Annotated in this window: 44 protein-coding genes, 1 tRNA gene and 2 other annotated features; of the genes, 44 read left to right on the forward strand and 1 reads right to left on the reverse strand. The window is 47.0% G+C overall.

Annotated features, from left to right (window positions below):
• Positions 1 to 561 precede the first annotated feature (561 nt).
• A tRNA-Arg gene (locus tag H7T88_RS02045) sits at positions 562 to 635 on the reverse strand.
• Positions 636 to 930: 295 nt separating this feature from the next.
• Here H7T88_RS02045 and H7T88_RS02050 point away from each other — a divergent pair.
• The 44 genes from H7T88_RS02050 to H7T88_RS02265 all read left to right on the forward strand — a co-directional run bounded on the left by H7T88_RS02050 (position 931) and on the right by H7T88_RS02265 (position 51,434).
• A complete protein-coding gene (locus H7T88_RS02050; RefSeq protein ID WP_423246116.1) occupies positions 931 to 1,803 on the forward strand; it encodes a hypothetical protein in 873 nt (290 codons plus the stop codon).
• A gap of 135 nt (positions 1,804 to 1,938) precedes the next feature.
• On the forward strand, positions 1,939 to 3,279 hold the full coding sequence (gene tig, locus H7T88_RS02055; protein WP_221786600.1) for a trigger factor: 1,341 nt from the start codon (positions 1,939 to 1,941) through the stop codon (positions 3,277 to 3,279).
• Between the two features lie 385 nt (positions 3,280 to 3,664).
• Positions 3,665 to 4,255: an ATP-dependent Clp endopeptidase proteolytic subunit ClpP gene (clpP, locus tag H7T88_RS02060; protein WP_090919143.1), complete on the forward strand. Its 591-nt coding sequence runs from the start codon at positions 3,665 to 3,667 to the stop codon at positions 4,253 to 4,255.
• Positions 4,256 to 4,267: 12 nt separating this feature from the next.
• Positions 4,268 to 5,521 (forward strand): ATP-dependent protease ATP-binding subunit ClpX, encoded by a 1,254-nt coding sequence (gene clpX / locus H7T88_RS02065; protein ID WP_090919142.1) that lies wholly within the window; start codon positions 4,268 to 4,270, stop codon positions 5,519 to 5,521.
• A 120-nt stretch (positions 5,522 to 5,641) separates the two neighbouring features.
• Entirely contained in the window at positions 5,642 to 6,739 is a 1,098-nt protein-coding gene (ispG, locus tag H7T88_RS02070) for a flavodoxin-dependent (E)-4-hydroxy-3-methylbut-2-enyl-diphosphate synthase (RefSeq protein WP_090919140.1), read from the forward strand.
• A 237-nt stretch (positions 6,740 to 6,976) separates the two neighbouring features.
• A complete protein-coding gene (gene lonB / locus H7T88_RS02075; protein ID WP_090919138.1) occupies positions 6,977 to 8,734 on the forward strand; it encodes an ATP-dependent protease LonB in 1,758 nt (585 codons plus the stop codon).
• Positions 8,735 to 8,820: 86 nt separating this feature from the next.
• Complete coding sequence (gene lon, locus H7T88_RS02080) at positions 8,821 to 11,160, forward strand: endopeptidase La (RefSeq protein ID WP_090919136.1); 2,340 nt, start codon at positions 8,821 to 8,823, stop codon at positions 11,158 to 11,160.
• A 234-nt stretch (positions 11,161 to 11,394) separates the two neighbouring features.
• On the forward strand, positions 11,395 to 12,060 hold the full coding sequence (gene yihA / locus H7T88_RS02085) for a ribosome biogenesis GTP-binding protein YihA/YsxC (protein ID WP_221786602.1): 666 nt from the start codon (positions 11,395 to 11,397) through the stop codon (positions 12,058 to 12,060).
• 342 nt (positions 12,061 to 12,402) lie between these two features.
• Positions 12,403 to 13,788: a glutamyl-tRNA reductase gene (gene hemA / locus H7T88_RS02090; protein WP_090919132.1), complete on the forward strand. Its 1,386-nt coding sequence runs from the start codon at positions 12,403 to 12,405 to the stop codon at positions 13,786 to 13,788.
• Positions 13,789 to 13,802: 14 nt separating this feature from the next.
• Positions 13,803 to 14,630, forward strand: a complete 828-nt coding sequence (gene ccsA, locus H7T88_RS02095) for a cytochrome c biogenesis protein CcsA (RefSeq protein ID WP_373323281.1) — start codon at positions 13,803 to 13,805, stop codon at positions 14,628 to 14,630.
• Between the two features lie 5 nt (positions 14,631 to 14,635).
• Complete coding sequence (locus tag H7T88_RS02100; protein WP_221786604.1) at positions 14,636 to 15,286, forward strand: precorrin-2 dehydrogenase/sirohydrochlorin ferrochelatase family protein; 651 nt, start codon at positions 14,636 to 14,638, stop codon at positions 15,284 to 15,286.
• Positions 15,287 to 15,288: 2 nt separating this feature from the next.
• Positions 15,289 to 16,239: a hydroxymethylbilane synthase gene (hemC, locus tag H7T88_RS02105; protein WP_221786606.1), complete on the forward strand. Its 951-nt coding sequence runs from the start codon at positions 15,289 to 15,291 to the stop codon at positions 16,237 to 16,239.
• A 4-nt stretch (positions 16,240 to 16,243) separates the two neighbouring features.
• A complete protein-coding gene (gene cobA / locus H7T88_RS02110; RefSeq protein WP_221786608.1) occupies positions 16,244 to 17,803 on the forward strand; it encodes a uroporphyrinogen-III C-methyltransferase in 1,560 nt (519 codons plus the stop codon).
• A 100-nt stretch (positions 17,804 to 17,903) separates the two neighbouring features.
• Positions 17,904 to 18,905, forward strand: coding sequence for a porphobilinogen synthase (gene hemB / locus H7T88_RS02115; RefSeq protein ID WP_090919123.1), 1,002 nt, complete (start codon positions 17,904 to 17,906; stop codon positions 18,903 to 18,905).
• Positions 18,906 to 19,118: 213 nt separating this feature from the next.
• Positions 19,119 to 20,423 carry a glutamate-1-semialdehyde 2,1-aminomutase gene (gene hemL, locus H7T88_RS02120; RefSeq protein ID WP_221786609.1) on the forward strand — a complete coding sequence of 435 codons (1,305 nt, stop codon included), beginning with the start codon at positions 19,119 to 19,121 and terminating at the stop codon, positions 20,421 to 20,423.
• Positions 20,420 to 21,340 carry an RluA family pseudouridine synthase gene (locus H7T88_RS02125; RefSeq protein ID WP_154890969.1) on the forward strand — a complete coding sequence of 307 codons (921 nt, stop codon included), beginning with the start codon at positions 20,420 to 20,422 and terminating at the stop codon, positions 21,338 to 21,340. Before hemL ends, H7T88_RS02125 begins: the two co-directional genes overlap by 4 nt.
• A 193-nt stretch (positions 21,341 to 21,533) precedes the next feature.
• Positions 21,534 to 23,096, forward strand: coding sequence for a LysM peptidoglycan-binding domain-containing protein (locus H7T88_RS02130; protein ID WP_221786611.1), 1,563 nt, complete (start codon positions 21,534 to 21,536; stop codon positions 23,094 to 23,096).
• Positions 23,097 to 23,262: 166 nt separating this feature from the next.
• Positions 23,263 to 23,547, forward strand: a binding site (T-box leader).
• Positions 23,548 to 23,606: 59 nt separating this feature from the next.
• Entirely contained in the window at positions 23,607 to 26,270 is a 2,664-nt protein-coding gene (locus tag H7T88_RS02135) for a valine--tRNA ligase (protein ID WP_221786620.1), read from the forward strand.
• Between the two features lie 88 nt (positions 26,271 to 26,358).
• Positions 26,359 to 27,735, forward strand: coding sequence for a bifunctional folylpolyglutamate synthase/dihydrofolate synthase (locus tag H7T88_RS02140; protein ID WP_154960643.1), 1,377 nt, complete (start codon positions 26,359 to 26,361; stop codon positions 27,733 to 27,735).
• A 5-nt stretch (positions 27,736 to 27,740) separates the two neighbouring features.
• On the forward strand, positions 27,741 to 29,111 hold the full coding sequence (gene murC / locus H7T88_RS02145; RefSeq protein WP_145335310.1) for a UDP-N-acetylmuramate--L-alanine ligase: 1,371 nt from the start codon (positions 27,741 to 27,743) through the stop codon (positions 29,109 to 29,111).
• Between the two features lie 274 nt (positions 29,112 to 29,385).
• On the forward strand, positions 29,386 to 30,567 hold the full coding sequence (locus H7T88_RS29000; RefSeq protein ID WP_221786621.1) for an SPOR domain-containing protein: 1,182 nt from the start codon (positions 29,386 to 29,388) through the stop codon (positions 30,565 to 30,567).
• A gap of 146 nt (positions 30,568 to 30,713) precedes the next feature.
• Positions 30,714 to 30,956, forward strand: a complete 243-nt coding sequence (locus tag H7T88_RS02155) for a DUF4321 domain-containing protein (RefSeq protein WP_090919108.1) — start codon at positions 30,714 to 30,716, stop codon at positions 30,954 to 30,956.
• An 89-nt stretch (positions 30,957 to 31,045) separates the two neighbouring features.
• Entirely contained in the window at positions 31,046 to 31,660 is a 615-nt protein-coding gene (locus H7T88_RS02160; protein ID WP_123064555.1) for a Maf family protein, read from the forward strand.
• 31 nt (positions 31,661 to 31,691) lie between these two features.
• The gene (gene radC, locus H7T88_RS02165; RefSeq protein ID WP_154890965.1) at positions 31,692 to 32,381 is read left to right on the forward strand and encodes a RadC family protein; all 690 of its coding nucleotides are present in this window, start codon (positions 31,692 to 31,694) and stop codon (positions 32,379 to 32,381) included.
• A 193-nt stretch (positions 32,382 to 32,574) separates the two neighbouring features.
• Positions 32,575 to 33,609 carry a rod shape-determining protein gene (locus H7T88_RS02170; RefSeq protein WP_090919103.1) on the forward strand — a complete coding sequence of 345 codons (1,035 nt, stop codon included), beginning with the start codon at positions 32,575 to 32,577 and terminating at the stop codon, positions 33,607 to 33,609.
• Between the two features lie 180 nt (positions 33,610 to 33,789).
• Positions 33,790 to 34,662 (forward strand): rod shape-determining protein MreC, encoded by an 873-nt coding sequence (mreC, locus tag H7T88_RS02175; RefSeq protein ID WP_090919101.1) that lies wholly within the window; start codon positions 33,790 to 33,792, stop codon positions 34,660 to 34,662.
• On the forward strand, positions 34,662 to 35,195 hold the full coding sequence (locus H7T88_RS02180) for a rod shape-determining protein MreD (RefSeq protein WP_090919098.1): 534 nt from the start codon (positions 34,662 to 34,664) through the stop codon (positions 35,193 to 35,195). Before mreC ends, H7T88_RS02180 begins: the two co-directional genes overlap by 1 nt.
• 74 nt (positions 35,196 to 35,269) lie before the next feature.
• On the forward strand, positions 35,270 to 35,932 hold the full coding sequence (locus H7T88_RS02185; protein ID WP_090919095.1) for a septum site-determining protein MinC: 663 nt from the start codon (positions 35,270 to 35,272) through the stop codon (positions 35,930 to 35,932).
• Between the two features lie 3 nt (positions 35,933 to 35,935).
• Positions 35,936 to 36,730 (forward strand): septum site-determining protein MinD, encoded by a 795-nt coding sequence (gene minD / locus H7T88_RS02190; protein ID WP_090919093.1) that lies wholly within the window; start codon positions 35,936 to 35,938, stop codon positions 36,728 to 36,730.
• 304 nt (positions 36,731 to 37,034) lie between these two features.
• On the forward strand, positions 37,035 to 37,976 hold the full coding sequence (locus tag H7T88_RS02195; protein ID WP_154890964.1) for a M23 family metallopeptidase: 942 nt from the start codon (positions 37,035 to 37,037) through the stop codon (positions 37,974 to 37,976).
• Positions 37,969 to 38,829 carry a M50 family metallopeptidase gene (locus H7T88_RS02200; RefSeq protein WP_154890963.1) on the forward strand — a complete coding sequence of 287 codons (861 nt, stop codon included), beginning with the start codon at positions 37,969 to 37,971 and terminating at the stop codon, positions 38,827 to 38,829. The genes H7T88_RS02195 and H7T88_RS02200 overlap by 8 nt, the downstream gene beginning before the upstream one ends.
• 108 nt (positions 38,830 to 38,937) lie before the next feature.
• Entirely contained in the window at positions 38,938 to 40,188 is a 1,251-nt protein-coding gene (locus H7T88_RS02205) for an Rne/Rng family ribonuclease (RefSeq protein ID WP_090919087.1), read from the forward strand.
• 57 nt (positions 40,189 to 40,245) lie between these two features.
• Positions 40,246 to 40,329: a sequence feature (ribosomal protein L21 leader region), on the forward strand.
• A gap of 14 nt (positions 40,330 to 40,343) precedes the next feature.
• Positions 40,344 to 40,655, forward strand: a complete 312-nt coding sequence (gene rplU / locus H7T88_RS02210) for a 50S ribosomal protein L21 (RefSeq protein ID WP_090919085.1) — start codon at positions 40,344 to 40,346, stop codon at positions 40,653 to 40,655.
• Positions 40,656 to 40,668: 13 nt separating this feature from the next.
• Complete coding sequence (locus tag H7T88_RS02215) at positions 40,669 to 40,998, forward strand: ribosomal-processing cysteine protease Prp (protein ID WP_090919083.1); 330 nt, start codon at positions 40,669 to 40,671, stop codon at positions 40,996 to 40,998.
• Between the two features lie 23 nt (positions 40,999 to 41,021).
• Positions 41,022 to 41,333, forward strand: a complete 312-nt coding sequence (gene rpmA / locus H7T88_RS02220; protein ID WP_017692622.1) for a 50S ribosomal protein L27 — start codon at positions 41,022 to 41,024, stop codon at positions 41,331 to 41,333.
• Positions 41,334 to 41,483: 150 nt separating this feature from the next.
• Positions 41,484 to 42,221, forward strand: a complete 738-nt coding sequence (locus H7T88_RS02225; RefSeq protein WP_221786622.1) for a Spo0B domain-containing protein — start codon at positions 41,484 to 41,486, stop codon at positions 42,219 to 42,221.
• 16 nt (positions 42,222 to 42,237) lie between these two features.
• Positions 42,238 to 43,548 carry a GTPase ObgE gene (obgE, locus tag H7T88_RS02230; RefSeq protein WP_154890961.1) on the forward strand — a complete coding sequence of 437 codons (1,311 nt, stop codon included), beginning with the start codon at positions 42,238 to 42,240 and terminating at the stop codon, positions 43,546 to 43,548.
• A 250-nt stretch (positions 43,549 to 43,798) separates the two neighbouring features.
• Positions 43,799 to 44,236 carry an ACT domain-containing protein gene (locus H7T88_RS02235; RefSeq protein ID WP_110898886.1) on the forward strand — a complete coding sequence of 146 codons (438 nt, stop codon included), beginning with the start codon at positions 43,799 to 43,801 and terminating at the stop codon, positions 44,234 to 44,236.
• 46 nt (positions 44,237 to 44,282) lie between these two features.
• Positions 44,283 to 45,569 (forward strand): homoserine dehydrogenase, encoded by a 1,287-nt coding sequence (locus H7T88_RS02240; RefSeq protein WP_221786623.1) that lies wholly within the window; start codon positions 44,283 to 44,285, stop codon positions 45,567 to 45,569.
• 102 nt (positions 45,570 to 45,671) lie between these two features.
• Positions 45,672 to 46,742 (forward strand): threonine synthase, encoded by a 1,071-nt coding sequence (gene thrC, locus H7T88_RS02245; protein WP_221786625.1) that lies wholly within the window; start codon positions 45,672 to 45,674, stop codon positions 46,740 to 46,742.
• Entirely contained in the window at positions 46,739 to 47,707 is a 969-nt protein-coding gene (thrB, locus tag H7T88_RS02250; protein WP_221786627.1) for a homoserine kinase, read from the forward strand. Before thrC ends, thrB begins: the two co-directional genes overlap by 4 nt.
• Complete coding sequence (gene pheA / locus H7T88_RS02255; protein ID WP_154890957.1) at positions 47,704 to 48,579, forward strand: prephenate dehydratase; 876 nt, start codon at positions 47,704 to 47,706, stop codon at positions 48,577 to 48,579. Before thrB ends, pheA begins: the two co-directional genes overlap by 4 nt.
• 149 nt (positions 48,580 to 48,728) lie before the next feature.
• A complete protein-coding gene (gene ilvE, locus H7T88_RS02260) occupies positions 48,729 to 49,610 on the forward strand; it encodes a branched-chain-amino-acid transaminase (RefSeq protein ID WP_090919067.1) in 882 nt (293 codons plus the stop codon).
• Between the two features lie 198 nt (positions 49,611 to 49,808).
• Positions 49,809 to 51,434, forward strand: coding sequence for a LysM peptidoglycan-binding domain-containing protein (locus H7T88_RS02265; RefSeq protein ID WP_221786629.1), 1,626 nt, complete (start codon positions 49,809 to 49,811; stop codon positions 51,432 to 51,434).
• Positions 51,435 to 51,991 lie beyond the last annotated feature (557 nt).

The raw sequence follows: 51,991 nt of genomic DNA on the forward strand, positions 1-51,991 counted from the left end.
CTTACAACCGCTCTCCTTGACGAAGGCATACCATGTGGTAACCAACCCACGGATAGCAGCGTGCCAACCGTCGCTCGCATATGGACCCCCGCGCTTAGGACTTCGACGAAATTGCAGTATTTTTGTGCTGGGCTTGACTAAAACGTTCATAGCAACGATCACGAGAAACCTTATTTGGAGGAACAAGAGCTTTCTCGAATTCTAACGATCCCTAGGAACGCTATTTAGACAATTTAGGGCGAAAAAACACAAAAAAAGCACGAAATCGATGAAATAAGCTCTCTGGTGATCGTTAGAAAATAAAAACGGTGAAAATGGGAGGAATAAGCTTCATGGTGATCGTTAGAGGTTTTGGTACGATGACGAGGTGCTGATGTATTTGTTAAATGGTTTAATAGCTTTCAGGAACGGTTTGCTTCCTTGAGTCAGAGCCATGAGGTAAGGAGGGACGAAGTGAATACCTTAGAAACAAGGCAACCGAACCTAATGCTTCAACGAACTGCCCGAGGTTCTCATCCCCAGAACGCAAAAAAAGCTTCCCGAAGGAAGCTTCTTTTTTGACGTCCCAGGAGGGATTCGAACCCCCGACCGACGGCTTAGAAGGCCGTTGCTCTATCCTGCTGAGCTACTGAGACATGGAAATTTTTCAAGCAAAAATGATTATATCATAAGTAAAAAAATATATCAAACGTTTTATTTTAAGCTTGTTTTCATATATGATATTTGGCGGCCGCAACGTTTTTTTCTTTCTAATTAAGGTTATGTTAGAATATCAGAAGAACTCAGAAAATAGATCCATATTTCCTTGATATATATCTATTCACGGTCGATTTGGGCTGGAGATTCAGGAACAGAGGAGGTGCCCTTATCAAGGAATCCACAACCCCGGAAACCGAGCACAACAATAAAATTGTGTTGTTTCCAAAAACGTTGGACTATTACCAGATACAGCTGACGGTTATGCTTGAAAATGAACGTTACGGTGAAGCAATGGACTTGCTTCGCTTTTTGTTGCAATGCCAAGGACAGGAAGAACGTCACTATGACGAGTGGAGAGCGTTGCTGGAGTGGTTGCAGGCTGCTTTCCCTCAATATGAAGAATCAGAAATGCAGACCATTCGAGAAGAAGAGGAAGAAGACATCAGCGAAGAAGAGATGGCAAGGCAACACGCCAAGTCGAAACTTGCTCAGGACGATGGTTACGCAGATAAGTTGCTCGGGACAGTTATGGAAGGCCCACTATCTGAACAGACGATGCTGGCTCTCGAACAACTGGCATTTTTGGACGTTCCGAAAGTGGATGAAGAACTGATTAGGTGGCTGCAAACGAAGGTGCTTCATCCACTATTACAGTTCAGAGTCATGCAAACCCTGCGTCGTCGAGGGGTACAAGACATCATTCATTTCACTAGAGGTGACGAAGAAGTAGAGGTTGATATCGCTAGCGTTCCACTTAAACCGGAAGAATTTCCACTTCAGATTGTGCAGATCCTGGAACGAGTAGCAGACCAGACGGAGGTTCATGAACCTACGCTCTTTTATTTTGCCCAGGAACTGTGGATACAATATGTTATGGCGGTTTATGGGACAAGGGATTACCAGTCTATGCTCGAGCAAAATGATGATATGGCGGACATTTGGGCGGCCGCGCTACATATGACGGTTGCAGACAGCCTGGGCGGCTCGCACGATGAGGAAAATACGCGCTCGATGTACGCTGTGACAGGTGCAATGAGGTTTCGACTGGAGCAGGCATATCGCTCTATGAAACAGTTTGTTTCCGCCGGTTTGGACGGTCATTAAGAGGCGGAAACGTTTACCTTAAACCGTATCAAGGGATTCCCCTTGAAAAAGAATGTAAACTTGTTTATACTAAAATGGTTATTTTGTACGTGATCGCCTACGTGAACATGTGAATTTTGGAGGGGAAAGTATACAATGAAAGCAACTTGGGAAAAGATAGAGAAGAACCTTGGGGTTCTTGAGGTTGAAATCGGTGCAGAGCGCGTAACAGAAGCACTCGACAAAGCTTTTAATAAAGTAGTAAAACAAGCAAACGTGCCTGGATTCCGTAAAGGTAAAGTGCCACGTCCAATCTTCGAAGCTCGTTTCGGAGTGGAAAGCCTTTATCAAGAAGCAATTGACATCTTGCTTCCAGAAGCTTACACAGAAGCGATTGATCAAACGGATATCTTCCCGGTAGATCGTCCTGATGTGGACATCGAGCAATTCGGTAAAGGACAATCCTTCAAATTTAAAGCGAAAGTAACTGTGAAACCAGAAGTTACCCTGGGTGACTACAAAGGTGTCGAAGTTGCTGTAGCTAAAGGTGAAGTAACGGATGCAGAAGTTGCAGAAGAGCTGGAGCGTTTGCAACAGCGTCATGCTGAACTGGTTGTAGTTGACGAAGGTGCTGCAGCGAACGGCGATGTTGCTGTAATCGACTTCGACGGTTCTGTTGATGGTGTACCTTTCGAAGGTGGACAAGCTGAGCGTTATTCCTTGGAACTGGGTTCCAACACATTCATTCCAGGATTTGAAGAGCAAGTAGTGGGTCTGTCCACTGGCGACTTCAAAGACGTTGAAGTGACTTTCCCAGAGAGCTACCATGCAACAGAGTTGGCTGGCAAACAAGCAGTATTCAAAGTGAAAGTTCATGAAATCAAACGCAAACAACTTCCAGAACTGGATGATGAGTTTGCTAAAGATGTGAGCGAGTTTGATACTCTGGAAGAGTACAAAGCTGACCTCAAAACACAACTGGATTCCCGTAAAGCAGATGAGTTCAAAGCTGCACAGGAAAACGCAGTTGTAGAAAAAGTAGCTGAAAACGCTGAAGTGGACATCCCTGCTGCAATGGTTGACAGTGAAGTACAGAACATGATGCGCGATTTCGACAACCGTCTTCGCAGCCAAGGCATGAACCTTGAAATGTTCATGAGCTTCTCCGGTCAGACTCAAGCTGACTTGAGAGCACAAATGCAAGACGATGCTTCAAAACGTGTTCGCAACAACCTGGTGCTTGAAGCAGTAGGAAAAGCGGAAAATATCGAAGTTTCTGATGAAGAAGTGAACCAAGAACTCGAGAAAATGGCTGAATCTTACAAGCGTCCTGCTGAAGAGATCCGTGGCATCCTCGAAGGTAACGGTTCCCTGGACAGCCTTCGTGATGAAGTTAAATTGCGCAAAACAATCGAAGTTCTCGTTGAGAACAGCAAAGTTGTTGAGCCAGTTGAAGCTCCAGCCGAAGAAGCTGCTGCAGAAGCTGACGAAAAATAAGACAAGCTGTGTGATTTTGACAGCTATATAAACGATAAGGCACGTGAGTCATTGCGTGCCTTATTTTTAAATTGCGACATCCATTTTATAGAAAAATGAGTGTTGATATGGATTCTCATTCATTTTATTGCAAGGTGCCCATTTTCCGTTGATTTCAAACCTTTGTTCTTGGATGGAAATAAAAAAATACCAAGACGGCATAGGATGGATGTAATTTGCACATACATAGAAAACATGGTTAAATATGATCAGGCTACATCGTAAACATCCCTAACATAACGTGTTTTCTGAAAAATGACATTGTCAAAGGAACATGTTAAAATGATTTTGGGTTTGCTTTACAGTCAGCCTATGTCTAATTACATGTAGAAAAGAGGTTGGTCTCATGAGTCTGGTGCCAATGGTTGTTGAACAAACCAATCGAGGCGAGCGTTCTTACGATATATATTCACGTTTGCTGAAGGATCGCATTATTTTTCTGACCAGTGCGATTGATGACGATGTAGCCAATCTTGTCATAGCTCAGCTTTTATTTTTGGCAGCCGACGATCCTGAGAAGGATATCAGCTTGTATATTAATTCACCTGGTGGTTCTGTTACGGCAGGGATGGGTATATACGATACGATGCAATTTATCAAGCCGGATGTATCGACCATTTGCGTAGGTATGGCAGCAAGCATGGGCTCTTTATTGCTGACCGCAGGCGCTCCAGGCAAAAGATATGCGCTTACGAACAGTGAAGTGATGATTCACCAGCCGCTTGGCGGCGTTCAAGGACAGGCTGCGGATATCAAAATCCATGCAGAATGGATCATTAAAACTCGTCAGAAACTGAATCAAATATATGTTGATCGTACAGGTCAGCCCCTTGATAAAATTGAGCGGGATACAGACCGTGACTTTTTCATGAGTGCGGAAGAAGCGAAAACGTACGGCATTATTGACCAGGTGCTCAGCAGACCGATCAATTCCTAAAGGGGTGGTTTCATGTTTAAATTTAACGATGAGAAAGGGCAACTGAAATGCTCTTTTTGCGGTAAATCTCAGGAGCAAGTTCGCAAGCTGGTCGCTGGACCAGGCGTATACATCTGTGATGAATGTATTGAACTTTGCACCGAAATTGTAGAGGAAGAACTCGGTCATGATGAAGAAGTAGACCTGAAAGATATTCCGAAACCAAAAGAAATCCGTGATATTCTTGATCAATATGTTATTGGTCAGGAACAAGCGAAAAAATCTTTGTCCGTAGCTGTGTACAACCACTACAAACGGATTAATACACAAAGCAAGATTGAAGATGTAGAGTTGTCGAAGAGTAACATTTTGCTGTTAGGACCTACGGGTTCCGGTAAAACGTTGCTTGCACAAACGATGGCGAAAATTCTGAACGTTCCTTTTGCTATTGCGGATGCAACTTCATTGACAGAAGCGGGATACGTGGGTGAGGATGTCGAGAACATTCTGCTTAAGCTGATCCAAGCGGCTGACTATGATGTAGAAAAAGCAGAACGCGGCATTATCTATATTGATGAGATTGATAAAGTAGCACGTAAATCGGAGAACCCGTCCATTACTCGTGACGTGTCAGGTGAAGGTGTTCAGCAAGCTTTGCTGAAGATTCTTGAAGGTACAGTTGCTTCGGTTCCGCCACAAGGTGGTCGCAAGCATCCACATCAAGAGTTCATTCAGATTGATACAACCAACATCTTGTTCATCTGTGGTGGTGCCTTTGATGGTCTGGAGCAAATGATCAAACGCCGGATCGGTAAAAAAGTCATTGGCTTTAACGCCGCTACGGAGCAAAAAGATCTGAAACCGGGTGAATACCTCGGTATGGTATTGCCAGAAGACTTGCTGAAATTCGGTTTGATTCCGGAATTCGTAGGCCGTCTGCCAGTAATCTCTACGTTGGAGCCACTGGATGAAGATACGTTGGTACGGATTCTGTCCGAACCGAAAAATGCGCTGACGAAGCAGTACCAAAAACTGCTTGAGCTGGACAATGTAAATCTGGTTTTTGAACCGGGTGCATTGCTGGCGATTGCCAAAGAAGCAATCAAGCGTAACACGGGTGCACGTGGTTTGCGTGCAATCATTGAAGGCATCATGCTGGAAATCATGTATGAAGTACCTTCACGTGAAGACGTGACCAGCTGTGTCATTACCGAAGAAGTTGTTGAGAAAAAAGTTGTGCCTGAACTTGGCCAATCAAAGGACGATAAGCAGGAAGAGAGTGCTTAATTGACATTCTTTCAGCTGAGCTTTGAAATATAGACTTGTCAGTTCTCCACTTGGGCAGAAGGCGTATATATGGTCTTTTGTCAGAGTGGAGCTTTGACGTTGTGGGGAGAGAAATCACTCATGTATTTAAGACAGGACACCCGTCCCGTAAAAGTAGGGAACTTGACAATTGGTGGCAGTAACGAAGTTATTATTCAAAGTATGTGTACGACCAAAACAGCAGACGTTGAAGCGACAGTTGCAGAAATTTTGCGATTGGAAGAAGCCGGATGCCAAGTGGTACGTGTAACGGTGAATAATGAGGAAGCTGCGGCAGCGATTAAGGAAATCAAGAAGCGGATTCACATTCCGCTCGTGGCAGACATTCATTTTAACTACAAACTTGCCTTGCTTGCTATCGAGAATGGCATTGATAAAGTTCGGATCAATCCAGGTAACATCGGTAAACGTGCTAAAGTCGAAGAGGTCGTCAAGGCGTGTAAGGAAAAGGGGATTCCGATTCGAATCGGGGTAAACGCGGGTTCACTAGAGAATCATCTGCTTGAAAAGTATGGCTATCCTACTGCGGATGCTATGGTCGAAAGTGCGCTGTTCCACATTGGTATTTTGGAAGAACTTGATTTCCATGATATCATCGTTTCACTTAAAGCGTCGGATGTACCGATGGCTATTGAAGCTTATACAAAGGCAGCTCAGATTATTCCTTATCCGTTGCACCTCGGCATTACCGAGGCAGGAACTCTGTTTTCAGGCACGATCAAAAGTTCCGCGGGTATGGGCGCACTGCTCTCTATGGGAATTGGTTCAACGATGCGTATTTCGCTTAGTGCCGATCCGGTAGAAGAGATTAAAGTTGCGCGCGATCTGCTCAAAACTTTTGGACTCATCTCCAATGCGGCTACACTGATCTCTTGCCCAACTTGCGGGCGTTTGGATATTGATCTCTTCTCCATCGCCAACGAAGTGGAAGAGTATATCTCCAAGCTTAAGGTGCCGATCAAAGTATCTGTACTGGGCTGTGCGGTAAATGGCCCAGGCGAAGCCAAAGAAGCGGATATTGGCATTGCCGGTGCCCGTGGAGAAGGTCTTTTATTCCGTCATGGACAAATGATCCGTAAAGTGCCGGAAGAGATTATGGTAGAGGAATTGAAAAAAGAAATCGACAAAATTGTTGAAGCTTATGAAGAAACAGGGGTTATCCCTGGGCGTTCGCACTAATTTTTTTTGTACAAGTGTTCCCAAAAAAATGATTCCTATCATCCAAGCGATAGTGATACGTTTAAATAGTTGAAATGTGAAAGCCTGCCATACGTGGCGGGCTTTTTGCTTACTCATGAACAAATTCTCAAGCACAAATTCGTCTTGTTCCGTTTACGTCTCGTCGAAAAGGCTATACTACCAAGTATTAGCATGATTACAGATGAGAAGAAGGACAGAACAGGAGGATGTTGAGATATGGGTGAGTTTGGCATGGTATTCATGTTGATACAGTTATTTTTTGGCGTGGTGATCGGATTATACTTCTGGAACTTGCTACGAGGCCAGAAAACGAACCGAACTGCTGTTGAGCGTGAATCGCGAAAAGAACTGGAGAAGCTGCGCAAGCTACGTTCGATATCACTGACGAAGCCACTGGCGGAGAAGACGCGTCCAGCTACTATTAACGATATTGTTGGGCAAAAAGACGGACTACGCGCGCTCAAGGCCGCTTTATGTAGTGCCAATCCGCAGCATGTGATTATATATGGCCCCCCGGGAGTAGGGAAAACGGCAGCCGCAAGGGTAGTGCTGGAAGAAGCGAAGAAAAACCCGACTTCTCCCTTCAAAGCCGATGCTAAATTTACGGAGCTGGATGCCACAACGGCTCGTTTTGATGAGCGAGGTATTGCGGACCCACTCATTGGTTCCGTTCATGATCCGATCTATCAGGGAGCAGGAGCTATGGGCGTGGCGGGAATTCCTCAACCGAAGCCGGGTGCGGTGACCAAGGCACATGGTGGTATGCTTTTTATTGATGAAATTGGAGAATTACATTCCATTCAGATGAATAAACTGCTCAAAGTGCTGGAAGACCGCAAGGTCTTTTTGGAAAGTGCGTACTATAACTCCGAAGACACGCATACTCCTGCTTATATCCATGATATTTTCCAGAATGGGTTGCCTGCTGATTTTCGTCTGGTTGGAGCAACGACACGTTCCCCGCATGAGCTTCCTCCTGCCTTACGTTCACGGTGTATGGAGGTCTATTTCCGTCCATTGTTACCAGAGGAGATTGGAAGGATTGCGGAAGATGCTGTTCAGAAAATCGGGTTCAGTCCTTGTCCGGATGCCGTTGATGTGGTCAAGCGATATGCGACCAATGGGCGTGAAGCGGTCAATATCATTCAGCTAGCCGCTGGACTTGCACTCACTGAAAAGCGTGAGACACTTCAGGCTTCTGATGTCGAGTGGGTTGCCGGGAGCAGTCAGATCCAGCCAAGGCCGGATCGTAAGGTGCCTTCACAGCCGCAGGTCGGGTTTGTCAATGGGCTCGCTGTTTACGGACCGAATATGGGTACCATTTTGGAGATTGAGGTGTCAGCGGTTCCTGCACCGAAAGACCAGGGCCGCATCAACATCACAGGCGTCGTGGATGAGGAAGAGATTGGAGGCGGTTCCCGTACACTACGGCGGAAAAGTATGGCTAAAGGTTCGGTTGAAAATGTGTTAACCGTCTTGAAAGCGATGGGTATCCGCACGAGTGATTATGATTTACATGTGAATTTTCCGGGAGGCACGCCGATTGATGGTCCATCGGCCGGAATTGCCATGGCTACAGCAATCGCTTCAGCCATTCAAGGACGCCCTGTAGACCACGAGATTGCTATGACAGGCGAGATTAGTATCCATGGCCGCGTTAAACCGATTGGCGGTGTACTGGCGAAGGTGGAGGCGGCTTTCCAGGCTGGGGCGAAGACGGTCATTATACCGGCGGAGAATTGGCAGTCCATTTTTGACAATCTGGATGGCTTGCGGGTGATCCCAGTAGATACGGTTCAGGATGTATTCCGTGAAGTCTTTGGTTGGGAACCGGGAGCGCAACAAGTGGAACAGCAGGTAGTTGCAGAAGAGACGGCATTACCTAAACCGGAGATCTTTCCTCCGGCATCCGCCTCCTTTTTAAGGGCAGAGTCACCTCGTCCAGGGCGAGTTACAGATTCGGGAAGCTGCTAAGCGCTTCCCTTCATTGGTTTTTTATGTGAACATTTGATAGAATAATGAATGACTACAACCTGAGAGCCATTGGAGGTGCGAAAGCGATGGGACCGAGCAAATCGAAAGGTCGTCGTTTTCCTTTACTGCCTTTAAGAGGACTTCTCGTCTACCCGAGTATGGTGCTGCATCTCGATGTGGGCCGGGAGAAATCGGTCAAGGCTTTAGAAAAAGCGATGGTAGAAGAACATTTGATTCTCCTATGTTCCCAAGCCGAGGTAAATATTGAGGAACCTACACGAGAGGATATTTTCCGCATTGGAACCGTAGCTAAGGTAAGACAGATGTTAAAGCTACCCAACGGAACGATCCGAGTACTTGTGGAAGGCTTGGAACGGGCTGAAATTATTGAATATACGGACAACGAAGAATACTACGAGGTGCTGGCGCTAGAACTGCCTGAGGAAGAGAACGCTCATCCCGAGACAGATGCCCTCATGCGTACCGTTCTGAACCAGTTCGAGAATTATATCAATCTGTCCAAAAAAGTAACCCCCGAGACACTCGCTGCCGTATCAGACATTGAAGAACCGGGGCGTCTTGCGGACGTTATTACAAGCCATTTGTCTCTGAAAATCAAGGACAAACAGGAAATTCTGGAGACCATCGACGTTCGGGAACGTCTGGAGAAACTGCTGGACATCCTGAATAATGAGCGTGAAGTGCTGGAGCTTGAACGCAAGATCAGCCAACGTGTAAAGAAACAGATGGAGAAAACCCAGAAAGAATACTATTTGCGTGAGCAGATGAAGGCGATTCAGAAGGAACTCGGTGAAAAAGAGGGCCGTGCGGGCGAAGTGGAAGAACTTCGTAATCAGATGGAAAGTCTGGGCCTGCCGGACAAGGTGAAGGAGAAGGTCGAGAAGGAAATTGATCGACTGGAGAAAATGCCTGCAAGTTCTGCCGAGGGTGGTGTCATCCGCAACTATGTGGATTGGCTACTTGCGTTACCTTGGAGCCAGGTGACGGATGATGATCTGGATATCCAGAAGGCCGAAGATGTGCTAAACGCCGACCATTACGGTCTGGAGAAACCCAAGGAACGTGTATTGGAGTATCTGGCCGTGCAGAAACTTGTCAAAAAACTCAAAGGTCCGATCCTTTGCCTAGTTGGCCCTCCAGGGGTAGGTAAAACTTCTCTGGCCCGTTCAATCGCAAGATCACTCGGTCGGGAATTTGTGCGTATCTCCCTCGGTGGCGTGCGGGATGAAGCAGAGATTCGTGGACACCGCCGTACCTACGTAGGTGCGATGCCTGGACGTATTATTCAGGGGATGAAAACAGCAGGATCACTTAACCCTGTATTTTTGCTGGATGAGATCGACAAAATGGCTTCAGACTTCCGTGGAGACCCTTCGTCTGCATTGCTGGAGGTGTTGGATCCGGAGCAGAACAATACGTTTAGTGATCACTTTGTGGAGTTGCCTTTTGACTTATCTAACGTTATGTTCATAACTACTGCGAACACGGTGCACAACATTCCGCGTCCATTATTGGATCGTATGGAAATGCTGAATATTCCGGGTTACACCGAGCTGGAGAAGTTGCAAATATCCAAAAACTATTTGCTTCCCAAACAGAAGAAGGATCACGGTCTCGAAGAAGACCAACTGGAAGTGCCAGAGGATAGCTTGCTAAAAGTCATTCGTGAGTATACGCGTGAATCGGGTGTGAGAAATCTGGAACAGCAAATGGCATCACTTTGCCGGAAGGCGGCTAAAAATATCGTATCCGGTGTAGAGGGTCAGATTGTGATCTTGCCGGATGATGTTAAGGACTATCTCGGTCCGGGCAAATTCCGCTATGGCATGGCTGAGCTGGAAGATCAGATTGGTACGGTAACCGGGCTTGCATGGACTGAGGTGGGCGGAGACACGCTTGTGATCGAAGTAACCGTGGTGCCGGGAACAGGCAAGCTGACGCTTACGGGTAAGCTCGGAGACGTTATGAAAGAATCTGCTCAGGCAGCTTTCAGTTATACACGTTCGAAAGCAGCACAGCTCGGCATTGCGTCTGATTTCCATGAGAAGAACGACATTCACATCCACGTACCAGAAGGTGCCATCCCTAAAGACGGCCCATCAGCCGGTATTACGATGGCAACAGCCTTGATCTCAGCTCTGACGAATAAACATGTGTCGAAAGACATTGCTATGACAGGTGAAATTACATTACGCGGACGGGTGTTGCCGATTGGCGGCTTGAAAGAAAAGTCACTTGCAGCCCACCGTGCGGGTTACAAAAAAATATTGTTACCTAAGGATAACGAAAGAGATCTGCGCGACATTCCGGATAGCATCAAGGAAGATGTGGAATTTGTGCCCGTAGCTCATATGGATCAGGTGTTGCAGCATGCTCTTGTGGAACAGGCAGGCATTCATCTGTAACCGACACTTATCCGCAAAGATTAAATGGAGAGTAGACCGTTCGGCGGGGGCTTCGGCGTCCGCTTGAACGGTTTTTTTCGTGATAATCTGATGTTTTTCGAGTACAAAAGTTGTTTTTTTGGGTACAGGAGAGGTTTTTTTTGATATGATAGAAGGAATGATGGCATAATACGGGATGAAAATGTGGAAATGTTATGCTTGCAAGACAGGAGTTTAAGAGAGGAAAGATGCAATTTGAAAGTCAATCAATCTGAATTTATAATTAGTGCCGTTCGGCCTGAACAATATCCAGATGACGGTCTGCCGGAGATTGCCCTGGCGGGGCGCTCCAATGTGGGCAAGTCATCACTGATCAACCGATTGATCAATCGTAAAAATCTGGCGCGTACAAGTTCAACTCCGGGTAAAACCCAGCAACTGAACTATTATAAGATCAATCAGGATCTGTATTTCGTCGATTTTCCGGGTTACGGGTACGCCAAAGTATCCAAAGAGCAACGTTTTGCCTGGGGTAAAATGATGGAAAAGTACTTGCTACAACGGGATGAATTGAAGCTTGTGATGCAGATGGTGGACATGAGACATGAGCCATCCAAGGATGACAAAATGATGAATGAATGGCTACGCCATCATGGTCTGCCGCTGGTCGTTGTGGCTACGAAAATGGACAAGATTCCCAAGACACGCAGAGCCAAGCACATTAAAGTCATCAAGGAAGCACTGGGTCTTCGATCAGGCGACTTGTTTGTCCCTTTTTCATCCGAGGAAGGTCTGGGCAAGGAAGAACTGTGGGATATTATTACCCGCCACGCCCGCGTAGACAAGTACGCACCAGTTGAAGAAGAGGCGGATCACGAGGCTGGAGAAACTGTTCAAACAGCTGGGGATGACAATTACTAACCTATAATATTTGAAACAACACATCATGTATCCCGCACCTAGATAGTCATGGAATGATTCCATGACTATTTGTTATAAGCAGTCTTGAACAGGTTTGCAGAAATCTCCGTTTTCTCAAATATTCACTATTCGTTCCATATAACGAATAAGGGTGTACATTCGTGAGACACTACAATATATCACAATGCATATGATAATCATCATGTTGATTTCATAAACATTTCATAAAAATGGGCGAGTGATGGACTTGATGTGTGATATAATTAACTATGTCAATCTGAACTGGATAGAGATATACAGTAAGCACTTTGATTGGAAATTTATTAGGCAGGTGAACTTGCAATGCACATCGTTGTTGTTGGTTTGAATTATCGCACGGCGCCTGTAGAGGTCAGAGAACGATTCACATTTGCAGAAAAGGACTTGTCTGAAGCGCTGCAGCAGCTCAAGCTGACCAAGAGTGTATTGGAAGGTGTAATCGTAGCCACTTGTAATCGTACGGAATTGTACGTTGTGGTCGACCGTCTTCACATGTGCGGTTATTTTATTCGAACATTCATGGAGCAATGGTTTAACGTTCCGCGGGAAGAATTTACGCAACACTTATATATATATGAGGATGATCAAGCCATGCGCCATCTGTTCCGGGTCATTTGCGGACTGGATTCGATGGTCATTGGAGAGACTCAGATTCTCGGCCAAGTGAAACAGGCTTTTTTCAAAGCACAGGAAGAGAAAGCTACCGGAACTTGGTTTAACCAATTGTTTAAACAGGCGGTTACCTTGGGCAAGCGGGCACATTCGGAAACTTCCATCGGGGAGAGTGCCGTTTCTGTCAGCTATGCTGCGGTTGAACTGGGCAAGCGGATTTTTGGTATGTTTACAGACAAAAAGGTACTTATTTTGGGTGCCGGCAAAATGAGTGAACTTACCGTAAAACATCTGTATGCCAACGGTGCATCTGAAGTTATCGTGGCCAACCGGACGCTTGCCAGAGCCGAGGAACTTGCCAGCAAATTCCGGGGAACGCCGTGTACGATGGAGCAGGCACTCACGAGACTGGGTGAAGTAGACATCGTCATCAGCTCTACAGGAGCAGAACGTTATATTCTCGATGCAGGTATTGTCCGGGAGAGCATGAAGCGCCGGCAAGCACGTCCGCTGTTCCTGATTGATATTGCCGTACCACGCGATATTGATCCGGCAATTGGCGAAATCTCTAACGTATTTCTCTACGATATTGATGATCTGGAAGGCATTGTGGAGAGCAATCTGGAGATGCGTAAGGTCGAAGCTGCGAAGATTGAGAGAATGATCGAACTGGAGATGGAAGATTATTACCAGTGGCTCAGAACACTCGGCGTTCGCCCAGTTATTCGGGCGTTGCAAGAGAAGGGCGTATCCATTCATGAAGAAACAATGGATAGTCTGTTCAACAAGCTTCCGGAGCTGGATGAGCATCAGCGTAAAGTCATTCGTCGTTTGACAAAAAGCATTGTCAACCAAATGACAACCGATCCGATTAATCGGATTAAGGAAATGGCAGGTACGAAGCAAGGTGATGAAGCACTGCGCATGTTTACGCAGATTTTCGCGCTGGAGGATGCAGTGGAAGTGGCTGCAGAAAAAGTGAATCAGAGCGATGCAACAGCTCTGGGCAAACCAGCGATTCACCTGAACGAAAACCGGCAAGACCCCGTGCCGGCTTATGTCCCGGCAGGCGTATAAGGCAGGTGGGCAACTTGACCCTTGCTGAACAAGTCTATGAAGCTTTAATTTATATGTATGCCCTGAGCCTACTGTTCTATTTCTCGGACTGCATTCGACGCAATGCGGGGGCGAAGCGGACAGGCACAGGGTTTCTTGTTGTTGTTTGGGGACTGCAAGTGACCCATGTTATCATGCGAATGTGGGCTGAAGGTCACTTCCCGATCTATACTACATTTGATTTTTTGTTTATTTTTTCGTTCAGCATTGTGCTGATGTCATTGATTATGACCCGGGTTCAACGCTCAGAGTTTGTTATCCTGCTACTCAATATCGTTGGATTCTCGGTAACGGTTTTGAACCGATTGTGGTTTACAGCGGGCGAAATCTCGTTGCACAACTGGCAGACGGTTCACGGTTTGTTAATTATGCACATTACACTGGCTAATCTGGGCTTTGCAGCTTTAACGGTTGCTTCGGTCTTTGCGTTGTTGTACCTGTTCTTGCACCATAAGTTGAAAAACAAAAAATGGAATGATACGGTACGGCGTTTACCCAGCTTGGAGGTCATTGGAAAATATATGGATGGTGCCACATTGATTGGTACTCCGCTTCTGGGAGTATCCGTTGTACTGGCTGTATTGTCCATCGTTGCGGAACGACGGTGGCATCTGTTGCTTGATCTGAAGGTGATTGCGACGGGTCTCGCGATTGCCATCTATGTTGGTTATTTCGTAGTCAAGAGAAGAAAGCAATTTTCGATGATGATCATGTCCAGATGGACATTGATTGGATATGCACTTGTCATCATGAGCTTTTTATCCAATGCGTATTCGGCGTTTCATCGCTGGACGGGAGAGTGAAGGATATGGAACACTATACGCCGATTTATGTAAATACTTCAGACAAATCTGTTCTCGTGATCGGTGGAGGACGTGTTGCTGAGCGTAAAGTAAGAGGATTGTTGCAGACTGAGGCCCGAATTACGGTCGTCAGCCCTCTGCTTACGCCCACTCTCGAACAATTGCATCAGGAATCCCGAATCGAGTGGATAGCCCGGTCCTACCGCAATGGAGATTTGCGGGGGGCCTTTCTCGTATATGCAGCAACGGACGATCCGCATGTTAATCATGCAGTAGTTCAAGAAGCTGAAGTTGGGGCAATACTGGTGAACGATGCGATGTCTTCCGGTAATAGCAGTTTTATTACGCCGAGTGTGGTTAGACGAGGGCGGTTAAGCATTGCCATCTCGACTGCCGGTGCAGGACCTGCCGCGGCGGCCGAGATTCGTGCTTTGCTTGAACAACAGTTTGGAGATGAATACGAGACGTATCTTGATTTTTTACATCAGATGAGAATGGAGATTAAATCTCGCGGGCTGCCTCCAACTGTAAGAAGTACGCTACTGCGCCGTCTAACGGAAATGGACATTTTGGATACGATACGAACGGGTCAGTTTGAGTGGTGGAGCGAAGAAAAAATCGGGAACTGGATATCCCGTAATCAGGAGGAAATGTAGATATGCGGACAATTAAAGTGGGCAGCAGACAAAGCGCTCTGGCACTAACCCAGACCGGCTATGTGATTCAGGACTTACGCAATATTTGTGAGCGGGAAGGTTTAGCTTTTGACTTTGAGGTACATAAGATCGTGACAAAGGGAGATCTCATTCTGGATGTGACTTTGTCCAAAGTAGGTGGTAAAGGTTTGTTTGTTAAAGAGATTGAACAGGCAATGCTTGATCACACCATCGATATGGCCGTGCACAGTATGAAGGACATGCCTTCCGAGCTTCCTGAAGGGCTTCTTAACGGTGCCGTTCCCCGTCGAGCTGATCCTCGGGATGCGTTAGTCTCTCGCGGCGGACTTACGCTGGATCAACTGCCAGAGGGTGCCCGGGTTGGAACAAGCAGTCTGCGGAGATCAAGTCAGTTGAAGGCGTACCGACCTGATCTTCAGCTGGAATCGATTCGTGGCAATATCGACTCACGTCTGCGGAAGCTTGAAACCGAAGGCCTGGACGCCATTATTTTGGCAGCAGCAGGCTTGTATCGGATGGGCTGGGAGGATCGAATTACCGAATATTTGTCTGAGGAAGCCTGCCTTCCTGCTGTAGGCCAAGGAGCTCTTGGCATTGAGTGCCGTGAGGATGACGAGGAGCTACTACATTTGCTCACCCTCTATAACGATCCAGCAACAGCTGCGCCGGTCATGGCAGAGCGTCGTTTCCTGAGTGTCTTAAACGGAGGGTGTCAGGTGCCGATTGGCGCACATGCGGTGTGGATGCCAGGAGATGATTCCCTGAACAGTGAAAACAAGTTACAATTAACGGGAATGGTTGGGATGCCGGATGGCAGGCTGATTTTGAAAGAAACATTGAGCGGCAAAGATCCGGTTCGCCTGGGAGAAGAAGTGGCTTGGAAGTTAATTGATCGCGGGGCTGAACAGATACTGGCAGAAGTTAGGGGATGAAGGCATGGCGGGGAAAGTCTTTTTGGTAGGTGCGGGTCCTGGGGATGCAAGGCTGATTACGGTAAAAGGTTGGGAAAGCATAGGCAAGGCTGACGCCGTGGTTTATGATCGACTCGCGAGTCCGCGATTGTTGAAACTGATGAAACCCGGTGCAGTCAAAATTTATGTGGGGAAACGACCGGATCGACATACGATGAAACAGGAAGAGATTAACCAGCTACTTGTGGATTTGGCGCTTGGAGGCAAAGTGGTTGTGCGTTTGAAAGGCGGAGATCCGACCATATTCGGACGGGTAGGGGAAGAGGCAGAGTTGCTGCACAAAAACGGTATTCCGTTTGAGATTGTACCTGGAGTAACCGCAGCCATCAGCGTGCCGGCATATGCAGGTATTCCGGTGACACACAGGGATTATGCTTCCTCCATCTCGATCATTACCGGACATGAAAGCCCGGACAAGCTGGATCGCAGTATTCAATGGGATAAAGTAACCAACGCTACGGGCACACTGGTGTTTATGATGGGGGTTGCCAAGATCGGCTATATTAGCGAACAGCTCATTCGTCATGGTCGTCCGGCTAGCACACCTGTGGCGCTTGTACGTTGGGGAACTCGGGCAGAACAGGATACCATCACGGGTACGCTGGAAGATATCGAAGCTAAAGTCATTGCGGCGAATTTTCAGCCACCAGCTGTCATCGTTGTTGGAGATGTGGTCAACCAGCGGGAGCAATTGAAATGGGCAGAGGTGCTGCCGCTGTTTGGCAAACGAATTCTGGTTACCCGTGCTCGCAGTCAGGCGAGTGAACTGGTGAATCGCATTGAAGAACTCGGTGGTGAACCCTATGAGTTCCCAGTCATTGAGACGGTTATGCCGTCTAGTGAATCCTCCAAACAAAGTGTCAAAGATGCACTGCATGCGTTAAATACGTTTGATTGGGTCTTTTTCACAAGTGTCAATGGCGTGGAGTTTTTCTTCCGTCATCTGGAAAACGAAGGTAAGGACATTCGCTCACTTCATCAGGCGAGAATTGCAGCAGTAGGACCATCTACGGCAGAAGCACTGCGCAAGCACGGTATTGCACCCGAAGTTGTCAAAGGGCCTTTTCAGGCAGAAGGCATGCTCGAAGCATTTGAAAGTGAGTTGAAGGCAGGCCAGACCGTGCTGATTCCACACGGTGATCTCGCACGGTCGTGGTTGCCGGAGCAATTGTCAGCACGCGGACTGCACGTTACCGAGGCGATCATCTATGACACCATTCTTGCAGGTGAGGATGATGACGAATTACTTAAGCTTCTTGAAGAGGGCGGTATTCATGCAGTGACCTTTACAAGCTCATCCACCGTGAAAAACTTCATGAAGATGCTGAAACGAATGGGTGTGGAAGATCCGTTGCCGTTGCTGAAGGGAGTAGAGGTTGCTTGTATTGGTCCGGTTACCGCGAAGACTGCGGAGGCTGTTGGACTGGAGGTTACTCTTATGGCGAAAGAAGCGACAATGACTAGCTTGATCGATGTTTTGTGTGAGTGGAAACGTGCTGGCAGTGTCGGTATTGTCAACAATTAAGTTGGACTAGCTTCGGCTGAACATATGAAGCGTGCTGAATTCGAGAAGAACCAGCGCGCTTCCCTTTTTACAAAATGAAATTTTAGGAGGTAAAAGATAGATGGGTTTTCCAATCGTACGTCATCGCCGTTTACGTCAATCGGCAGGTATTCGCAACATGGTAAGAGAGACACACTTGACTGTGGATGATTTTATTCAACCGATCTATGTCACATACGGTGAAAATGTAAAGTCCGAGATTAAATCGATGCCGGGTGTATTCCGTTTCTCGCTGGACCGTCTGCAGGAAGAAGTCACGGAAATAGCAGAGCTTGGCATTCCGGCTGTACTGCTGTTCGGGATTCCGGAAACAAAAGACAGTGTAGGTTCATCCGGTTTTGCAGAGGATGGCATTGTGCAGGAAGCGACGAGATTGATCAAATCCTGGTATCCCGAATTGCTGGTGATTGCAGACACTTGTCTATGTGAATTCACCGATCATGGTCACTGCGGAATGGTGCACACTACGGAGATTGATGGACATATCTGCGGTGATGTTCTGAATGACGAGTCCTTGGAACTGCTGGTGAAAACAGCCGTATCGCAAGCGAAGGCAGGCGCAGATATTATTGCACCGTCAAATATGATGGATGGATTTGTACAGGCTATTCGTGCAGGGCTGGATGAGAATGGATTTAATCATATTCCGATTATGTCTTATTCCGTCAAATACGCTTCAGCATTTTATGGCCCATTCCGTGAAGCAGCAGATTCCACACCGCAATTCGGAGACCGGAAATCCTATCAGATGGACCCGGCGAATGCTCGAGAAGCGTTGCGCGAAGCGGAAACGGATGTGCTGGAGGGAGCGGACATGCTGATGGTGAAACCATCACTTTCCTATCTCGATATTATGCGTACCATCAAGGATCAGTTTGATCTTCCGCTCGTTGCTTATAATGTAAGCGGGGAGTATGCAATGGTGAAGGCGGCCGCAATTCAAGGATGGATTGATGAGAAAAAGGTGGCCATGGAAATCTTGCTCAGCATGAAACGTGCCGGGGCAGATATGATTATTACGTATTACGCCAAAGATGCATCAAGATGGCTGGCTGAAAAGTAAACCAATGACTACCAACGAGTAACCATATATGTTCTTTATCTATGCCAATAAAACCTATAGACCTTGCTTTTTTAGAGAGTGGTGCGGCAGACTATGTAAGTTGAACAGATCATTTACACTGAAACGGAGAGGGCAGCTTGAGTTCAACTTATCTAGTCATTAAATGCATCAGTCTCTCTGCAAGCGAGGTCTTTATATTAAGGAGGATGTTCATTGACTGCACAACAAGGCAATCGTCGCAATGATGAGCGCTCACGCAGCGCATTTGAGGAAGCCAAGCAGTACATACCTGGAGGAGTGAATAGTCCGGTTCGGGCATTCAAATCTGTCGGACTCACACCGATCTATGCCGAACGCGGTGAGGGCTCCAAAATTTACGATATTGATGGCAATGCGTTCATTGATTACGTAGGTTCATGGGGCCCGCTGATTATGGGACATGCTCATCCTGAAGTTGTGGAAGCACTCCGGGAGACAGCTCTTAAGGGCACAAGTTTCGGTGCACCAACCCTGCTTGAGACAGAGATGGCAAAGCTGGTGTGCGAGCGTGTGCCTTCCATCGATATCGTGCGCATGGTGAATTCCGGTACGGAAGCAACGATGAGTGCCATTCGATTGGCACGCGGGTCAACGGGACGTAGTAAAATTTTGAAATTTGAAGGTTCCTACCATGGCCATGCCGACAGTTTGCTGATCAAAGCTGGATCAGGGGTAGCCACCCTTGGACTGCCGGACAGTCCTGGAGTGCCCGAAGGTGTGGCCGTGAATACAATTACGGTTCCTTACAATGATTTGCAGTCCGTGCGTCTTGCCTTTGAACGATACGGAGAAGAAATTGCGGGTGTAATCGTGGAGCCAGTTGCTGGCAATATGGGTGTCGTACCTCCAGCTGCCGGTTTTCTGGAAGGATTGCGTAGTGTGACTACGGAGTATGGAAGCCTGCTCATCTTTGATGAGGTGATGACGGGTTTCCGTGTAGGACTTCACTGTGCACAAGGTCGTTTTGGCGTTACACCGGATTTAACGTGTCTGGGTAAAGTTATCGGCGGCGGTCTTCCTGTAGGAGCATATGGCGGTCGCCGGGATCTGATGGAACAGATTGCGCCGACAGGCCCAATCTATCAGGCGGGTACACTAAGTGGTAATCCGCTGGCTATGGCTGCAGGTTATACGACGCTGAGACTTTTGACACCGGAAGTTTATGATCGTTTGGAGATGTTGTCTGCACGTTTGCAGGCTGGATTCGAGAAAAATGCAGCAGAAGCAGGTGTGGCGGTAACAATTAACCGTGTCGGTTCAATGGTGTGCCCATTCTTCAGTGCTGTACCGGTAACGAATTATGATATTGCCAAAGAAAGCAACCTGGATCAGTTCCGCCGTTATTTTGCAGCGATGATTGATCAAGGCGTTAGCGTGGCGCCGTCCCAGTATGAAGGGATGTTTGTGTCCGGTGTGCATACGGAGCAGGATATCGAGGATACCATTGAGGCCAACCGTAAGGCTTTGCAGTCGCTATGAGTATAAAAAGCTGGAAACGTCGCGGTCAATGGCTTGAGCTGATGCCAGGCAAGGCGGTGACTGGAAAAGAGGACAGACAAGCTGCTGCTGAACAGTGGCTCCTGTCTGAACTCAAGTTCCCGGAGAAGTTGCTGCGTCAGCTCAAGGCAACCCAGGGAGTACAGCTAGCAGGGGACCGGCTTCGGCTGGCCCTTTTTGCTGTGCAACCGCTGGGTGTGGAGACACGCTGGGCTGATCTGGATGTATTGTATGAGGATGATTTCTGTCTCGTCGTGCACAAACCGGCCGGTATGAAGCTTCATCCGGATGGAAGTCGTGAAGAACAGGTCGTTACGCTGGATCATGCGGTAGCTTCGTATTATGAGATCAATGGGATCGAGACCAGTGTACGTCATGTTCATCGTCTGGATGAAGATACGACCGGTCCTGTTTTATATGCCAAAAATGCTTTTGCGCTCGCGAAACTGGATGAAGCGATGCGTCTCAAAGCAATTGATCGTCAGTATGTTGCTATCACAGGCGGACAAGTACCCAGTGATCTCCGCAAGATTGATGCGCCGATTGGTAAGGACAGGCACCACAAGCAACGCAGACGTGTCTCCGAAGGAGGCCAGGATGCAATTACTCATGTGGACATCGTGCATGTATGGGAGAGGGCAACGCTGGTACGTCTGAAGCTGGAAACAGGGCGTACACACCAGATTCGCGTGCATCTCAGCTATGCTGGCTACCCTCTTGTCGGTGACAAACTGTACGGGGGGCGTTCGGACATCATAGGCAGGCAGGCATTGCATGGCGAAGTGCTGAGCTTTAACCATCCATTAACCGGAGCCTTAATTGAAGTACAAGACCCCTGGCCAGCGGATTTTGAACAATTGGCAGCGAGGGAGAGTCATAGCGTAGAAGGACAGACCTGATTTACTGGGTCTGTTTTTTTGTTTTTGGCTTTCTAAGGTGTTTAAAAAGTGTAGCAAACAGAACGGGCTTTTTTAACAAAGGTGGCATGCCCACCCTAGTTCAGGCATATAGATGGGTAACGAAGGATTGGACCATGGATCAGTCCCATGAGAAGGATCATGGTGAACATATGCCGAAAGGAGGACGCCACCTTTGTTGAATCAACCATACGGTTTGCGGTTCGATATTTATGAGCGCGTTCATTTGTCTGAGGGAGTGCCTGCCATTGAGGAATTGGAGGAAATTGAACTCTATCCGCGTATTCAGGTGATTGGACAGGACGACCATGCCACCTTGAGGGGGCATCTGCTACTTACAGGAACATACCGGGGGGAGAGCGAGGATTCGGAGGAATTAAAGCATTTTATTCCAGTCGAAATTACCGTGCCATTGAACCGGGTTAGATCCATTGATGATATTTCAATCGAGATTGAAAATTTTGATGTAGACCTGTTATCCAGTCGAAGTCTGAACATTACAGGTGTATTGTCCCTGCGAGGGATTGAAGGTTTCCCGGTCGAGGAGCCACAAGTGTGGTCGGCAGATGAATTCACGGTTGTTCATTCCCCCGAGGCTCAGCCTGACAGCAGAGAGAACGAATTGAGTCAGACAGAGCAGTCCGAGCTGTTGGAGCTGTCGGAACAAGCCGGGTTGCGTAACGAAGAGCAAGAGCTGGCGAATGCGGCTGAGCTTGTTGCATATGGTTCTCCGGAATCTGCTGATTTGTCGCCAAGAAGTGAACAGCAATCAGGGTATGAAGAACTATCGCAAGCCTACTGGAACCAGTCATCTGCCGAGCCACTACCATCTGATGTTGCTTCAACGGATGAATCGGATGAAAATAGATTGCCTGATTCAGATGAGGGGATTGTACCATCACAGGCATCACATGAAATGCATGAAGTCCCTTCTCCAATCTCGTCATTCATGGCTGAAACGGCTGACAGACTAGCTTCTTATCCTGAAGCGGAGCCATTGCTTCCGATAGAAGATGAAGCCTCAGCATGGTCTGAACCTTCGGTAAATAGTGTATCCGAAAATTCAGGATTATGGAGTTCAGAGGCTTCTGAGCAGGCGCGTTCTGAAGCAGCTTGGAAACCTCTTGAAGAGACCACGCCTGAGGTATGGCACTTTGAAGAAGCGCGGTCAAGTGGTTCGCAAGAAGAGCAGTTCATTTCGAATGCTGTGGCACAGCCGCAGACCGAGAACTGGCAAGATGTATTTGCTGGATCTGAACCGGCTCAGCCCGAAGAAGATCGGCCTTCACTGGAAGTGGCAGAGGAAGCCTCGCTGTTACAGAATGAGGAATTCCTCCCTGAGGCAATAGCTGAGGCGGAAGACAAGCCAGAGCTTAAGGTTGCTTTTGGTAGCAAGAAAGAATCGTCACGAAGAGAAGAAGAAGGCGTGGGCATTTCTTCCCTGTTATCATCCGGCCGGGCCGTCCGTGAAGTTGAGGGTGAACGCAGTGAGGAGGTTTCAGATGGAGTTGTTTCGGAAGAGGATCGTCAGGCAGAAGATGTAGAATGGAAAAATCTGTTCCTGGGTACGATTGTGGATCAGACGCCATTCCGCAAAGTCAAGCTGTGCATCGTACAGCGCGAAGAAACACTCGATGCCATTGCAGACAGATATCAGCTTAGCACCAGGGAGCTTCAGTTATATAATCGATTAACTGAACAGGTTGTTGAAGAAGGACAGATTCTATACATTCCTTAGTCACTAGGTTCAGGATACCGTATCCTATAAAACAGCCCGTAATTCCTCATAGGAATTGCGGGTTGTACCTGTTTTTGAACATTTTGGTTATCTAATAACCTCGTTCCGCTGTTGTCAGGTTGACTATCACGCACGAGCAAGGTATGATGTGTTTAGGATTTTTTGAATAATGACGTGGATCGGGAGTAGTAGACAGTATGACCTTTCAGAGAGTGGGATCGATGCGCTGTGAGATTCCGCAGGAACCAACTGATCGAAGTCGCCCGGGAGTTGCCTGTTTGAGTACTGGAGGTGGATGTAATACAATCATTAACCTCGGAGGTAGGATAGGCCGGTCGCAGCCGTTATCTGCTTGAAGTGTCACGCCGTCCGATTGAGAGCATGAACCATGATCTCTGTTATCAGCGTGAAACAAAGGTGGTACCGCGAAAGCTAACCTTTCGTCCTTTGATGGATGAAAGGTTTTTTTGTTTTTTTAGCGATGAAGATGACGTAACGGAGGAATGAAACATGTCTGAACAAAAAAAAGCAACAACTGAAATGCCGACGACTTACGATCCGAAGGCGGCAGAAGATAAATGGTACTCCACCTGGACGGAGCGCGGGTATTTCCAAGCGGGTAAACGCAAGGATGCCGAGCCATATACCATTGTAATTCCACCACCGAACGTAACAGGTATGCTTCACATTGGTCATGCACTTGACTTTACCCTGCAGGATATCCTCATTCGTACAAAACGGATGCAGGGTTATGACGCACTTTGGTTGCCAGGTTCCGACCACGCAGGTATTGCGACTCAGACGAAAGTGGAACAGAAGCTGCGTGAAGATGGATTGACGCGTTATGATCTGGGACGTGAGAAGTTTCTGGAGAAAGTCTGGGATTGGAAAGACCAGTACGCTACAACCATTCGTCAGCAATGGGGCAAAATGGGTCTGTCTCTCGACTACTCCCGTGAACGTTTTACGCTGGATGAAGGTCTATCCAAAGCGGTGCGTAAAGTATTTGTGCAGTTATATGAGAAAGGTCTTATTTATCGCGGTAAACGTATCATTAACTGGGATCCGGTGAATCGTACTGCGCTCTCGGATATTGAGGTTGAATATAAGGAAGTTCAGGGTCATCTCTATCATCTACGTTATCCGCTCAAAGACGGGAGTGGTCACATTACTGTGGCAACGACACGTCCGGAAACGATGCTGGGTGATTCTGCTGTTGCCGTTCATCCTAAAGATGAACGTTATGCAGACATGATCGGTAAAACACTCGTATTGCCAATCATCGGTCGTGAGATTCCAGTCATTGCGGATGACTACGTAGACAAAGAGTTCGGTAGCGGTGCAGTGAAAATCACACCTGCGCATGATCCGAATGACTTTGAAGTAGGTTTACGTCATGACTTGCCTCAAATTACCGTTATGGATGAAAGTGGAACAATGAATGCGGAAGCTGGCAAATATCAGGGGCTGGATCGTAGCGAATGCCGCAAACAGATCGTGGCTGATCTGAAAGAACAAGGTGTCCTGATTAATATTGAAGATCATATGCACCAGGTTGGACACAGTGAGCGCACCGGAGCAGTAGTGGAGCCTTACTTGTCCACACAATGGTTCGTAGAGATGAAACCACTCGCGGAGAGAGCAATCAAAAAGCAGCAAAGCGGCGAAGGGGTTAACTTTGTTCCGGATCGTTTTGAGAAAACGTATCTGAACTGGATTGAAAACGTTCGTGACTGGTGTATTTCCCGTCAACTGTGGTGGGGACATCGTATTCCTGCTTGGTACGATGAAGAAACAGGTGAAGTGATTGTATCCGCAGAAGATCCAACAACATTGCCTGAATATGCAGGGCGCAAGCTGAAACAGGATGAGGACGTTCTGGATACGTGGTTTAGCTCGGCACTATGGCCGTTCTCTACATTGGGCTGGCCTGAAAATACAGATGATCTGCAGCGTTATTATCCAACAAATGTACTCGTTACAGGTTATGACATCATTTATTTCTGGGTGGCGCGTATGATCTTCACTGCTCTGGAATTTACGGATGAAATTCCGTTCAAGGATGTACTGATGCATGGTCTTGTACGTGACGCTGATGGACGTAAGATGTCCAAGTCTCTTGGGAACGGTGTAGATCCGCTGGATGTTATCGAGAAGTACGGTGCAGATGCGATGCGTTACATGATCTCGACCAGCAGTACTCCGGGACAGGATTTGCGTTTCCGCTGGGAGCGGGTCGAGCAGGCTCGTAACTTCGCCAACAAAATCTGGAATGCTTCCCGCTTTGCGTTGATGAATCTGGAAGGTTTCACTTATGAAGATCGTGACATCAGCGGTGAGCTTGGAACAGCGGATTATTGGATTTTGCACCGCCTCAACGAAACTTCCCGAGATATTACGCGTCTAATCGATGCGTATGAGTTTGGGGAAACAGGGCGTGTATTGTACAACTTTATCTGGGATGATCTGTGTGACTGGTACATCGAATTCGCCAAGCTGTCATTCTACGGAGAAGATCCGGTTGCGAAAAAGAAAACACAATCGGTGCTGGCCTACGTGCTGGATCAGACCATGCGCCTGATTCATCCGTTCATGCCATACATCTCTGAAGAGATCTGGCAACATCTGCCTCATGAGGGAGAGACCATTACACTTGCTTCCTGGCCAGTATACGACCCTGCGCTGGAGAATCCGGGAGCTGTTGCGGAGATGAACTTGCTGATGGATACCATTCGCGCTGTTCGGAACATCCGTGCCGAAGTGAATGTGCCGATGAGCAAAAAGATCGAATTAATGGTCAAAGCGAACAGTGAAGAAGCATCTAGTATTATCGAACGCAACAGTCATTACATCAAACGCTTCTGTAATACATCCGAATTCGAGAGCGGATTGGATCTGAGTTCACCAGACAAAGCCATGACAGCGATCATCACGGGAGCGGAATTGTACTTGCCGCTCGCAGGTCTGATTGATATTGAGCAGGAAGTAGCTCGTCTGGAGAAAGAACTTCAGAACCTTGAAGGTGAAGTACTCCGTGTGGAGAAAAAACTGGCGAATGAGGGATTCGTAGCGAAGGCTCCTGCTAAAGTTATCGAGGAAGAACGCGCCAAACAAGCGGATTATTCGGATAAACGGGATAAAGTCATCGCACGAATCAAAGAGCTCAAAGGGTAATATCAAAAAGGGGCGGATGGAACGCTTTTGGCGCCATCCGGCTGCTTTTTTCAATCTTCAATCAAACAGGGAACTGAAGGTGAATCAGATGACGGAATTAAACGGGACAGATAAAGCTACTCCTTTACAGACGTATGATGAGGCCGTGGATTGGATCAATGGCCTTATTCCTTTTGGTATCAGGCCTGGGCTTGAACGTATTGAAAGCCTGATGTCACAGCTTGGTAATCCGCACCAACGGCTCAAATTCATTCATGTCGCGGGAACGAACGGTAAAGGTTCGACTTGCGCTTTTTTGACGTCAGTACTGCTTCAAGCGGGATATGACGTTGGAACGTTTACATCACCTTATATCACCAAGTTTACAAACCGTTTTCAATATAACGGTGAAGACATCCCAGAAGAGACATTGTTAAAGCTGTCGAATCGTTTGCTTCCTCTCGTAAAAGAAATGGCGTCAACACCGCTCGGATCACCGACGATGTTTGAAGTATCGACGGCACTGGCACTGCTATATTATGCGGAAGAGTGTTACCCCGATATTGTAGTATGGGAGACTGGGCTTGGGGGAAGGATGGACGTAACGAATATTGTTACTCCCGTTGTGTCCGTCATCACCAATATCGGTATGGATCATACGGATATCCTTGGAGATACCGTTGAGCAGATTGCACATGAAAAGGCGGGCATCATTAAGCCGGGTGTACCCGTTGTAACCTGTGCTGTACAACCTGAAGCCGTAAAGGTCATTCAGGAGAGAGCGAAGCGATTGCAATCAACGGTGTACTTGGCTGGGGACCAATTTTCATACCAAAGACTTGAAAGTAGCAAGGATGGACAAACGCTTCAGTTCTCCGGTCCATTCCGTGATCTGAATATTCACATTCGTATGCAAGGTGTATATCAATGTGATAATGCTGTTGCTGCATTAATGTCTCTTGAATTACTAAGACAATATATGGCATTTATGCTGGATGAAGACGATATTAAACTTGGTTTTGAGAATGCCTTCTGGGCGGGAAGATTTGAGAAAGTCAGTGACAATCCACTGATTGTACTCGATGGAGCGCATAATCCTGAAGGGGCAGAATCGCTTGCCAAGAGCATTATCGACGGTTATCCCCAAAAAAAGTTAATTTTGATGATGGGTATGCTGGCGAATAAGCATCACGAAGCATATTTGCAGCATATACTGCCACTAGTGGATACGCTGATCCTGACCGAGCCAGATTTCCGCCGTAAAATGGCTGCAACCGAATTGTTGCAGATTGTCGAACGGGTACGTCCCGCCATTGCGAAGCAGGAACTGGATATCATCGTCGAGCCGAACTGGGCAAAGGCACTTGATCTATTGAAGTCACGGACGGAAGCGGAGGATCTGGGGGTGGTTTCCGGCACGCTTTATCTGATTGCGGACGTGCGGGCGGCCCTTTTGCATCAAACCGATTCTGAAAAAGGTTGGTGAAAGTTTTGTTAAACACATCGGAACATGTTCATTTTATAGGGATTGGCGGTTATGGCATGAGTGCCATCGCCCGGGTTATGCTGGAGATGGGATATACCGTTACCGGATCGGATGTCGCTTCACAGGAGTTGACAGAGAAGTTGGCAGCCAAAGGGGCGAAAATATATATTGGACATACCGCGGAGCATGTGAACGGGGCGGATCTTGTCGTTTACTCTACAGCAGCTCCTGCGGATAATGTGGAACGTGTAGCTGCGGAGCAGCTAAACATACCAATCCTTCATCGCGCTCAAATGCTGGCACGTCTGTTAAACGAGCGCAAAGGCGTGGCCGTTGCAGGTGCGCATGGCAAAACGACAACTTCTTCCATGATCGCACTGGTTATGGAGCAATGTGAAATAGATCCTACCTATATTATAGGTGGAGAAATCATGAATTTGGGAACCAATGCCAAAGCAGGTCAAGGCGAGTGGGTTGTCGCGGAAGCGGACGAGAGCGATGGCTCTTTTTTACAGTACCATCCTTGGCTTGGCATCGTAACGAACATTGAAGCTGACCATCTAGAGAATTATAACAGTGACTTCGAGGAACTAAAGAAAGCCTATGTACAGTTCCTCAGTCAGATTCGTCCAGAGGGCACAGCCATTGTATGCGCTGATGATGAAAATGTGCAGGCTATTTTGCCGCATCTCAAGTCTCGCATTACAACTTACGGCATCGAGCAGGCTGCTGATTACACAGCTACAGATATCGTTCTCGGGGATCGCCGTATCTCGTTCACCATGAATCATCGAGGTACAGCGATGGGAACAGTGGAGTTGTCAGTACCTGGTAAACACAACGTCTACAATGCGATGGCTACGGTTATTACCTGTCTTGAAGCAGGCATTCCGTTTGAGAAGATTACAGCAGCTATCGTGCAATTCCATGGGGCGAAACGCAGATTTCAGGTGTTGGGTGAGGCGCGTGATATGCTCATTATCGACGATTACGCTCATCACCCTACAGAAATTGAAGCTACAATTAGTGCGGCGAAAGCGACAGGTAAACGAATAATTGCTGTATTTCAGCCACAGCGTTATACACGGACATTTTTCCTGCTGGATGCGTTCAGCCGGGCTTTTGCCGAGGCGGATGAGGTGCTGATTACCGATATCTATTCTCCTGCCGGTGAAAAGCAGATTGAAGGTGTACACTCCGCAAGACTCGTTGAACTGATCGTGCAGAACAGCAATGCATCAGCAAGATACCTGCCGACCAAAGAGGAAGTTGTGGCTGATCTAGAGCCGCGGCTACAACCAGGAGATCTTGTGCTTACGATGGGCGCAGGGGATATTTGGAAAGTGGGCGATATACTCGCCAAAGGTTTGAAATAATTTTGTGATTTCAAAATGATGCAAGTTGAACTTAGGGATCAACAAATTGGGGAACAATCGCTACTATTCTTGTGATTTCTCATCGGAGTATATGTTCCATGAACCTTTTGATCAACGGGTACCGTACTTAAAACGTCTGTCTTCTTCATGGAGCCAGGCGTTTTTGGCTTGGGATTCATATGATTAGAAAGTCTGAAGATTTAATCATTCCGTGGAATGTTATCCTCCATCTCAACATATAGATGATATAAATGGGACAAAGGAGAGGGTACGGGTGAGCAACGCCAGAATGACGTTTCGCTTCGGAGATCAGGAGTCGGACAAGCTGGAAAAGCAGGGGATGACGGCATCCAGTACACTGGTCACAATGAACGAAAATTTGCCTAATACAGTACAGTCGTTGCCGAAGCCTGAACCAGACACAAACAACACCTCTAGTTCATCAATGGCAGTAGAGGACATGCCTATGGATTGGGGAGGGACGATTCTGGCAGATGCTTCCCGTTCACCCCATACAAACTACGCCTCAGATCGGAATATGCAGGATGATAAATATGAATTTGATTCGGAAAGAAGTCAAGATCTGGATCAGGGCCATAACTGGATGATCGAATCGGAGAACTATTCATATAAACGAAATCGTCCTCCCAGAGGCTGGAAGATGATCGGCTCTGTTTCAGGGGCATTGGTAACCGGAGCACTGTTCGGTATGGTTATTTTGTCCCTTTTTAACAAGGAGAACGTGGTGAAACCGGATGAAATGCTTCCTGTGAATCAGAGCATTTCTACTGTGTCAGGTCAGGAGGGGGAGGCCGGAACAGCAGGGCAACTTGAAATTTCATCTGCAGGCGGTACATATTATGCCCTACAATATGGAGTGTTTAGTTCTCCGGAGCGAGCGGAACAAGCGAAGCTTGAACTCACCCAAACGGGCTTAGCTGCGAGTTCGGACCCTGAAGATGGCAATCGCGTATATGCCGGCATCTCTGCGGATCGTGAGGAGGCCAAGCTCCTCAGTACCAGACTAAAGTCTCAGGGAGTGGAATTATATGTCAAAGAAATCGTCAATCCGGCGGTGGATCCGGCGATCTTTGGTAATAAGCAGGAGGACGTTGCTCTTTTCTTCAAAAACAGCTCCGCGCTTGTCGATCAGTTATCAACACTCTCGATCCAGCAATTGGGTCAGTCAGTACAAGCAGCCATTTCACCAGAGATGATGGAAGCACTACAGACGCAGCATCAAACGTGGTTGACCGGCATAAAGAGCCTTGCGCCTGGAATGGCGGTAGACGTTCAACCGGTTGTGACCAGCATGGAGAAATCGATGAACAGTGCGATAACAGCCATTGCAGAGTATAATAAAAATCCGGACGCTGTTCACATGTGGGCGGTACAGTCAGATTTGATGGAGTATGTGCTCCAACAGAAAAAGTGGCTTGAGTCTATAAAGCAATAAAGCTCCTATTCTCATAACAACGCCTCAAAACTCCTATCCGGCAAGGAACTGGAAATAGTTCCCCCTGCCGGATTTGTGTTTGTATTGACGTACAAAACCCCGTATAATAATGTGGGTGTCAAAAAATGGCGAGGGAAGATTAACCGATGAAAAAAAACTTCGGCGTGTTATTATTGTTTCTGCTGCTTGGCTGGATGGCCGGAGCGTGGATCGCCAAGGCACTGCAGCCTGTTAAAGCTGTAGCCTTTTTAACCAAGGTCACGACGATTCGCTGGTCGCCCCAGGCTGATCTCGATATTTTCAGTTATGACCTTTCATTTCAATTTCAAATGAGCCTCCTGAGTCTGATTGGTATTATTGCGGCTGTGTGGCTGTATCGCAGACTGTAGGAGAATGACGAATGTTGACCAAAAAAATAAACTAGTGACATCTATTATTGTGATTCGGACAGATGTTGCCGTAGTATAAGGAGCCGTTAATGTCGAATAACACAGAACAGCGCCCGATTATTCTGGCCTCCACATCGCCGCGGCGCAAGGAACTGATCGCGTCACTCCATTTAGCGTTTGAAGTTATACCGAGTTATGCCGATGAGAATACACCATCAGACTGGACCCCAGAACAGACCGTGCAAGAATTGGCTCTTCGCAAGGCGCTTGCTGTGTATCGTGGACTGGAAGGTAGCAGTAAGGATGCCATTATCGTCGGCAGTGATACCGTTGTTGTGCTTGACAATGAGATTCTGGGCAAGCCTGTGGATGAGTCTGATGCTGAGCAGATGTTGTCACGTCTGCAAGGACGGGAACATCGTGTGTTTACGGGTGTTGCTTGTATCGATGCAGCTACCGGACATTCGGTGGTGCATTATCGTCAGACGGATGTAACGATGAAGGAACTGTCTGAAGCTACGATTCGTGCGTACGTGAAGACGGGAGAACCTTCAGACAAAGCAGGGTCATATGCTATTCAAGGCATTGGCGCTTCACTGATCGACCGCATTGAAGGATGTTATTTTAATGTGGTAGGCTTGCCACTATCTCTGCTCAGTGACATGCTGGAGGGATTTGGCGTGTACGTGTTGCCACAAACATAATCAAAACGGATGCTGTGAAAAGAGGGAACGTATGGAGTCGCCTCAATACATGATGCGCGACATCCCCCAGGAAGATCGCCCGAGAGAACGCATGATGGAATATGGGGCGGGCGCCTTGAGTCATACCGAATTGCTTGCTATATTACTTCGAACAGGAACGAGAAAGGAATCCGCCATGCATATGGCACAGCGGATACTGAATCAAGCAGGTGGCATCCGTTCGTTGATGGATCTGAGCCTTGAAGAGATGACAGCTATGAAGGGCATTGGACAAGCCAAAGCGGTTCAGCTTAAAGCAGGTATTGAACTGGGCCATCGGATTGCCAAGAGTCGGCTTGCTCCATCGACATCGATCCGTACACCGCGTGATGCTGCGGATATTCTAATGGAACAACTGCGTTATTTGCAGAAAGAACATTTTGTGTGTCTTTTTTTGAATAGCAAAAATCATATCATAGCTCAGGAAACACTCTCCATGGGCAGCCTGAATGCTTCAATTGTACATCCGCGTGAAGTATTTCGTGCCGCCATCAAATGTAGCAGTGCCTCAATTGTGTGCGCACATAACCATCCCAGCGGTGATCCAACGCCTAGTCCGGAAGATATTCAGATAACCAAAAGACTGATTGAAGCCGGCGCAATCGTGGGCATTGACGTTCTGGACCACCTTGTTATTGGTGATGGAACATACGTAAGTTTGAAGGAGAAGGGCTTGGTATAATATAATGGTTGGCGTTGATGTTTTCCTATGAATGATAACGGACGTGTCCGTCAAAGATAGGTTCACTTTACTTTGCAGATTCAGATTCAAAATACTACATGCGAATATTAGCTCCACGGTTTCGTGGGAATGAAAGTTATGCTCTTGTAATGAAACAGGAGCAGCAATATGAGGCAGAAAAGGAGAATACGTCATGTTTGGTGGTTTTACGAAAGATTTGGGTATTGATTTGGGGACAGCGAATACGCTGGTTTATGTACGTGGAAAAGGAATTGTGGTGCGCGAGCCTTCGGTTGTCGCACTGCGTACGGATACAAAAAGTATCGAGGCTGTGGGTGAGTCCGCTAAAAAAATGATTGGACGTACACCTGGCAATATCCGCGCTATTCGTCCAATGAAAGATGGCGTAATTGCTGACTTCGATACTACTGCAACGATGATCAAATACTTTATTCGTCAGGCACAGAAGCAACGCTCTATGTTTCAGCGTCATCCTAACGTGATGGTATGTGTACCATCCGGAATTACGGCCGTGGAACAACGTGCAGTTGAAGATGCGACCAAACAGGCAGGAGCACGTGAGGCTTACACGATCGAAGAACCATTTGCAGCCGCTATTGGTGCAGATCTGCCCGTATGGGAACCGACAGGCAGTATGGTCGTTGATATTGGTGGCGGTACAACTGAAGTGGCAGTCATTTCTCTAGGTGGTATCGTAACCAGCCGTTCGGTGCGTGTAGCAGGTGACGAGATGGATGAATCCGTGATTCAGTACATCAAACGCCAATACAATCTGATGATCGGTGAACGTACATCCGAACAGTTGAAGATGGATATCGGTTCAGCTATGCCGCTGGAACAAGTGGAAACGATGGAAATTCGCGGACGTGATCTGGTAACAGGTCTGCCGAAGACGATTACCATTACTTCTGATGAGATCAGCGAAGCTCTGGCAGACACCGTGAATGCTATTGTTGAAGCGGTAAAAGTAACACTTGAGAAGTGCCCTCCTGAGCTTGCAGCAGACATTATGGATCGGGGAATTGTCCTGACAGGCGGCGGAGCTCTGCTTCGCAATCTGGATAAGCTGCTGGCTGGAGAGACAGGAATGCCTGTCATTGTTGCGGAGAATCCGCTAGATTGCGTAGCGATCGGCACAGGTAAAGCACTGGAAAATATTCATATGTTCAAGAGCAGAAGCAGTTCAGCAGTTCGTTCCAAGCGTTAATGGATTGCTTGCCGTCTGATCCTTGATTGGGCGGCAACACTTCAATGTAGAGTACCCGGATATCCCGGGAGAGCTATAACCCGCTTAACAGGGGAGGATCGATTGATATTCTCGCAGGGACTTCAGGTCTGATATCTCCCCGCCGGGCTGGGCTCGGAAGAGAATAATGGATGTTAGAGGGTGTTGGAACTGTTTAAACTGCTTGGCAACAAAAGACTTTTTGTTTTGCTGGTGGGCCTTGTTACATTTATCGCGCTGATGGGCTTTACGCTTAGTCCGCGAGCCAATTTATCCTGGCCGGAGAAATTCCTCAAGGATTCAGTTGGATTTGTACAATACGTATTTTACAAGCCCGCTTCTTATGTAGCGGGCTTTTTCAAAGATGTAGCGAACATGCGTGCGGTATACGAGGAAAATGAAGAGCTTCGCATCGCGATGGGACACTATACGCGTGACCGATTGAAATACAATGACTTAGAGCAAAAAAACAAGCAACTCGAGCAAGCGCTCAATTTTACAAAAGAACAACAGAATCGATACAACTATGGTTCTCGAATTGCCCAAGTAATAAGTGCCAATTCCGATCCAAACAGTAGAACGATTAACATAGACATCGGGGAGAATGCAGGCATCAAACCAGGTATGGCTGTTACATCACAGGAAGGTTTGGTTGGGGTGATCAGCCATGTCAGTTCGTATACATCAACGGTGAACTTGCTAACTTCAATGGATGCTAATGACCCAACATCGAATGCGATTGCGGCTACGGCTGTAGGCAAAGAGAAAGTGTTTGGTATGATCGAGAGTTATGATCCGAAGAGCGGTATGTTAAAGATGACCAAGATTGCAGAGGATTCCAATATCGCAAAAGGTGATGAAATTATCTCATCTGGTATCATCAACAATTTTCCAAAGTACATGCGTATTGGAGAAGTGAAAAGCGTCGAGAAGAGCGAATACGGTTTAACACAGACGGCTACAATTAAACCCTATGCCAACTTCCTCGATTGGAAAGAACTGATTGTGATCATTCCGCCTGAGGTTAAACAATAATGGTTACGCGCAAACAGGTTCTGTTTCTGTTACTGTTCATTCTGTTCATTGCTGAAGATACGATTCTGCCGCAGATCATTCCTTCAGCCTGGCAAATGCGTATATCAGCCAACCTGGTTTATATCGTTATTTTATTTTTTGCTGTGTATTATCACAGGCATACAGCCCTTGTGCTCGGCATATTATTTGGACTCTTGCATGATGTCGTCTTCTACGGGGAGATGATTGGCCCTTACGGATTCTCCATGGGATTATCTGCTTATATGATGGGACTTATATTTCAAGCACCGCGTGCACCGATGCCCATCATGGTTTCAGTTGTCCTGCTTGGAAGTTTGCTGAATGATACGATGTTATTTTTCTTATACAAGCTCTTCCAGCTCAATCATGTGACCTTTGACTGGGCACTGATTGAATACATGATCCCTAATCTGTTTGTTCACTTTGTGTTTACCCTGATCATTTATGTGCCTCTGCGCAAACAGCTGGAGAAGATCGGCACACCTAAAAGTAAAGCAGATGAAGCTTCCTGATGACATTTATGGAGCGAGAAGCAGGAACTTGGGAACCGGGGCACGAAATGTAATGAGATGGGAGGGACAGGCTTATGACGGTAAAATCGAATCACGTAACGATTAAAGGCATCCGAGACGGCTTGGTTTTCCTGTTGGACGATCAATGTGAATTCGAGGAATTGCTCTATGAGCTCCGCTATAAGCTGGAACACAGCCATCAAAACATTTTGACCGGACCGATTGTTCATGTGGATATCAAGCTTGGAGCGCGAGAAATTACGGAAGATCAGAAAGAAGAGATTCTGGATATATTGAAGCAAAAAGGGAATCTACTGATCCGATCCTTTGACTCGCCTGCACTTGTACAGGAGGTCAAAGGTCCCCCGCCGATTGTGACGATGTGCGGCATGGTACGATCAGGTCAGGTGCTTCATCATGAGGGGAATCTCCTGTTTCTCGGAGATATCAATCCAGGGGGCACGGTGACGTGTACTGGGGATATATATGTTTTGGGTTCACTCAGAGGTATGGCTCATGCTGGAATCAGCGGGGACGAAGAGGCTATTATCGCAGCATCGGTATTTGCGCCAACACAGTTGCGTATTGCTGATGTAATCAGTCGTCCTCCAGATGAATGGGAGAGTCATGAAACCGGAATGGAATTTGCTTATTTGCAGGACAATCAGATGCAGATCGACAAGATGAGCAATATCGTTCGGTTGCGCCGAGATTTTAATGTGTTTAAAGGAGTGTAGCTCATGGGAGAGGCGATCGTGATCACTTCGGGTAAAGGCGGCGTGGGTAAGACGACCACCTCGGCAAACATCGGGACAGCCCTGGCGCTGCTAGGCAAAAAGGTTTGTTTGGTCGATACCGATATCGGCCTTCGTAATCTGGATGTTGTGATGGGACTCGAGAACCGCATTATTTACGATCTGTGCGATGTTGCGGACGGCCGTTGCCGTTTGAATCAGGCTTTGGTAAAAGACAAGCGTTTCGAAGAATTATACATGTTGCCTGCAGCGCAGACGAGAGACAAAAACTCTGTATCGCCAGAACAGGTGAAAGATATCATCCTGGAACTCAAAAAAGATTTTGAATACGTCATTATTGACTGCCCGGCAGGGATTGAGCAGGGATTCAAAAATGCGGTAGCAGGAGCAGATCAGGCCATTGTGGTCACTACACCGGAAAATGCAGCAGTGCGTGATGCGGACCGTGTCATCGGCTTGCTGGAGAGTTCACACATTCAGTCTCCTAAGCTGGTAGTGAACCGGATTCGCAACAATATGGTGAAGTCAGGTGACATGCTTGATATCGATGGTATTTTACAAGTACTTAACATCGACCTGATTGGCATCGTGCCAGATGATGAACTTGTCATCAAGGCTGCCAATTCTGGCGAACCTACAGTGATGAACCCAGATTCACTTGCAGCCATTGCTTATCGCAATATTGCAAGACGAATTTTGGGGGATACCGTGCCATTAATGCAGATGGAGCAGAAGAAGGGCGCATTTTCCCGTTTCAAGAAATTTTTCGGGATGGGTTAAAGGGTATGTAGAGCGTGAAATAAATTTCGTTAAATTGAACTTCAAGTAACAGCCGGGGCAGCGTGTCCGGCTGTTTTTTTTGTGTATGCCTCGTTTACTCACTGCTCACAGGCATTGCTTTGCTTTATTACGTGTAATTACGTGGTCAGCTATTTGGTAAACTGCCGTAGTGACACTCCCACACACAACATTCGTAATTTAAAGCTAAAGCTTATTTTCGGTTCAGTTAGTATGGAGGCTTGTTCATATTCTTTGCTGTTGATTCATAGGATGTAGTAAACAAGCCTCGGCGGGAGGACATGGCATGAATACAAAACGGAGAATCAAACAGAGACGAGAAGAGCGGATACGGCGGCTTATGGATGGGGCAGTGCATGAAGTGTTGCAAGAACAAAAGCCGGTTTTTCGATGGGATCGTGGAAGAGAAAGCGATCAGGGCAGTGAAAGAGAGAGAAACGCAGACATAAGCATAGACGGAAGTAAAGATCAAGGTAGAAATAGCGAGTATGATGAAACGAACCGGCAGAAGCCGTTTGTTTTTGTAGAGGAACCAGCGGAAAGAGACCCGGAATGGTTGTGGAAGAAGGAAAATGGACATTTCGGCCCTACAGGGCGTTCTGGTTTTAATTTGATTCGATCGTTCCTACGGCGTACGGTAGTCAGTGCAGTACTATTTGCAGGCGTGTGGGGACTGTTTCAATTAAATGCATCATGGACGATAGCACCTAAAACCGTTATTGCTGAAGTACTTCATAACGACATGGATTTTGCTGCGGCTACGGCATGGTATGAACGGAATTTCGGTGGGACACCTTCTTTCCTGCCGGTACTTGGACATACCACTGATGTAGTAAACGGCTCAGGAATCCGGCAGCTTCTCGGTAAACCAATTTCAGGTACGGTCGTTCAGCCATTTGCTTTAAGTATGAAGGGAATTGAGATTGTTCCAGATGCCGCTACTACAGGAGGGCTCGTGCAAGTCGTCAGCTCAGGTGCCGGGCGTGTGCTTGAGGTTCTGGGGGATGCAACCAGCGGGTATACCGTCGTTATCCAGCACGCTGGTAAGGTGACCGCCATATACGGCCGGATGAACGAGAGTGACGTTCAGGTGAATGATTGGGTCGAAGCGGGGAATGTGGTGGGACGCTTAAAGGGTGGAAGCACGGATCAGCCTGCTACGCTTTATTTTGCGATAAAAGAAGGAGAAGAGTACGTAGACCCTGCGGAAGTCGTTGCCCTTGATTAGGGTGTGGGGAGTGCGAATCTCGCTTCATCCGTTTTTTGTCATCATCATGATGACCTCCCTGCTAACTGGACATTTTATCGAACTGATCACGCTGTTTGCCATCGTATTTATTCATGAATGCGGACATGCTGCCGCGGCGGCCCTTCTGGGCTGCCGTGTATTGTCTATACAGATGCTTCCCTTTGGGGGAGTGGCTGTTATTGAAGATGGAGGCAAACTGACGGCTTACCGCGAGATTGTCATTGCCTTGGCTGGACCGTTGCAGAACATTCTGATGGTTGGCATAGTACTGCTTCTAAGCCGATTTCAGTTGGGGGACCCACTGTTTCTGGATTATATCATCCAAGCCAACCTGCTCATTGCTTTGTTTAATCTGTTGCCAGTACTGCCTTTGGACGGGGGAAAGATCGTTCAGGCGATTGTCAGCCTGTGGGCTCCTTACTATACTACACTCATGTGGACTTATCGCATCAGTATCCTGTGTAGCGCAGGGGTTATTTTGGTTGCGATTAGCCGGTGGCTTTCCGGCGATTACGGGCTACCGTTGAACCTTTTATTAATAGGCCTTTTTTTGTTTTACTCCAATTTTACCGATTATCGGAACGTGCCTTATCGTTTTATCCGTTTTCTGATGAACCGGGAAGCTGTTTTTGTCCGGTATGCAACTACAGGTGGCTTGGCCCAACCGATAATCTCGTTCCCAGCGAAACCTTTGGACACTATTTTGCGTCTATTAAAAAGGGAACAGTACCATATGGTATACGTGATGAATAAGCAGGGACGTATCCTGGCGGTTTTGCCTGAACAGAGAGTGATTGGCTCGTACTTTCAACAAAATACCGACAAATTGTGAAGCCTACTGATGAACCTGCTCTCAAACGGGGTAATACATTTATGATCGTTATTGCCTATAATATGAAATGGATGTGGATAAATTGAAGGGTCTTCTAGAGGTGAAGCCATGAAACAAATGATTGTACATAATGAACATAACCTCATGCAAATGGCGCTTCTGGAAGAAGGCAAAGCTGTGGAGTTCACGGCAGAGCGTACACGCGAGCGCGGGTTGCTAGGTTCCTTTTTCAAGGGACGGGTAGTGAATGTGTTACCGGGTATGCAGGCTGCCTTTGTGGATATTGGTCAGAGAAAGAATGCGTTTCTGTATGTGGATGATGTGCTCCACCCCCATCTGGAGAAGCAACCTAAAATAAAACCTTCCATCTCGGAGTTGCTGCGTCCGGGTCAGGAATTAATTGTACAGGTTCTGAAGGAACCGGTAGGAAGCAAAGGAGCCCGGGTGACGACTCATTATTCACTTCCGGGCCGCTGGCTTGTCTACATGCCTGTAGCGGGTTATGTGGCTGTTTCCAAAAAGATTGCCCGGGAGGGGGATCGTTCCCGCCTCAAAGGGATGGGAGAGCGGTTGCTTCGGGACGAAGAAGGGCTGATTATTCGTACCGTATCTGCGGAAGAAGCGAATGAGGCGATTCAGACTGATTTGGAGGCATTACGAGCTCAGTGGCTTCTGATTCGAGAAAAAGCAGACAGTTTGCCTTCTCCAAGCTTGTTGCACCAAGACCAAAGCATGATTCAGCGAGTGATTAGAGATGTGTATACTCCTGGTAGTGACGAGGTGATCACGGATAGTGAAGGACAGGCTCGCGTAATACGGACGTTGCTTGAAGAGATCTGTCCAGGGCATGAGCCTCGAGTTCAGGTGTATTCCGGAACGGAATCTATCTTTGATGCTTACGGTGTACAGGAACAGCTGAACAAAGATTTTGCCCGCAAAGTTTGGCTACCCGGAGGTGGGTATATCGTTATTGATCATACCGAAGCGCTGACCGTGATTGATGTGAATACAGGCAAGTATACCGGAGCAGGTGGAGATAGTCTGGAAGAGACGGTAACCGAAACCAACATGCAGGCTGCAGTGGAGATTGCTCGGTTAATGCGACTACGGGACATTGGCGGCATGATTATCGTTGACTTCATCGATATGGAAGAGGCATCGAATCGGCATGATGTAGCGTCTGTGCTGGAGCAGGAGCTACGTAAGGATCGGACCAAAGCTTTTGTAATGGGATGGACGAAACTCGGGTTGCTTGAACTGACTCGCAAAAAAGTAAGAGAAGAAAGTACCTTGCCCTACGTGGAAGCTTGTTCTTCCTGTCATGGCACGGGGAAAAGATATATTTCACCTTTGCATTGATTTTTAATATACTGCGTGATATAATCATCAAGTATGTGTTTAAGCCTATTGGTCTTGCACATGCTGTAACCGCACTGACCAGGTTTAAGAACAGTTCCGCAAGGTACTGTCACCTGAGAACGGGCGAGTCTGAGACATGAGGAGGTGCAAGGCAAATGTACGCAATTATTGAAACAGGCGGCAAACAGTACAAAGTCCAAGAGGGCGATGTTCTGTTCATCGAGAAATTGAATGCGAACGACGGCGAAAGCGTAACGTTCGACCGTGTCCTGGCTGTATCTAACGATCAAGGTTTGACAGCAGGTACACCATTGGTTTCCGGAGCTACTGTAACGGCTAAGGTTGAGAAACATGGCAAAGGTCAAAAGGTTGTTGTATACAAATACAAACCGAAAAAGAACTACCATGTGAAGCAAGGTCACCGTCAACCGTACACTAAAGTAACTATCGAAAAAATCAAAGCGTAAGAAGGTGCGATAAGTGATTATCGTTCAAATCTTTCGTGATGAGGACGGGAACATCGAACGCTTTTCTATCGAAGGGCATGCCAATTTTGCCAAGCGTGGAGAAGATATCGTATGTGCCGGGGTATCTGCTGTTACAGTAGGTACAGTGAACTCGATTGAAGCATTAACTGGTATCGAGATGGATGCCAAGATGAAGAATGGTTTTTTAAGCGGTTCTTTACCGGTGCTGGCAAAAGGGGAAACTTTTTCTCAGGTACAGTTGTTGCTCGAATCCATGGTAGTTATGCTCTCTAATATTGCAGAGTCATACGGGAAGTATATTCAAATACAGCAACACCAATAAGCAAAGAAGGAGGAAAACCAATCATGTTGAAATTAAATCTTCAGTTGTTCGCATCGAAAAAAGGTGTAGGTTCCACGAAGAACGGACGTGACAGTAATGCACAACGTCTGGGTGTTAAACGTGCAGATGGCCAAACTGTAACTGGTGGTAGCATTCTCGTTCGCCAACGCGGAACGAAAATTCACCCAGGAACAAACGTAGGTATCGGTAAAGATGACACTTTGTTCGCGAAAATCGACGGCGTTGTTAAATTCGAACGTTGGGGTCGCGATCGCAAAAAAGTAAGCATCTACCCTGTAAACGTTGCTCCAGTAGCAGCTGCAGTAGAAGCTTAATATCGGCATTCCGCCTAAGGAGCCTTCGGCATTTTTGCCGGAGGTTTTTTGCATTCTGCGACTATTCGATAATGAACTGGCAGAAAAGACATGTTATACTTGGTTACGGTGGGTTGAAACCAACCTAGTTTGGTAGAACGGGGAGAAGCCATGAAATCCTGGAAAAGAGTGCCGTGGATTGCGGCATGTTCACTTGTGATTCCTTTGGTTTTCGTTATGTTGTATCCAACGTCTTTTGCGAGCGTTGTATGCGCATTTTGGTCCGTCGCAGTGATGTTAGTATCAGGATATGCGATGAAAAAGCAGGCGGAGGCGGAACGCAGAATCATCATTCAATCCATGGAAAAAACAGCAATAGCTTCATTAAATCATCATCGGCATGACTGGATGAACGATCTCCAAGTGTTATATGGATATCTTAGGCTGGGCAAACTTGATAAATCCCTGCAATGTGTGGAAAGAATAAAAGAGCGGGTAACGGAAGAAAGCCGTATATCTAAATTAGGTATACCTTCTCTCGTCTTTTATTTGCAATCTTTTCGGGCCAGTGGAGCTGCACTGGAATTGCATGTGGAAGTAGAAGAAGAGCTGCAGCTCAGTGCTCTGGTCTCTCCCGAGGATGGCGAGTCGCTTACGGGGGCGATTGCGGATGCAATTCGGGCCTATCAGTATGGCGGTGGCCGGTCGTCTTGGGGAGAGGTACGCAAACTGACCTTGAACTTCGGACAGGATCACGGAGATGTCGTCGTCCGGTTGGACGGAGATCAAACCCCGGATCCAGAAACGCTGCGGCAATTAACAGCTGTACTCAAAGGTAAAAAAGTCAGAACGGAGCAGCTTCCGTCTGGGGATACGTTTGTACAATTCAGAATGCCTTGTGGAATATAGGAAGAAGGGGTAACCAATGTTTGTTGATAAAGCGAAGATTTATGTAAAAGCAGGAGATGGAGGAGACGGTATCGTCTCTTTCCGTCGTGAGAAATATGTACCGGAGGGTGGCCCTGCCGGCGGCGATGGCGGCCGGGGAGCCGATATTATTTTCCGGGTAGATGAAGGTCTGCGGACATTGATGGACTTTCGTTATCAGCGTCACTTCAAAGCCCCACGTGGTGAGAAGGGACGTAACAAAAGCCAGCATGGTGCCAATGCAGAGAACATGATTGTGCGTATCCCGCCGGGTACGACGATTGTGGATGAAGACAGTGGCGAAGTGTTAGCTGATCTAACGCGTCACGGGCAGCAGGTGGTTGTAGCCAAAGGTGGCCGCGGCGGGCGTGGTAACATCCGCTTTGCAACGCCAAGAAACCCGGCACCTGAACTTGCCGAGAACGGTGAGGAAGGCGAAGAGCGTTATATCGTGCTTGAGCTTAAAGTCATGGCGGATGTGGGACTAGTCGGGTTCCCGAGTGTGGGTAAATCTACGTTGCTGTCCGTTGTATCTGCTGCCAAGCCGAAGATTGGGGCATACCATTTCACAACCATTACCCCTAACTTGGGTGTCGTTGATGTGGGTGAGGGCCGCGGTTTTGTTATGGCCGATTTGCCGGGTCTGATTGAAGGGGCACATGAGGGTGTCGGACTGGGACATGAGTTCCTGCGACATGTTGAGCGAACGCGAGTTATTATTCATGTTGTGGATATGTCGGGTTCTGAAGGGCGCGATCCTTTCGAAGACTGGCAGAAAATTAATGATGAGCTGCGACTATACAATCCGGTGCTTGCCGAGAGACCGCAGGTTGTAGCTGCGAACAAAATGGATATGCCGGATTCCGAAGCTAATCTGGAGCAATTTTTGCAACAGGTTCGTGAAGTGAAGCCAGATATTGAAATCATGCCTATTTCGTCGCTGACTCGTCAAGGTATTCAGGAACTGTTGTACCGAGCGGCTGATCTGCTGGATCAGATTCCGGATGAGCCTGAGGTAGAAGAAGTAGCCGATCTTTCCGAGCGTAAAGTATACAGTTTGGAGAAAAAAGAGGACGAAGGTTTCCGTATTGTGCGTGAGAACGATACATTCATTGTGGAGAGTGTCAAGATTGATCGCATGATGAAACGGATGCAGTTGAATTCACACGAGGCTATTCTGAAGTTGGCGCGTACACTTCGTCACATGGGTGTGGATGATGAGCTTCGTAAACGTGGTGCCGTGGAAGGTACGATTGTGCGTATTGGAGATTTTGAGTTTGAATTTGTGGAAAGCAGCAGTTACTACTAAGCCGCTAGGCCAAAAAAATTGTGAACATCATCGGCTGATGATTGCTTAATAAAAATGAGAAACGCAGTGAAGCGGGAAGTTACCGTGAGGCTGCGTTTTTTTTGTTTGTTTTCTGACATGAGAAAGAGAAGTCTGTATAATGTGAGAAACAGTTTTTGAAAAATAGACATGTCACGTATTGCCCTTTTGTGATTCATCCTATATAATGTCCACTATATGAATACATGAGTCTTTGAGGAGAGGACGTTCTGTGAATGAACGCTATTACTTAGTACGGGAAGATATTTTGCCTGAAGCTGTGGTAAAAACGATGCAGGTGAAAGAGCTGCTTGCTTCCGGTGATGTTAAAACAGTGCATGAGGCCGTCGAGCAGGTCGGATTAAGCCGAAGTGCCTTTTACAAGTACAAAGATGGAATCCATCTGATCAATCAGCTGGAGCGTGAGCGAATCGTAACGATCTCGATTGACCTGGAGCATCAGTCTGGTATTCTGTCTCGTGTGCTTGGACATTTTGCAGGTTATGGAGCCAACGTGCTTACGATTAATCAGAGTATTCCGCTTCAGGGCAGAGCCAATGTTGTCATTTCCGTGGAAACGACGCATCTGCATGGAGAGATTGGAGAAATGCTGGATCGAATGCAAGATATGCCTGGGGTGAAGCGTACACGGATCGTAGGCCAAGGTTAATCGGGCTTAGAGAATATAGGATTAGACAATAGGGGGTAGGTCGTTAGTGAAACCGGTAAAAGTCGGATTGTTGGGCCTGGGCACGGTTGGAACGGGCGTTGTCCGAATTGTGGAAGGGAATCAGGAGGATTTGAGCAGCCAGGTGGGGTCGCCAATTATCATTGAGAAGATTGCAGTGAAGAACACGGAGAAGGATCGTGTTATTCCTATTGACCGGGCGAAGCTAACAGAGAACCCTTGGGATGTCATTCGTCACCCGGACATTGATGTTATCGTTGAAGTGATGGGCGGCATCGATCAGACGAAAGAATATATTCTTGAGGCATTGGAACGTGGGAAACATATCGTAACAGCGAACAAGGATCTTATGGCATTGCACGGTTCAGAGATTCTGGCTAAAGCGCAGGAAAAGCAATGTGATGTGTTTTATGAGGCCAGTGTGGCTGGAGGCATCCCGATCATCCGCACGCTGATTGAAGGTTTCTCTTCGGACCGGATCACGCGGATTATGGGGATTGTGAACGGCACAACGAACTATATTTTGACGAAAATGAGTCAGGAAGGCGCATCCTATGAAGAGGTGCTAGCGGAAGCACAAGCTTTAGGGTACGCGGAAACAGACCCGACCTCAGATGTAGAAGGACTCGATGCTGCTCGAAAAATGGCAATCTTGGGTACCCTCGGTTTCCGGACGAATGTGGAATTGAAGGATGTTACCGTTAAGGGGATCTCCTCCGTCACGCGTGAAGATATAACGTATGCTAAAAGACTGGGATATGAGTTGAAGTTACTTGGCATCGCAGATCGCATCGATGATGAGATTACGATTAGTGTGCAACCAACGATGGTGAGAAAGAACCACCCAATCGCATCGGTAAACGGTGTGTTCAATGCAGTGTATGTACACGGTGAGGCGGTAGGCGAGACGATGTTCTACGGAGCAGGGGCGGGTGAATTGCCAACAGCCACTTCCGTAGTTGCTGACATTGTTGCCGTAACGAAAAACCTCAAGCTTGGTGTAAACGGATTAAAAGCAATCGTGCCATATAAACAGAAGAGACTGCAGAGTGATGAGCAGATTTTTTCGAAAAATTTTATATTACTGCACGTGGACGACAAAGCAGGGGTGCTGGCGCAGATTACGCAGATTTTTGCCGAATATGAAGTCAGTCTCGCTTCTGTTGTGCAACAGCCGAATGAGCACAATCCAGACGCTGAGATCATTATCGTTACACATAATGCAAGTAAGGCGAGCATGGACAAGGTGCTTAAGCATTTTGAATCACTCAACGTGATTCGCCGCATTAAGAGTGTTTATCGTGTAGAAGGTTAGTTGTTGAGTCATTTTAAAATATAATTAGTTTATATTTTTGTTTTGCAAGCAAATCATCATTTCATGAATCTAGATCATTAAACCTAAAGGAGTTTACCCACAATGAGATATCAAGGATTACTGCAAACTTACAAAGAACACCTTCCAGTCAATGAAAATACGCCACAGCTTACACTTCAGGAAGGAAATACGCCGCTGATTCATGCAGAGAATCTGTCGAAGGAACTCGGATTGAATCTGTATTTCAAATATGAAGGCTTGAATCCTACAGGTTCTTTCAAGGACCGCGGAATGGTTATGGCTGTTGCCAAAGCAATGGAAGAAGGCAGCCGTACGATTATGTGTGCATCTACTGGTAATACATCCGCAGCTGCTGCAGCCTATGCCGCACGTGGTGGGTTGAATTGTATCGTATTGATTCCAAATAACAATATTGCATTGGGTAAACTCGCTCAAGCGATGATCTATGGTGCCAAAGTCATCGCGATCAATGGTAACTTTGACCGTGCCCTTGAGATTGTACGTGAAATTACGGCTAAACACCCGATTACACTCGTAAACTCTGTGAATCCATACCGGATTGAAGGACAGAAGACAGCTGCTTTTGAATTGGTTGAGCAATTGGGAGATGCACCGGATGTTCTGGCTATTCCGGTTGGTAACGCGGGTAATATTTCAGCATACTGGAAAGGCTTTAAAGAGTATAAAGAGGCAGGGAAATCGAACACATTGCCGCGTATGGTCGGGTTTGAGGCAGAAGGAGCTATGGCAATTGTTAAGGGAGAACCCATTCTTGAGCCAGAAACTGTAGCTACAGCGATTCGAATCGGTAACCCTGCCAGCTGGAAAACAGCAGTGGCTGCAGCTGAAGAGTCAAATGGTCAGATTAACTACGTTACGGATGACGAGATTTTGGCGGCATACCGCATCATTGCGGCACGTGAAGGGGTGTTTGCTGAACCGGCTTCTGCTGCATCCGTGGCTGGTGTGTACAAATTGCATAGTGAGGGCTACTTCAAAGGCGGAGAAACGGTTGTATGCGTGTTAACAGGTAACGGCCTGAAAGATCCGAATGTAGCAATTAAAACGGCTGCTGTGGAGCCGCTGGTCGTTGAAGATACAGAAGAGGCAGTTATGGCAGCTATTGCCCAACTGGAACAACAGTCTGTATGAGCTTGCGTGATAAAGTAACCGTAAAAATCCCGGCAAGCACAGCCAATCTGGGTCCAGGGTTTGATACCCTGGGCATGGCCTTGTCTTTGTATGCCTGGCTTGAGATCAAACCGGCATCTGAGACCACATTTCATCTGTATGGAGAACATCTAACGGGCTTGCCTTCGGATAAATCAAATCTCCTTTATGAAGTTGCACAAATGGTATTTGGTGAGGCAGGAGTCTCTGTGCCTGAGCTTGAATTTTCGATGTATTCCGACATCCCCCTCACTCGAGGCCTTGGAAGCAGTGCATCAGCAATTGTTGGTGCGCTTGTTGGTGCCAATGCATTGATCGGCAGTCCGTTATCTAATGATAAGCTGCTAGACATGGCTACAGCACTGGAGAAACATCCAGACAACGTTGGTGCATCGTTATATGGGGGTATCATTACAGCAGCTTGGGATGGTCAACGCGTCGACTATCTTCGCATTGAGCCTCACCAGGATTTGCAGGCTTTGGTTATCGTGCCAGACTTCCAGTTGTCCACATCTAAAGCGAGGGATATCGTTCCCAAGCAGTTTGGCATGCCTGATGTCGTACACAATGTGAGTCGTTCTTCATTGCTCGTTGCTGCATTAGCCAGCGGGCGACTCGATATGATCCAAAAGGCGATGTCGGACCGGATTCACCAGCCTTATCGTGCCTCGTTGGTACCCGGCATGACGGAGATTTTAGATCATGCTACTGAACATGGTGCACTGGGTGCTGCGCTAAGCGGAGCTGGACCAACTGTTCTTACACTGGTAGATCGTCACGATACCCGGAAGGAAGAACTGGAACAGTACTTGCTGGGTATTATGAAGCAGGAGGGAATCGCGGCCTCTGCCTTATGGCTGGACCCGGACCTGGACGGCGCCCTCATACTGCCGGATCAAGATGAACGTCCTTTTTTGGACAGGATCAAAGGGGAAGTTAACGCATGAAACGAATTGCAGTTTTACCAGAAGGATCAGTCTCACACGAAGCAATCGATTTTCTTTTCGATGGGGAAGCCCTCGATTTGCAGCACTCCAAACTCATTTCGGACATTTTTCGTGCGGTTGATAGCGGGAGTGTGCAGTACAGTGTGATTCCGATTGAAAATACAATTGAAGGCTCCGTTAGTCTGCATATGGACTGGCTTGTCAATGAAGTGGATATCCCAATGCAGGCGGAGTGGGTGTATCCCTCCATCCAGAATGTTATCGGACATGGGAATGAATTTGTCACGGACGATGGCACATATGATTTTGGTAAAATCACCAAGATTCTATCCCATCCTGTGGCCATCCCGCAGTGTCAGAATTTTATTCGGCAACATTCACCTGATGCAGATCTTGAAGGCGTGAACAGCACAGCTGAAGCGGTGGAGATCGTGAAAAAAAATCCAGGTAAGGGCTGGGTAGCAATCGGCACGAAGCTGGCTGCGCAAAAGCATGGTCTCGATATTATGGCTGAACGTGTGACGGATCATGACAATAACTACACCCGTTTTGTACTAATTGGCCATGAACCGGTCGATATTCCGCGTGAACCGGATCATGTGAAGACAAGCTTGCTTGTTACATTGCCTGAGGATGCGCCGGGTGCACTCCATCAGGTGTTGTCAGCTTTTGCATGGAGAAAGCTGAACCTGACCCGTCTTGAATCTCGTCCAACGAAGAAACGTTTGGGCAGTTACTATTTTTACATTGATGTGATTGAAACGGTCGATTCCGTATTGCTCACGGCAGCCATGGCCGAAATCGAGGCTTTGAATTGTCAGGTTCGTGTTCTTGGTAGTTATCCATGTTATACATACCCTTCACGGAAATAACCGGTAGTGGTTGGATAATGAATGCAAAGAGATCATTCGGCGTCTATGTGAAATAAGAGAGTTTTTCCGTTATTTTTGTTGTAAAATGGACAGGTTCATTATGTTCCGGAAATATAGGAAATGCATATTTAATGGAGGTGCAGTTAGTCATGGCAGAACAATGGATCTATTTGGATGGTCAGTATGTAACCAAGGAAAATGCAAAAGTTTCGGTGTATGACCATGGATTCTTGTACGGAGATGGGATCTTCGAAGGTATTCGGATTTACAATGGAAATATTTTCAGATGTAAGGCTCACTTGGATCGCTTGTATGATTCGGCAAAATCCATCAGTTTGAACATTCCGCTGTCCTACGATGAGATGCTTGAAGTGATGGCTGAAACGGTACGCCGCAATGATATGCGTAACGGTTATATTCGTCTGATCGTTTCACGCGGACCAGGGAACCTGGGCCTTGACCCGACGCGTTGCCCTAAAGCTTCCGTGATCATTATTGTAGAACAGCTAGCAATCTATCCGGAAGAAGCGTATCTTACTGGATTGAAGGCCGTCTCCGTATCCCAGCGTCGTAACATCCCGGATGCGTTGAATCCGAAAATTAAATCCCTCAACTATCTGAACAACATCCTTGTCAAATTGCAATCGAACTTTTCGGGTGCAGGTGAGGCTATTATGCTAAACTCGCAAGGCTACGTAACCGAGGGCTCAAGCGATAACATTTTCATTATCAAAAATGGTGTGGTGTATACTCCGCCTTGTTACCTTGGAGCACTCGAAGGCATCACCCGTCAAGCGATTATTGATCTGTGCGGGGAGTTGGGTATTGAGTTAAAAGAAGTGCCTTTCACGCTTCATGATGTGTACATTGCAGACGAAGTATTTTTCACAGGCACGGCTGCGGAGGTTATTGCGGCTTGTGAAGTGGATGGCAGAACAATTGGTTCGGGTGTAGCGGGTCCGGTTACATTGCAATTACTTGAAGCTTTCCGTCAGATTGTTGACAAAGACGGCTACAAGGTGTGGGAATAATCACTACGTCGAATTGAATAAATAACAGGAATTCTCCTTGTCCGATAAAATGTAACATGCCTCGTGTATGTGGGATTTTAGAAGGCGGGAGGATTTTTTTTGTTCAAATGATGTCATTAGCCCGGTTGTTGCATAGGATGTAGTAACGGTATGGGCGAATGTACTGCCCAAGTATGACGTCTAGGAGGTTAGTTCCCTGTGAAAATACACATGGTGAAAAAAGGCGACACCTTATATCTGCTGTCCCAAAAATACAATGTTGCACTGGACAAATTGATTGCGGCCAATCCGCAGATCGCAGATCCCGACAAGTTGGATATTGGTATGAAGGTCAAAATTCCCACGCAGCCGGTAACACCAAAGCCAGAGGGCGTACTGCACAGTCACAAGGTAGTACAAGGAGATTCGTTATGGAAGTTGTCACAAGCTTGGGGAGTTCCGTTGAAAGACATGATCAATGCGAATCCGCAATTAAAGAATCCAAATGCTCTTCTGGTTGGAGAGACCGTCTATATTCCTTCCATGCATACACAAGGTAATCAGGCCGCGAATACCCAAATGGGGAATATGGGTACGCAAGAAAAATTATCACCTGAAGGCAAAGAGTATACGGGTGTAAAAGAAGAAACGGCACCTGTTGTACCAGCTCCTCCACCGCAGGCAGTTGAAACGCCAGTACCTGTCCCAGCATCAGTGCCTGTTGCACCGGCTAAGCCCAATATCATACCTGAATTGGAGGCTTTGCCTCAGTTACCTGTAATGCCTGAAATGAAGCCTGAGAAGAAACCAGACAAGAAAGAGGAGATGAAGTCTGAAGTTCAAGTCCAACCTGTAAACGAAGCAAAAAAACCTCAAATGCCTAATCTTTCACCTGAAGTGATGCCTCTGCCTGTAATGCCTAACATCGAACCGGCTGTGAGTGTCGAGCCATCGGTTAAGGCGCCGTGTGGCTGTGGTCAAAAAATGCTCCATGCTCCGATGGAACATCCTTATATGCAGGTGCCTGTACCTACACAAGAGGTATACGCTGTTCAGCAAAACAACATGTATACGGCAGGGATGGCCAACAACTCTCCTTTCCCTGGTGTTCAGGATGTTGGTGCTTATAATATGGGTAGCATGCCAAATAGCCCATGGATGGGAGCAGAACAGACTTTTAATCATAATAACGTAATGCCAAATATATCTCCTGAGATGACGAATAATGCATTTCCAATTTCGCCAGCAGCTCAAATAAACAGTCCTTTCCCAAGTATTGCAGCTGCAACGAACCAGATGAACAATCAACCGCCATTTATTTCTCCGTACTCCATGCTTCCGTACCCTCCATGCGGATGTGGATCGCATACACATGCTCCTCAATATACTTATCCTGCGTATGGTTATCAGGAACCAGCTTGGGGAATGTATGGTCACCCGAATGGTATGCCGCCTGAAATGTCCACATCTGTTATGCCAAATCATCCGATGGAATATGCTTATCAAAATCCGTATCCGGCTCAAAATATGGTTCCGCCATCTCCGCTTGGTGCTTTTGGAGAGATGTACCCTTCTCAAGTCCATGATGCCAACAGTGGGAAAAAGGGAGGGCGTGACAATGCGAACTTAAGTCAGGCCGCTTTTGAAGAGGTTGATCCGGAATCTGACGCGAAACCGAAATCAACGCCGTCTAAAAATGGAACGGCAAAACGAAGAACAAGTAAAACACCTGCGAAAAGTAAATCAAAGGTATCTGTGTCTGGAAAATCTACTAGAGAACACAAGACGTCCACGAATTCACAAAAACCAGCCAAGAAACGTCGTAATCCCTGGATTCAACATTAAGAGTAATCTGAAATAGAATGATGGTTGTTGCGAAAAGGTCAGTTCAATAAATTAGAACTGGCCTTTTCGCTTGAGCAGTTACAACGAGAATAGACGATGTGTTTGAAATGATGGAGGTGTCGAATAAACAAAATATTGCTGATAACGTTTGAAAGCCCGTTCAAAAATATGTTATAATATGTATGCGCTTTAATTTCAGGTTGAAACTAGCTTTGAATTGAAGTGTACATGCAAAACTCTGTAGAAATAAAACTATAATTCAAAAACTCTTGCATTAATTTTGGCCATGTGTTACATTATTTAAGTCGCCGCTGAAACACGTTGGTGACTAAATAAGAAGTTTGATCTTTGAAAACTGAACAACGAGTGAGTAAACATTCTGCTTGCAGAATGACGTGAAGGTTTTGGTGCATGCTATCTGGCTGTATGAAAACTGGAACACAAATGAGATTTTAATCTCGTCAGATTCAAAATGAGCTTATCGCTCTTTTCAATACCCCGATGAGTTACACAGCGTTTAACGACGCTGCGAAATTCATCTTTATTGGAGAGTTTGA

Origin of the sequence: Paenibacillus cucumis (ex Kampfer et al. 2016), from assembly GCF_019748695.1 — a bacterium.
Taxonomy (GTDB): domain Bacteria; phylum Bacillota; class Bacilli; order Paenibacillales; family Paenibacillaceae; genus Paenibacillus; species Paenibacillus polysaccharolyticus.

Coding starts and splice junctions, on each gene's coding strand:
- H7T88_RS02155 (WP_090919108.1), top strand. CDS start 30,714: ATGAAAAAAAACTTCGGCGTGTTATTATTGTTTCTGCTGCTTGGCTGG.
- tig (WP_221786600.1), top strand. CDS start 1,939: ATGAAAGCAACTTGGGAAAAGATAGAGAAGAACCTTGGGGTTCTTGAG.
- thrB (WP_221786627.1), top strand. CDS start 46,739: ATGAGCTTGCGTGATAAAGTAACCGTAAAAATCCCGGCAAGCACAGCC.
- lon (WP_090919136.1), top strand. CDS start 8,821: ATGGGACCGAGCAAATCGAAAGGTCGTCGTTTTCCTTTACTGCCTTTA.
- H7T88_RS02125 (WP_154890969.1), top strand. CDS start 20,420: ATGAGTATAAAAAGCTGGAAACGTCGCGGTCAATGGCTTGAGCTGATG.
- H7T88_RS02140 (WP_154960643.1), top strand. CDS start 26,359: ATGACGGAATTAAACGGGACAGATAAAGCTACTCCTTTACAGACGTAT.
- rpmA (WP_017692622.1), top strand. CDS start 41,022: ATGTTGAAATTAAATCTTCAGTTGTTCGCATCGAAAAAAGGTGTAGGT.
- H7T88_RS02185 (WP_090919095.1), top strand. CDS start 35,270: ATGACGGTAAAATCGAATCACGTAACGATTAAAGGCATCCGAGACGGC.
- clpX (WP_090919142.1), top strand. CDS start 4,268: ATGTTTAAATTTAACGATGAGAAAGGGCAACTGAAATGCTCTTTTTGC.
- hemC (WP_221786606.1), top strand. CDS start 15,289: ATGCGGACAATTAAAGTGGGCAGCAGACAAAGCGCTCTGGCACTAACC.
- ispG (WP_090919140.1), top strand. CDS start 5,642: ATGTATTTAAGACAGGACACCCGTCCCGTAAAAGTAGGGAACTTGACA.
- H7T88_RS02170 (WP_090919103.1), top strand. CDS start 32,575: ATGTTTGGTGGTTTTACGAAAGATTTGGGTATTGATTTGGGGACAGCG.
- obgE (WP_154890961.1), top strand. CDS start 42,238: ATGTTTGTTGATAAAGCGAAGATTTATGTAAAAGCAGGAGATGGAGGA.
- hemB (WP_090919123.1), top strand. CDS start 17,904: ATGGGTTTTCCAATCGTACGTCATCGCCGTTTACGTCAATCGGCAGGT.
- clpP (WP_090919143.1), top strand. CDS start 3,665: ATGAGTCTGGTGCCAATGGTTGTTGAACAAACCAATCGAGGCGAGCGT.
- cobA (WP_221786608.1), top strand. CDS start 16,244: ATGGCGGGGAAAGTCTTTTTGGTAGGTGCGGGTCCTGGGGATGCAAGG.
- hemA (WP_090919132.1), top strand. CDS start 12,403: ATGCACATCGTTGTTGTTGGTTTGAATTATCGCACGGCGCCTGTAGAG.
- H7T88_RS02195 (WP_154890964.1), top strand. CDS start 37,035: ATGAATACAAAACGGAGAATCAAACAGAGACGAGAAGAGCGGATACGG.
- pheA (WP_154890957.1), top strand. CDS start 47,704: ATGAAACGAATTGCAGTTTTACCAGAAGGATCAGTCTCACACGAAGCA.
- H7T88_RS02135 (WP_221786620.1), top strand. CDS start 23,607: ATGTCTGAACAAAAAAAAGCAACAACTGAAATGCCGACGACTTACGAT.
- lonB (WP_090919138.1), top strand. CDS start 6,977: ATGGGTGAGTTTGGCATGGTATTCATGTTGATACAGTTATTTTTTGGC.
- radC (WP_154890965.1), top strand. CDS start 31,692: ATGGAGTCGCCTCAATACATGATGCGCGACATCCCCCAGGAAGATCGC.
- H7T88_RS02100 (WP_221786604.1), top strand. CDS start 14,636: ATGGAACACTATACGCCGATTTATGTAAATACTTCAGACAAATCTGTT.
- H7T88_RS02160 (WP_123064555.1), top strand. CDS start 31,046: ATGTCGAATAACACAGAACAGCGCCCGATTATTCTGGCCTCCACATCG.
- rplU (WP_090919085.1), top strand. CDS start 40,344: ATGTACGCAATTATTGAAACAGGCGGCAAACAGTACAAAGTCCAAGAG.
- thrC (WP_221786625.1), top strand. CDS start 45,672: ATGAGATATCAAGGATTACTGCAAACTTACAAAGAACACCTTCCAGTC.
- minD (WP_090919093.1), top strand. CDS start 35,936: ATGGGAGAGGCGATCGTGATCACTTCGGGTAAAGGCGGCGTGGGTAAG.
- H7T88_RS02225 (WP_221786622.1), top strand. CDS start 41,484: ATGAAATCCTGGAAAAGAGTGCCGTGGATTGCGGCATGTTCACTTGTG.
- H7T88_RS02205 (WP_090919087.1), top strand. CDS start 38,938: ATGAAACAAATGATTGTACATAATGAACATAACCTCATGCAAATGGCG.
- ilvE (WP_090919067.1), top strand. CDS start 48,729: ATGGCAGAACAATGGATCTATTTGGATGGTCAGTATGTAACCAAGGAA.
- H7T88_RS02180 (WP_090919098.1), top strand. CDS start 34,662: ATGGTTACGCGCAAACAGGTTCTGTTTCTGTTACTGTTCATTCTGTTC.